Origin of the sequence: Streptomyces sp. NPDC005393, assembly GCF_040606675.1 — a bacterium.
Lineage (GTDB): Bacteria > Actinomycetota > Actinomycetes > Streptomycetales > Streptomycetaceae > Streptomyces.
In genome coordinates this window covers 1-57671 of record NZ_JBEXFG010000041.1, presented here as the reverse complement: position 1 = coordinate 57671, position 57671 = coordinate 1, and the positions used below count along the sequence as shown (strand labels likewise).

The following is a 57671-nucleotide window of genomic DNA, read 5'->3' as shown; positions in this document are numbered from 1 at the left end:
GCAGGCGCCGGGCGAGGCCGGCGAGGGACAACGGCGTACGGAGACGGGAACCCATGAACACCGCAGCTGACGGCCGCCTCGCAGGACGTCTGCACGGGCTGCTGCAACGGACCGGCAGGCGGTACGCGGCAGGGCACGACCGGCCGCTGGGCGGCTACCTCGCAGCCATGACGGGCTTCGCCACGTACACGACGGCCTGGGCGACCGCCGTACGGCTCCGCGGTCGGCCGCTGCCCGACCGGCCCGAGCCGTGGGACGTGCTCCTGACCTCGATCGCCACCTTCCGGCTCAGCCGACTGTTGACCAAGGCGTCGGTCACCAGCCCGCTGCGCGCCCCCTTCACCCGATACATCGCCCCGCAGGGCCCGGCGGAACTGCACGAGGAGGCACAGTCCGAGGATGCCAAGCACACCGTCGGAGAATTGGCGACCTGCCCCTTCTGTATGAGCGTCTGGGTGGCCTCCACCTTGATCGCCGGCCAACTGCTCTGGCCGCGCGCGACACGCACCGCCATGGGCGCGCTCGCCGCTCTGGCCGGCGCGGACACGCTGCAACTGGCCTACAGCGCGCTCATCGAGAAGACAACCGGCGAGTGACCCGGCAGCGGACCGCGGTGGGTCTGCGCTCCTCGGCCCGGAGCTGGGCCGAGGACGGACATGCGGGAGCGGCAAGGCGTGCTCCACGCCGGGTCGCGGCGGGCCGCGTGGACGGCCGGCGCCACACCGACGAGGGGCAGATCGGAGCGTGGGTGGAATCCCTGCCCTGGGCAGAGGCGGTCTTCGACCGCGGCCGATTGGTTTTTCTGGGCGTCCGCTTGGTGCGGGGCATCGACCGCGCGGGTGAAGGTGGTGGTTGCGGGTACCCGCCGAGTCATGCTCAAGCGCGCACTGTGGCAGGGACTGCTGGCCGGCACCGCCGGGGGAGTCGTGATGACTGTCGGTGAGAAGATCGAGCAGGCCGTCACCGGCCGGCCCGACTCCCATGTGCCCGCGCGGGTTCTCCAGCGGCTGACCGGCCTGCCCGAACGTCCCGGTAGACAGCCGCTGCCGGTCAACTGGGCCATGCACTACGGCCAGGCGGCCCTTCTTGGAGTGCTGCGGTCGATCATGGCGCAGACCGGACTGCGTGGACCGATCGCCTCCGCCAAGTTCACCGTCGTCCGCCTCACCAACGACCAGATCCTCGAAAATGCGACCGGCGTCGGCGCCCCACCGGCCACCTGGCCCCGCCAGGAGCTCGCCGTGGACCTTCTCCACAAGGCCGTCTACGCCTTCACCACCGGCGCCGTCGCCGACGCCCTCGCCGCCCGCAGTGGGCCCGGCCCTGGGCAGCGCCACGCTGCCGCCCGCCCCGGCCGCCACGGCGGCTTCGGCCCCCTGCGCGGACACGCCTACGGAGCAGACGGCGGAAAGTGAGTGGGCGTCGAGTGGTTCCACCGAGAATCCGGTTCATCCGCTCGTGCTCGTCCGCGTGGCCTGCGGCTCCTTGCCCAGTGCAGGTCTGCCGGGAGCCAGGAAGGCTGACTCACACACCACGGGACGCTGGGCATGGTGAGCCCGAGCCCTACCTGCCTGACGCCAGGGGGCCGCGGCAGGTCAGGGCATGCTCCTGGCGGTGATCAGATCGGTGACGGCGGGCAGGCCGCCTTCGGCCAGGGCGGCGCGTTGCCGATCGGCGCCGGTGCCGCCCTGCAGCAGCCGGTGGACCAGGGCCGTCACCTGCCGGTCGTCGCCGGACGCGTCCAGCGCGGGGGCGATGTAGCGCAGCAGCTCGTACAGCATTACGCCGGCCCGGCGCTGTCGGCCTCCGGGATCGATCAGGGTGCTGCTCAGTCCGTGGCGGGCGGCGTGCCACATGCTGGCCTGCAGCAGTTCCTGGTCGCAATCGAGCGCGGGAGCGCCGGCGGTGGCCTCGGCCAGCGCGGTCTCCACGAGGGCCCGGACGAGGCCCGTGAGCATCACCGCGTCGTCCGCGCGCAGCTGTACGTCCAGGCACCGCACCTCGATGGTGGGGTACCGGGCCGAGAGCCGGGCCTGCCAGTACAGCTGACCGGTGTCCGAGATCAGACCGCTGTCCAGCAGCTGCTGCACGCGCCGGTCATGGTCGGCGATGTCGGCGAAGCGTGGGGGCATGCCGCTGACCGGCCAGCGGCTGAAGATCACGGTGCGCCAGCTGGCGAAGCCGGTGTCGTGGCCGTCCCACAGCGGAGAGTTCGCGGACAAAGCGGTGAGGGTCGGCAGCCACACCCGGCTCCGGTTCAGGATCTGTACGCCGGTCTCCCGGCTGGGCACGCCGACGTGCACGTGCATGCCGTTGACCAGCTGCTCCGCCACGAGCTGGGGTGCCTGGGTGAGCATGGCCCGGTACCGGGCCTGGTCGGTGACGGCCACGGGGTGGCCGTGGCGCAGCGGGGGTGTGGCGCAGGCCGCGATCCGGCAGCCGTGCGCCTCGGCGGCCGCTCCGACGGCGTGCCGCAGCCGCAGCAGGTGTCCACCGGCCTCCTCGAGCGTGCCGCACACCGGGGTGGCCACCTCGACCTGCGCCTGCAGCAGCTCGCAGTGCACCTCCTGGTCGGCCACGAGGCGCCCCGGGCCGGCCGCGGCCCGCACCTTGTCCGCCATGGGTACCGGCAGACCCGTGACCGGGTCGAGCAGCAGGTACTCCTCTTCGACACCGATCGTCGTCATCGATGGCCTTCTGTTCCGCCCGGCCGTGCCACCGGACTGGCTCCCGATGCGCCTCTGCCAGTGCATCGCATGGCGAGGACTCGTCGGAGAGGTCACTCGCGGTGCCCGAGTGCCGCGCCCTCTTCGCGGTAAACCATCACCCGCCGCCGCCGCCGACGACGAGCTCGGCGAGGACCTGCTGGCGCGGTACCGTCCCAGCAGGTCATCGCCGAGCAACATTCCGCCCGGATGCCCATGCGTCGATCGCTCGGTGGTGGCCCGGAGACTCACTTCTGAGCGCCGGCCCGTTGCAGCCCTGTCTCGTGACGCGGCTGGCTGTCGCGTTCGGCGCACACCGGCTGGCAGTCCTCGAGCCCCCCTTGGCATTCTTGAGGCGGCCCGACTTCACGGCTCCGGTATGTCAGTTCTGCCCCATGGCCTTGCGGACGGCGTCCTTGGTGCGGTCCATGAGTGCGGCTACCGGGCCGAGGGCCACGTTGGCGGTGGCTGACTGGACCCCGGGGTGGGGCCGGGTGGGAGCCATCGCCTCGGCGGCCTTGACGGCCTTGGCCATGGTGGCGAGGTTCGTGGCATCGGTGCTGCGGCGGATGTGGGAGAACTCGTAGCGTTCCTCCGCCCGGGCGTGCTCCTGCACCTCGGTGCGCAGTTGCATGAGCCGGGGCATGAACTTGGGGTCGTCGGTGTCCATGTCGTCCAGGGCGGCGAGGGTCTCCTTGGCCGACTTCTCCTCCGCGAGGCGGTCCTTGACGACTTGGTCGCCGCCCTCGACCGCCCTGCGGACGAAGGGGTGGACGACCTCCTCCTCGGCGGTCTCGTGCACGGCCAGGAGCCGTACGAGGCGACGGAAGGCGTCCCGGCGTTCCTCACCCTGGCTCTGCTCGACCTCGTCGAAGAGGTTGCGGATGTCGCCGTGCTGGCGCATCAGCAGGGCCACTACGTCGATGTCGGGTGCCTGGTCGTCACCGGCCTGGGGCGTCTGAAGCTCGGACATGTGCGGCGGCCTCACTTCTCGCGCTGCGCGGGGTCGGGGTGCTCGCCCTCGGACTGGACCCGGTACTCGCGGCCGAACATCTCGTCGTGCTCGGTCATGACCCGGTCGCTCGGCGGGGCTTCGCCGCCGTGGATCTGCTCCTGCATCTTCTCGAACCGCTCGTGCGCCTCGCGCACGTAGCCGGCGCCGAGGGTGGTGAGGTCCATCTGGGTGTCCAGCAGTTCGCGCAGGTACTGCTTGTTCGGCTCGAAGGTGAGCACGTTGGGCAGCTCCGGCGCCAGGACCTCCTGCGGGTCGCGGCCGTCGTGGCGGCGCATCAGATCGCAGGCCGTGTGCAGGTGCTCCAGCTCCATGTTCAGGTGCAGCTCCCAGATCGCCTTCACCCGGGGGTCGCTCTCCTGCTCCATGAAGGAGTAATATAGGTAGCACTCGTTGTACTCGTGGTTGACCAGCTGCTCCCACCACGTCTCGCCCGGGTCCACGAGGGACTCGTAGTGGGTGACGTGTTCCTCTTCGATCAGCCCGATCTCCTGGTAGAGCTGGCGGGCGATCGGCTCCATGTAGGTGGGGCCGGTGTTCATGTAGAAGTTCATCGTCTGCTGCTCTGCCGACATGATCGTCAGCGCGTGGAGCTTCGACAGCGGGTTCGTGGCGTCCTTGTCGTACGGGTCGCGGACGTTGTCGACCGGATCGCGGTGGTGGAACCTCGTCGGCCGGCCCGGCATCACCTCGGTGAGGTTGTCCACGATCGACTCCGCCTTGCGGTGCTCGATCATCTCGTACAGGTTGGCGTACCGGTATAGGTGGTCGAAGTCCTCCAGCACACCGAACTGGTACGCCTGCTTCAGGTACGGATCGGGCTCCATCCGCGCGACCCACGCCGTCAGGTCAACGGCGACCTGCTCGTAGGCGATCGTCGTCTCCAGGACCGAGGAGACGCCCGGCAGCAGCCAGTTCACCACCTTCTGCTGCTGCGCCTCGATGTACCGGGTCCGCGCCAGCTGCCGCTTGACCTCCGGGTCGGCCGTATTGCGAGCGAGCTGGTGGCTGAAGAGGATCGCCTCCACCTCGATCCCGTTCATCGTGATGATCCGGCACCGGGTGTACGGGTCGCAGCGGTCCGGGTCGATCGGCTGCACGTTCAGCTCACGCCAACTGCGCAGCTGACGGTCCAGCGGGATACCCCGCTGCTCGAGCGGATTGAAAGTCATGGGGGGTGCCTCCTGGGGCAGGGGGACTCGTGCGCCGACGGGTACCCCGCCGCGGACGACGAGCACAGGTCCACCTGCGAGTCTCACCGTCATCGCTGGCTTTCAGCCACCGCTCGCGCCCGGGGGGCGTGCGATTCCCCCTACTGGGTCAGCCGGGGTGACAGTGCCGGAGCGCTATGGCATGACCGGATCGGTGCGCACCGGGGCCGTCGTCCGCCCCGGACGGTTGCCGGACGTGAGGCCGGCCCTGCGCTTGCCGAATACCTTGTCCATGCAGGTCACGCGGCATGTTTGTATTCGTGGAGGATGCCGCCAAGGCGGTCGCGGCGTCGTATGTCGAGATGGCTTAGCTTGTCCGGATCGTCGATTGGTGAGGGCAGTGGGTGTAGCGGTCGGGCGTTCGCGATGCCTTGGTGTGGTCGGTGGAAGTTGTGGTGGTGCTCGAACTCTCGCAGGGCGTGGAGGAGGTGGCGCTGGTTCCAGATCAAGGTCCGGTCCAGGAGTTCGTGTCTGCAGGTCTGCACCCACCTTTCCATGACCGAGTTCATTCTTGGCATCTGGATGCCGGTGAGGACGACCTCGATCCCCGCCTCCTTGAGGACGGCATCGAACAACTGGGGGAACTTCCCGTCCCGATCGCGGATCATGAATCGCGCCCGGCAGCCGATGTCCTCGAGATCCATGACCAGGTTCTTCGCAGCTTGCGTTACCCAGGAGGTGGTTGGGTGTGCGGTGGCGCCCAGGATCCGGATGTGGCGACTGCTGTGTTCGATCACCGCGAGTACGTACATCCGCGCGCCGGACAAGGTGACCGTCTCAAAGAAGTCGCAGGCCAGGAGGGCGTCGGCTTGGGAGCGCAGGAAGTCGGCCCACGTGCTGGAGCTCCGGTCGGGCGCCGGATCGACGCCGGATTCCTTGAGGATCTTCCAGACGGTCGAGGCGGCCACCTTCACTCCCAGCACGAGCAGTTCGCCGTGCAGACGCCTGTAGCCCCAGTTTGGATTCTCCCTCGCGAGACGCAGCACCAGAATCCGGATGGAGCGCACGGTCCGAGGTCGACCGGGTCGCTTGGGTCGAGATATGGCTGCATGACGGCGCCTGGCGAGGTCGCGATGCCAGCGCAGCACCGTGTCAGGACGCGCGAGCAGCCGCACACGCCGCAGGGCGGGCAACGGCAGCCGGTGCAGCAGCGCCGCCAGGAAGGCTCGATCGCTCGGACTGAACCGGACTTTTTCCTTGCCGAGTTGGCGTTCGAGCACCGTGATCTGATGTCGGAGGGCCAGGATCTCCGCATCCTTGTCCCGATCGCTCATCGGCAGCAGGCGCAACACCGCGAACGCGTTCGTCACACTCAGGTAAGCCAGTCGCAGTAGCACGATCGATCATCATGACGCGTGGCCCACCGACTACGCGAGAGCGCCGACTCCAGCGACCGAGGTCGGTGACCGTGGGGCACGGTGCAGGCCTCCGACCAGGGCGGATGACATTCTCGGCAAGCACAGGCGTGGTCGCCGCGTCGAATTCTGCGCCCACCCCTGGTCCAGGATGGTCACACGAGAATGATCGTCTTCCGTGCTGAAGAAACCGCGCCGGTTCTGAGCCTGCTGTCTGCTCTCACGGCAGATGTTCAGAGCGACTTGGCGTGGCAACTTCGCTCGCTGTCGCACCACCACGGCCCGGCCTGCCCGACGCGCGGCACGATCACGTTCACTTCTTGGGTTGTGTCAGTGGGACGCCGACACGGTCACCACGCTGACCGCGCGCCACGCCGTGGCGGTCTGCACCGGCACCCGCGCGGCCCTGCCCGATCTGTCGGGCCTCGCCGACGCCAAGCCGTGGACCAGCTGGGAGGCCACCAGCGCCGACCAGGTGCCGGGCCGCCTCGTCGTCGTCGGCGGCGGAGTCGTGCGGACGGAGATGGCGACGGCCTGGCAGGCGCTCGGCTCGCAGGTCACCCTGCTCGTACGCGGTGACGGGCTGCTCAACCGGATGGAGCCGTTCGCCGGCGAGCTGGTCGCGCGACATCGCCGCCGTCCCCCAGGTCGTTTTCACCGACCCGGAGGCGGCGAGTGCGGGCCTGACCCTGGCCGAGGCCGAGGAGGCGGGGCACCGCTTGCGCGCCGTCGCCTACGACCTGGCGAACGTGGCAGGGGCGAGCCTGTACGCCGACGGCTACACCGGCCGTGCGCATGATCGTCGACATCGACTGCGAGATCCACCTCGGCGTCGCCTTCGTCGGCCCCGGCGTCGGTGAACTGATCCACTCGGCGACGATCGCGATCGCCGGCGAGGTGCCGATCGACCGCCTGCGGCACGCGGTGCCGTCGTACCCGACGGTCAGCGAGGTGTGGCTGCGGCTGCTGGAGACCTACCGCGGCTAGCCACGCACGCTGGCCCGGCCGCCGCCACCTGCCGGTGGTCAGCGGTCAGACATCGCCAGCGGCGACGACATCAGGTGCATGTCGCCCGAGAGGATGGCCCGCTGCAGATCCTGCAGCGGGCGCCCGGGCTCGAGCCCCAGCTCGTCGTTGAGCGTCTTGCGTACCGACTGGTATACCTTCAGCGCGTCCGCCTGCCGCTCCGAGCGGTAGAGCGCCAGCATGAGCTGGCGGTAGAACGCCTCGCACATGGGGTTCTCGGCGGTGAGGGCGTAAAGCATGCTCACCGCCTCGCGGTGCCGACCGAGTTGGAGCTGGCACTCGACGAGCATCTCCTGGCACTCCCGGCGGATCTCGGTCAGCCAGGTCGAGAAACCGTCGATGATCGGGCCCTTGGCGCCGGTTCCGTCGCCGCTGTGGCCCGGGATCGGGCCGCGCCACAGCGCGAGCGCCTCGCTGAAACAGGACGCGGCCTCGTCCGTGCGCTGCTCGCGGAGCAACGACCGCCCGACGTCGACGAGTTCGGGGAAGATCTGGGCGTCTATCTGGTCGTCGCCCTTGTGCAGCACGTAGCCCGGCGTCCGGGTCTCGACGGGGTTGCCACTCGCGCCGGGCAGCTTCAGGAACTTGCGGAGCCGGGAAACGTACACGTGCAGGCCCGCGGCGGCGCGTCGTGGCAGATTCTCGCCCCAGATCTCCCGCATCAGCTGTTCCGGGGAGACCAGATGGTCCGCCCGGATGAGCAGCACCGTGAGGACCATCTCCACTTTCTGCGCATGAAGCGTGAAGTACGTGTTCTCGTCCCGGACGCGGAGCGGGCCCAGCATCTCGTACCTCACCGGGCGCCCTCCCCCGCTGTCGTGGGTATCAGGGGACGGTGACCGCCGACCGATACGCCGGAGTGGGGGCGGTCCGACACAAGGGGGGGGAGAGAGGCAGGCACGGTCTATCCCTTCGCCAGGAACGCTGACAACGTTCTCGCCACATTGCGGAGCCGGGCCCGATCATGCACAGCTCAAAGATTAAACGGCAATATCGACAAGTTGACAACGGGGCGGAATGAGACATTCCTTATTCTATGTCGCGCGATTTTCGGACGCCAATGGTGTGGCATTCTGGAGAGGATTATTACCTCCCCTTGGTTGAATATGGCGAGACGCCGCTGACCTGGGAGATCATTATGGCTTCGGTGACGACCGGAAACGCTCTGTTCTCTGAGGGTGGCCGGAGCCGGATTCATCGGCGCCACGATTGTGTCTTGTTGTTTTCTGCCACGCGCCGTGCGGAACGCCCTAAACCGGTCGTCGCTGGACGGCGTCGGTGATCACCGCGGTCACCAGCCTGTCGACGGCGTCCGTGGCCGGCGGGCCGGGGTCGCGGTCCGTGAACAGGAGATGGCCGCCACCGGTCAGGGAGAGCGTGAGCGAGTCGATGTCGGCGTCGGCCGCGATACGCCCCCGGTCGCGCTCGGCGGCGAGATAGGCGGAGATGGCGCTCGAGGCCTGGGCGAGGATCGCGATGCCGCCACCGGGCATGACCTGCCGCAGCCGGGCGCGGAGCTCGTCCCGGAACGTGATCAGCGGGATGATCGCCACCGGCACCGGCCCGAACAGGGTGAACAGCGCGCTGGTGAGGTTCTCCGCCACGGTGCCGGTCCCGGCCGACTCGCGCAGCGCGCTCGCCTCCTTCTCCAGCTGCCCGGCCCGGTCGAGCACGAGGTCGGTGAGGAAGGCGTCGAAGTCACTGAAATGCCGGTACAGGACGCCCTTGGCGCAGCCCGCCTCGTCGGTGACGGCCCGGCCCGTCAGGCCGTTCGGACCGCTGCGCAGGAGCACGCGCTCGGCGGCGTCGAACAACTGCTGTCTCGCGTCGCGAAGGTGCACCCCAGTCGGCACTCGCCCGTCCTCTCGTACGCCGGCCCGCCCGCGCCCGGTCGTCGCCCACTGAGCGCGCGCCCATAAAGATGGGCACCTGCTCATCTTACCGTGAGGCAACAACAACGTCTTCGGCCAGGGCATACAGAAGCCGACGACCCTCTGAAAGGGCCGCGCCCGCCACGACGCGTCGGGATTTTATCCGGCGACGATCCCGGCGGCGACTGCCAGACCGACCAGATGCGATTTGCTGCTGGCCCCGACACGGCGCCGCGCCTCGGTGAGGTGTTCGTCGACGGTGGTCTTCGAGATGCCGAGCCGCCGGGCGGTCTCCTTCGCCGTCAGACCCAGTGCCGCGAGCCGCACCACCTCGGTCTGTCTCGGCGTGAGCGCGTGGGCGACATCTGAGATGTCCGGTTCGAGGATGGCCATTCCGGTCCTCTCTCGTGCTCAGGCTCTGGGACGGGCTCGACGTGTTTCGGAAGTGCTCTGCGCTTCCGGAATGTGACTGTGCGTCACGTCCCGGGGGTTGCGCGTTTTGCGACCATCCTGAAGGGCGCCCCTAAAGCTGTTCTTGCGCGAGTCTTGCGCCGGCCGGTCGCCGCATCGCCCCTCCGGCCCGGGTCTTCAGCGCGGCGGGCAGCTCCGCGCAAGACCGGGGCTAGGCCGGCTTTAGCCGCACGGGCCACACTGTGCCGGGCCGCCCGCCCGTGCATCGCGTGCCGGCCAACTACCGCCTGCCCCCGCAACGCCCACGGCGACGGCGAGGAGAACCCATGAGTGACCGGCTCGCGCACATCCTCGACGAGGTACGTCAGTACCACCGAGAGACCAGTGACGACAGGGAATTCGTCGCCGGCGTCACGGAGATCTGGCCGTCCGGGGCCGTGCTCGACGACGCGGACAGGGCGGCCGTGGTCGAAGCGGCCCTGACCCTGCGGATCGCGGCGGGCCGATCGGCCCGCAAGTTCGAATCGGCCTTCGCCCGGCGCATGGGCCGCCGGAAGGCGCATCTCACCAACTCCGGTTCCTCGGCGAACCTCCTGGCCCTCACCGCCCTCACCTCACCCCAGCTCGAACAGCGCAGGCTCGTGCCGGGCGACGAGGTGATCACGGTGGCGGCGGGCTTCCCCACGACCGTCAACCCCATCCTGCAGAACGGCCTCGTCCCGGTCTTCGTCGACATCGACCTGCGCACGTACAACACCACCGCGGAGCACGTCGAGAAAGCCATCGGGCCCCGCACCCGGGCCATCATGATCGCGCACGCCCTCGGCAACCCCTTCGAGGTGGCGGAGGTGGCCCAACTCGCCGCGGAACACGACCTGCTGCTCATCGAGGACACCTGCGACGCGGTCGGCAGCACCTACAAGGGACAGCTCGTGGGAACCTTCGGCGACCTCGCCACCGTCAGCTTCTATCCGGCCCATCACCTGACGATGGGCGAGGGCGGCTGCGTGCTCACCTCGAACCTGGCCCTGGCCCGGATCGTGGAGTCGCTGCGGGACTGGGGCCGGGACTGCTGGTGCGAACCGGGGGAGAGCGACACCTGCCGCAAACGGTTCGGCTACCAGATGGGGACGCTGCCGGCCGGCTACGACCACAAGTACATCTTCTCCCACGTGGGCTACAACCTGAAGGTGACCGATCTCCAAGCCGCACTCGGCCTGACCCAGTTGGACAAGCTCGACGACTTCTGCGCCGCGCGGCGGCGCAACTGGGGGCGGCTGCGCTCCGGTCTCGCCGAGGTGCCCTGGCTCTTGCTGCCGGAACCCGCGCCCGGCAGCGACCCGAGCTGGTTCGGCTTCGTCATCACCGTCGACCCCGAAGCGCCCTTCAAGCGCGCGGAGCTCGTGGACTTCCTGGAGAGCCGCAAGATCGGCACGCGCCGGCTCTTCGCGGGCAACCTGACCCGCCACCCCGCCTACCTCGGCCGCGAGTTCCGCGTCTGCGGCGAGCTGACCAACAGCGACATCGTCACCGAGCACACCTTCTGGATCGGCGTCTACCCCGGCCTCACCGAGGAGATGATCGACTACGTCATCGCCTCCGTCACCGAGTTCGTAGGGGCCCACAGGTGACCGTGCCCGGCTCCATCCGGACTGCGCCGCGGCTCAAGGCCCGGCGGGCCGCCGCGCTGCCCGACCGGATCGCCCGGTCCGCGGCCGCGCCGGCCGGCGAAAGCGCGGACGAGATCCGCCAATGGATCGGGCGGCGCCGCGCGCAGGCCTCGTTCGCGGTGGACCGCATCCCTTTCGAAGCGCTGGAGGACTGGTCGTTCGCCCCGGAGACCGGAAACCTCGCCCACCGCAGCGGCCGGTTCTTCACCGTGGAAGGGCTGCACGCCGCGATCGGTGAGCATCCCGAGCGGACGGAGTGGCACCAGCCCGTCATCGTGCAGTCGGAGGTCGGGATCCTGGGCATCCTCGCCCGGGAGTTCGACGGAGTGCTGCACTTCTTGATGCAGGCCAAGATGGAGCCGGGCAACCCCGGACTGTTCCAGCTCTCGCCCACCGTGCAGGCCACGTACAGCAACTACACCAAGGTGCACAAGGGCGCGGCCGTCCGCTACCTGGAGTACTTCACCGACCCCTCCCGGGGCCGCGTCCTTGCGGACGTGCTGCAGTCCGAGCACGGCGCCTGGTTCCACCGCAAGCGCAACCGCAACATGATCGTCGAGACGAGCGGCCCGGTACCCGAGCACGAGGACTTCCGCTGGCTCACCCTGCGCCAGATCCATCAGCTCCTGCGGCACGACAACACCGTGAACATGGACGCCCGTTCGGTTCTCGCCGCCCTGCCGGTGCGCGGAGCGCCGCACGCGTTGCACTCGGACACGGAGCTGCTGTCCTGGCTGGCCCTGCACCGGGCCGCGATCCCGATCCGCAGCGAACGCATCCCGCTCGCCGGGGTAGCGGGCTGGACGCGCGGCGCCTCCTCGATCGACCACGACGACGACCGCTACTTCCGCACCGTGGCCGTGTCGGTACGGGCGAGCAACCGCGAGGTCGGCCACTGGACCCAGCCGTTGATCGAGCCTCGCGGTCAAGGCGTGGTCGCCTTCGTCACCCGCACGTTCGCGGGCGTGCCGCACGTGCTGGCCCGGGCCCGCGCCGAAGGCGGCTCCACCGAGGTGGAGCTGGGCCCCACGGTCCAGTGCCAGCCCAGAAGCCATGCCCATCTGCCCGTCGCGGAGCGACCGCCCTTCCTCGACCTGATCACGACGGCGCCCCCGTCGCGGGTCCGCTACAGCGCCCTGCACTCCGAGGAAGGCGGCCGTTTCCTGAACTCGGTGAGCCGCTACCTCGTCGTGGCGGCCGACGAGGGCGACGCGCCGCTCGACGCGCCGCCCGGGTTCTGCTGGGTCTCGCGGGACCAGCTCGCCGCGCTCACCCGGTACAGCCACTACGTCAACGTCCAGGCACGGACCCTGCTGTTGTGCCTGAACTCGCTGGACGAATACGCCTGAGCCGGCACCCGCTCACCGCCCGGGGCCACCGGCGAGCGGTTCCCACCAGGAGCGGTGGTCCCGGTACCAGGCGACCGTCTCGGCGAGCCCGGACTCGAAGTCGCGCCGAGGGCGGTAGCCCAGTTCGCTGCGGGCCTTGACGTCGAGGATCGAGTACCGCCGGTCGTGCCCCTTGCGATCCGCCACGTGGCGCACCTGGTCCCAGGTGCCGCCACAGGCCTTGAGCAGCAGCTCCGTCAGTTCGCGGTTGGTCAGCTCGGTGCCGCCGCCGAGGTTGTAGACCTCGCCCGGACGCCCGCCGGTGCGTACGAGATCCACCCCGCGGCAGTGGTCCTCGACGTGCAGCCACTCCCGTACGTGCTCGCCGTCGCCGTACAGCGGTACTTCGGCGCCCGTCAGCAGCCGGCAGACGAAGAGGGGGATGATCTTCTCGGGGAACTGCCGCGGCCCGTAGTTGTTGCTGCACCGGGTCACCCGGACGTCCAGGCCGTGGGTGCGGTGGTAGGAGAGAGCGATCAGATCGGAGCCCGCCTTGGACGCCGCGTAGGGGGAGGTGGGGCCGAGGGCGTCCTCCTCGGTGAAGCGGCCGGCCGCGACGGACCCGTAGACCTCGTCGGTGGACACGTGCACGAAGCGGCCGACCCCCCGGCGCAGTGCCGCGTCGAGGAGCGTCTGGGTGCCGGTCACGTTGGTGCGCACGAACGCGTCCGCGCCGGCGATGGACCGGTCGACGTGGGACTCGGCCGCGAAGTGCACCACCTGGTCGGTCCGGGACATGAGGCGGTCCACGAGCGCGGCGTCGCAGATGTCTCCCTGGACGAAGCTCAGCCGCGGGTGCGTGACGTCCAGGTTGTCGATCCTGCCCGCGTAGGTCAGTTTGTCGAGCACGGTGACATGGGAGACCTCGACGGGGCCGGGCGCGAGCAGCATCCGGACGTACGCGGAACCGATGAAGCCGGCCGCGCCGGTGACCAGCAGACGCATCACTCCTCCATCAGCTCGGCGGGTGTCGGGTTGAGCTGGTGGGCGAGGGCGCTGCGCATGACGTACTGGCCGTAGGGCGAGCCGTCCATCTCGGCGCCGAGGCGGTAGCAGGCGTCCGCGCCGATGAAGCCCATGTACATGGCGATCTCTTCGACGCAGCCCAGGCTGATGCCCTGGTGATGCTGTATGTCCCGGACGAACCGGCCCGCGTCGAGCAGCGATTCGTGGGTTCCGGCGTCCAGCCAGGTGACGCCCCGGCCGAGCCACACCAGGTCGGCGCGGCCCTCGGCCAGGTACGCGCGCAGGACGTCCGTGATCTCCAGCTCGCCGCGCCTGGAGGGGCGCAGCCCGCGGGCGATGTCCGTCACCGTGTCGTCGAAGAAGTACAGGCCGGGGATCGCGAGGTTGGAGCGCGGCTGCTCCGGTTTCTCCTCGATGGAGACAAGCCGGCCCTTCGCGTCGATCTCGGCGACGCCGAAGTGCTGGGGCTCGGCGACCTGGTGCCCGAAGAGGACACAGCCGCGCAGCTTGCGCACCGTTTTGCGCAGCATGGAGGGCAGCTTGGCGCCGTGGAAGAGGTTGTCACCGAGGATCAGGGCGCACTCCTCGCCCGCGATGTGCGGGGCCCCGACGAGGAAGGCGTCGGCGATACCCCGCGGTTCCTCCTGGGCCGCGTAGTCGATGCGCATGCCCAGTCTGCTGCCGTCGCCGAACAGCTTGCGGAACAGCACGAGTTCCGCGGGCCGGGCGATGATGAGCACGTCGTCGATGCCGGTGAGCATCAGCACGGACAACGGGTAGTACACCATGGGTTTGTCGTAGACCGGAGCGAGCTGCTTGGAACCCACGAGGGTGAGGGGCTGGAGCCGGGTCCCGTTGCCGCCCGCCAGGATGATGCCCTTCACCGGCGCGGATTCTTGTAGAGGGCCTGCCAGAGGTAGCTCCACGGAAGGGCGCGGCCGTCACCGACGCAGGTCCAGGCGGAGCCCGGCCGGTACCCGTCGACGAAGGCGGGGACCGCGGCCTGCACCGCCTCGCTGTCGTGGATGTCCAGCAGCTGTCGCAGGGGCCCGTTCTCCAGCGCCATCTGTACGGCCTCCTCGCCCTGCAGATAGCCGTCCAGGCTCTTGTCGATGTACTTGCCGACCGGGTTCTTCACGTAGAAGGCCGAGCAGGTCGCGTCGATCAGGTCGAGATAGGACCGGACCGTCTTCGGAGCCATCTCGGTCATCGAGTGGATGTTGATGCACAGGTCGAAACGCTCCGAGCGCAGGGAGGTGCCCGTCAGGCTCTCGACCTCGATGAAATCGATCAGCTTGAAGCGGGGCTCGTCCAGGACCTCGCGCAGATAGGCCCTGCTCAGCTCCAGCGTGTTCTTCAGATCGACGATGCAGTAGCCGGAGAGATCGTGGTTGGACATGATCATGTGGCACGTGCGTCCGTAACCGGCGCCGATCTCCAGGACCCTGGCGCCGTCCAGGTCGATCTCGCTCTCGATGAAACCGACCTCGAACGTTGCCTGCAGATAGTCCAGGCAGAGCGTCTCGCCCTGGCACCGCACCGTGGTCGGGCCGCCGACCTCCCGGTTGGGGGTCCTGCTGATCCGCGCCAGCTCCTGCGGGGTCAGCGCCATGCCCAGGTTGTAGGCCAGCGTCTTGAGGTAGCGGACCCCGTTCGTCGACGGGTCCCAGAGGGAGAGCTTGAAGTTCCTCGAGTCGGACTTCAGCTGCGTCAGGTCGGCGCCGGCGTCCTCAGTGATCCAGCGGTTCTGTATGCGCTCCCACTGGCGGCTGGCCTGGAAGTTGTGTTCCATTTCGCTCCATCCTGGTCTGACGATGCGGTGCGAACGCCTCGCGGAGCAGATCGGCGAAGGGCTCCGGGTGTTCCTGGAAACCGGTGTGTCCCGCGGGGAAGGCGGCCAGCGGGGTGTCGAGCAGCTCGGCGAGGGCCGCCGCGGTCCGGTGGTAGAGCTGCCCCCGGGACGTCGTGCCACCCGCCACGACCACGGGGACGGACGCGGTCCGCAGCGCGTCGAGGTCGGGCCGGTAGCGCGTGGTGGGCTGGAGAATGCGGCCGAAGAAGCGGTCGAGGATCGCCCGGACGTCCTTCGGCGGCGTGTACAGCGCACGGGTCGACGCCTGCCCGGCCGGAGGCGGCGAGGCGAAGCCGACACCGGACAGGGCCGAGTACTTGCGCAGGGCCACGTCCCGGCGCCCTGCGGCGTAGTCCTCGCAGAGATCGTCGATGGCGGCCCGCACCTGCCGCGCGCCGGGCAGGAGCTCGGTCACCGGGGGCTCGTGCGCCACCAGGCTGCGCACCGCGTCCGGATGCCGGGCGAGCAGGGCCAGACCGGTGGTGGCTCCGCCGCTGTTGCCGAACACGTGCGCCGGTCCGGCGTCCAGCTCCGCTATCAGCCGGCGCACGTCGTCCGCGACCAGCTCGGGCGGGGCCGGCTGGTCCGGGTCGCTGAGGGTGCTGCGCAGGATGCCGCGGGGGTCGTAGGACACGACGGTGAAGTCCGCGGCGAGCAGGGTCGCGAGGGCTGTGAACCCCCTGCTGCCCATGGGCGAACCGATCATCAGGAGCAGGGGGCCGTGGCCGCGTACGTCATAGCACAGCCGCGCTCCCGGCACGTCCAGGGTGCGGGTCGTGGTGGTGACGTGGGTCGGGCTCTCCTCGTCCGCGCCCTGCCGGGCGCCGTCCGTCGCCGCGCCCATCAGTACGCTTCCTTGGCGTTGACCCAGTCCGGTACGTAGCGCTGCCCCGGCACTGGGCGGTAGTGGTCCCAGCGGGGCTCGTCGCCCGAGGGGGTGTCGCCGAGCACCACGACGCGCAGGCCCCGGCGGTGCTCGGAGTAGTCGTCGACCGCGTAGTGCTGCGTGACCCTGTTGTCCCAGATCGCCACCGAGCCCGGCCGCCACTGGTAGCGGCAGGTGAACTCGGGGGAGGTGGAGAAGCGGTACAGGTACTGCAGGAGCGCGTCGCTCTCGTTCCGGTTCAGTTGCGCGATGTGCGAGGTGTGAGCCCGGTTGACGAACAGGGCCCGGCGGCCCGTCTCCGGGTGGACCCGCACGACGGGGTGCTCGGCCTGGCTGTCCAGGCCCGGAATGTGGATGGAGTGGACGGCGGTGAGCCCGTCGAGCAGATCGCGCAGCGGCGCGGACAGCCCCTCGTACGCCAGATACTGGTTCGACCACATCGTGTCGCCGCCCTGTGCGGGACCGTCGACGATCTGCAGGACGGAGCCGATGGGCGGGTTCGGGGCGTAGGTCATGTCGGTGTGCCAGATCGGGATCTTGCCGTTCTGCTCCGAGTCGATGATCTGGATCTGCGGATGCCCGTCCAGGTGAGGCAGGTAGGCGTGCTCCTCCAGCTCGCCGAACCTGCGGCCGCAGGCGATGCGCGACTCGGCCGACCAGCCCTCCTGGTCCGGAATGAAGATCACCAGGTGCTTCAGCAGCAGCCGCCGCAGCTCGGCGAAGTCCGCGTCGGTGATGTCCTCGAGGCGTACGCCGTGGATCTCGGCGCCCAGCGCACTGGTGAGCGGCCTGACCTCGAAGGCCGTGGTGATGATGTCTGACACGTCAATCCCTCTGTCCGTTGTCTGGGCCTGCCGGGGTTCCACTGCCGGCCCGGTGCCCGGCAGATCGCGGGGGCGTGAACGACCGCGCTCGCAGATCGGGTACGACCCCCAACTGCACGAGCCGGTCGAACCTGGTGAGCGGGCGCATGCCGAGGCCCGACATGTTGTACGTGACCAGATAGCTCAGGCGGCGGCTTCTGGCGGTGCCGCGCATGAGGCGCCGGCCCATGATCCGGCCGCCGCGGGAGGTGCTGGTCATCATGCGCGCCGCGTTGTGACTCATGGCGTGCACGGCCTCGATCCTGCTCATCCGGTCGTCCTCGTAGCCGCGCAGCGCCCGGTCGACGGCGGCGCCGTCGGTGACGTCGACGTCCGCGAGCCGGGCCGCCAGCCCCTCCGCCTCGTCGATCGAGGTGTTCATCCCCTGAGCCGCCAGGGGATGGACGACGTGCGCCGCCTCCCCGAGCAGGACGATGCCGGGCCGGACGAGCGCCGGGGCCCGGTAGTGCCAGACCGGCATCAACTGACGGTGTTCCAGGTGCTCTTGGAGCAGCCCCGCGATCGGGCGCAGCGCGGGTACCTGATCAACGAGCCCCGCGCACCAGCGCCGCAGCCCGGCCGGTCCGGCCCCGCGGAGTTCGTCGGCCCCCACCTGGACGTAGACCCGGATCCGCGCGTCCGGCAGCGGATAGAGCATGACCAGGCCGCGGTCCGTGACGTGGGCCGACACCTCGTCGTCCACCGGCAGCGTGCCGGGCAGCTCGAAGGAGAGCAACCGGTGGTCGTACGCGACGGGCTCGGCGTCGATCCCCGCGAGCCCCCGCAGGCGCGAGGACATGCCGTCGGCCGCCACGACCAGGCGGGCCCGAATGTCTACGGCCGCGCCGTCCACCATGGCGCGCACCCCCGAGACACGGCCCCCGCCGTCCGTGGCGAGCTCCTTGACCAGCACACCGCGGCGCAGACGCACCGTCGGGCCGAGCGAGGCGGCCATGCACTCCAGAATCGTCGAGTAGCCGTGGGCGAGCATCCAGGGCCGCTCGCCGCCGAGCGTCGCGAAGTCCATGGCCATCAGCTCCTCCCCGTCGGCCGTGCGGGCGACGAGGCGGCTCAGCCGGACCGCCCTCCTGGCTTCGAGGTGGCCGAGCGAGCCCCACGTGTGCAGGGAGTCCAGGGACCCGGGCTGGAGCACCTCGCCCTTCCAGAGCGAGGGCTGGGTCTGCCGCTTGTCCACCAGGGTCACCCGCAGACCCAGTTGGCCGAGGGCGCAGGCCGCCGCCGTCCCGGCGACCCCGGAACCGCAGATCAGCACGTCGGTGTCGAAGGCGGTGTCCGGCGGACGGCCGGTGCCGTGTCCGGTCGTCACGACGCCTCCCGCCGCGCCACCGGGCCGGCGGCGAGAGCGCTGCGGTAGGCGCCCAACGCCCGCAGTACGAGCCCGTTCCCGATCAGGCCGTCCGCGTAGTAGGCCAGACGCCGGATGTGCAGACAGACCGGGTTCGCGTCCCAGAGGCCGTCGTCGCCCTGCGCCGAGACGATCCATTCCGCCGCCCGCCGCAGCCGGTCGTCCTGGGCGGGCAGACCGGCGGCGAGCAGGCCGCGCAGGGCCCAGGCGGTCTCCTCGACGGTGCCCCGCGACGGATCGTCGCCGGGCGTGCCGGTATCGCCCGGGCCCCAGGAACCGTCGGCCAACTGCCCTGCCAGGAGGGCTTCGCGGGCGCGCCGCGCCGCGGGGTGGTCGCCCACTCCGCCGCGGGCGAAGGCCACGAGCGCCGTGGCCGTCGCCGCGGTGAGGCCCCGGTACCACAGGGCCTCGTAGGTGCCGTCTGGCCGTTGGGCGGCGAGCAGCCAGTCCAGGGCCTTGGCGATCCGGGGGTCGCCGCGGGACAGACCGCCGTCGAGCAGGGACTCGACGCACTGGGCCGTCGTGTAGGGGCAAGGGCCGTCGTTGGCGAGTGTGGTGTCCGGGACGAAGGTCCCCCACGAGCCCCGGCCGTCCTGCCGCGAGACGAGCCAGTCGAGACCGGTCCGCAGGTGTTCCGCGGGCTCCTCGCGGCCGGCGGGGGTGAGCGCGGCCAGCACATTGGCGCTGTCCAGGAAGTTCGGCCACCCGTGGGGGCCTTCCCAGCCCCAGCCGCCCGGCGGCGCGTCGTAGAGGGGGAACGCCTGGTCCTGCTGGCACCCGCGCAGCCACTGCCGGGCCCGGGCCAGCCGCGGATCGTCCCGGTAACCGGCGTCCGCCAGGCCGCGGGCGACGTAGGACCCGCCGATCAGGTCGAGCCCCTGCATGATGTGCCAGGAGCCGTCGGGCCGTACGTTCGAGCGCAGGTAGTCGACGGTGGCGGCGATCATGTGCGCGGGGGCCCCGGTGCGGCACAGGCCGATACAGACCACGGCGGCGAGCCAGTTGTCCCCGCCGTATCCTCCGCGGTCGTTCTCCCCGCGCTCCATCTCCTGGAGCAGGCGCAGCGCGGTCGGCCGGGCCAGCCGATGCAGCAGCCCTCCGACGCCCTTCGGGGCGGCGTCGTGTGCCTGGATGAACGCCATGGCCACGAAGGGCGCGGCCCGGAAGGAGAGCCGGGGCCGCCAGAGCCGCCGGGGCAGCAGCAGCAACTCCAGAGGGATGCGCCGCGATCCGCGCAGGCTCCGCAGCCCGGCCAGGGCGAGGAACGTCGTGGCCATGTGGACCATCCCGGGGTCGGCGAGCGACTCCACACCGCCGAGCGACCTGATCAGGTCCAGCGCACGCCGCGCAGGCTCCCCGGCCGTTCGCGGAGCCGTCAGCGTGAGGGCCGACGCCGTCACCACGGTGGGCACCAACTGCGAGGCGGCGCGGGGCACACCGCCCCAGCCGCCGTCCGCGTTCTGGGCGGCCGCCAGCCACTGTGCCCCCCGCTCGATCAGATCGCGTGAGCGCTCCGGGTCGGCGAGGTGCAGGGCGACCACGGCGCCGGCGGTCCCCAGGACCGCGGTGGGGCGGCGGTTCGGCCAGGAACCCTCGGGACGCTGGATCGCGAACAGCGCCTGCGCGGCGCGCGCGACCGAGCTGTCCACCCGGCTGTCCACGTCTGAGCACAAAACGAACCGTCCTCCTTAGGGAAAGCGGGCCGGTGCCGCCGCCGCGTCCCCGTCGGGGCGGGCGGGAACGCCGTGCGGGAACTCGTGCCGGGCACGCATGGCCTGCTGGGTGCCGAGCGTGACGGCGAGCATCGGAGCGAGAATCCCGATCGCGACGAGACCGCCGAGGCCCGGCACCAGGAACACGGCAGCCAGCACCATCCGTTCGACGACCAGGACCTCGTGCGACCGCAGGGCGAGATGGGCCGCGGGCTCGGGTCCGGACGCGTACAGCATGCCGAAGGCACCGCCGCCGAGTCCCGCCGCGACCAGGAGCGTCACGAGGCCGCCCTCCCGGTCGCCCGCCATGGTGAGCAGGCCCGCCACGGCCACGGAGACGGCCAGCGCGTAGAGCCCCGCCGCCGTCCGGACGGCTGTCCGGGGCCCGCGGCGGACCGGGAAGGTGGCGTATCCGCCAGCGCGGTCACCGGCGACGTCGCGCAGCGTGCCGACGAGATTGGACGCGGCGTCGTGCGCCCAGAACACCGGGACGAACAGGAGGATGCGCACCGGAGGGAGGTCCGAGGCCGTCATCGCCCCGAAGACGAGCGCCCCGCCGGTCAGCGATCCGCGCACCAGATTGCCCAGCAGCCCCCTGGCCTTGAAGAAGCCGTTGTAGGCCAGCGCCCCGCCGATACCGGCCGCGGTCACCATGAGGGTGCGGTAGTTGACGACGGCCGCCGTGACGACGGCGGCCGCGGCCAGGACAGTGCCGCAGCAGACCGCCGTGCGGGGGCGGATCAGGCCCGAGGGAATGGGCCGTTGCGGTTTGCTGACCGCGTCGAGCTCGCGGTCGAGATAGTCGCCGAGATAGTGCGCCGCGACCCAGATCAAGGTGGGCACGGCCCAGGCCGCCACCATCCGCGCGTCGTCGTGCCGGTCGCTGGTGATGGCGTGTCCGGCAAGGCCGACCAGGCCCACGTACCAGAGCGTGTACGGCCGCCAGGTGCGCACATGGGCCATGAGCGTGGCGCCGAGCCCGTGCCCGCCCACCTCAGGCGCTCCTCGTCGCAGGACGGTCCGCGACGCTGCCGGCCGGCACGCCGCCGTTCACCGTCGGGTCGGGCGTCCACGGCCGGTCCGTCGCCGCGCCGACGGTGTGGCCCAGGGTGCCGATCCCCGCCAGGGACACCTCGACCCGGTCGCCCACCGACAGGGGGCCCGAGCCGGTCGGGGTCCCGGTGAGGATCACGTCGCCGGGAAGCAGCGACATGTGCCGGCTGACCACCGCGACGATCTCGTGCACCGGGGTGAGCAGGCCGCGGGTGCCGCCGTCCTGGCGGACCTCGCCGTTGACCCGGCAGGTGATCGGTACGTCCGCCGGGTCGAGATCGGTGGTCAGCCACGGCCCCAGCGGCGTGAAGGTGTCGAAGTGCTTCGCCCAGACCGGCGGGTGCCCGCTCGGTTCCTCCGGGGCCCTGCGCACGTACGCGGTGAGGTCGTCGGCGCAGGTGTATCCGGCCACGACCTCCGCCGCGCGCTCCGCGGGGACACCCTTGCAGGCCGTCCCGATCACCACCGCCAACTCGGCCTCGTGCCGCAGCTCCCAGGGCTCTCCCGGGTGGCCGACCACGGCTCCGTGCCCGGCCAGCGTCGACGGCGGCTTCAGTACGACGGCGCAGGACGCGGGGCCCGCAGGGCGCCCGGGGCCGGCCGGCGACCCCTGCGGCGCGTAGTTGAGCGCGACACAGGCGATCTTGGTCGGCTCGGCGGGCGGCAGCAGCGTGACCTCGCTGAGCGGACGCGCCGGACCGATGCCCCCGACCCAGCGCCGGGCCCGGCCGTCGTACCGTACGGGCGCGAGGAGATCACCGTTCTCCTCGTGTACGACGCGCCCGTACCCGCGCCGGCCGTGGTCGGCGTATCTGCAGATCAACACCTGTGTGCTCCCTGTTCACCAGTGCAGACGGTGGGTCTTACCAGGCGACCGGCAGCTCCTCGAGGCCCAGCGTCACGTGCCCGCCCCGCCAGCCGAGGCTCTCCAGCGGCACGGCCGGCCGCAGGTCCGGCAAACGCCGTAGGAGGGTCGAGAAGGCCGTCTTGAGTTCGAGCCGTGCCAGGGCCGCCCCCAGGCAGTGGTGCGCGCCGTAGCCGAACGCGAGATGCGGGTTCGGCCCGCGCGTGACGTCGCAGCGTTCGCTGTCGGGGAAGACCGTCTCGTCGCGGTTGGCCGCGTTGACCGACACCTGGACCAGATCCCCCGCGCGGATCTCCTGCCCGCCCAGCCGCACCGTCCGGGTGGCCACCTGGACGCGGTTGACGTCGATGACGGGCTGGTAGCGCAGGATTTCCTCGACGGCGGGGACGACGAGGTCCGGGTCGGCGCGCACCTTGTCCAGCTGGGCCGGGTTGCGGAACAGCCGCACCATCCCGGCGCCGATCGCGGTCTGGGTCGTCTCCAGGCCGCCCGCGAGGACCACGACGGTCAGCGACAGCAGCTCCTCCATGGACAGCGCGTCCTCGCTGTCGTGGGCGTGGACCAGCCTGGTCAGGATGGACGCCTCCGGTGCGAGCTCGCCGCGCAGCGCCGCGCGTTCGACCGGCACCCGGCGAGCGATGTAGGCACTCAGTTCCTGCCACGCCCGCTGGTCGGGGCCGCCGTCGCCGAGCCTGGTGATGCGCTCGCACCAGCCGCTCAGCACCTGGCGGTCCTCGACGGGGAAACCGAGCAGCTCGCAGATGGCGAGGGCGGGCAGCGGAACGGCGAGATGCGCCACGAGGTCCGCCGGTGGCCCCGTCTCCTCCATGGCGTCGATCAGTTCGTCGGTCCACGCCTGGATGCGGGGCGTCATGGCCTCGATCCGCCGGACGGTGAAAGCCTTGGACACCAGGGCGCGCAGTTCGTTGTGGGGGCGGCCGTCCATGTTCACCGACCGTGCGCCGCCCGGTGTTTCGCCGGCCTGCCGGGCGCGCTCACCCATGACGTCCCGGGTGAAGCTCCGGTCGCTCAGCACGGTCCGGACGTCTTCGTTACGGGTCACCAGCCAGGCCTCTTGCCCATCTGCCAGCAGCACCCGCGGAAGCGTTTCCTGGCGGCGCAGTTCGACCAGGCGCGGATGCAGTTCGCCCGCGGAGTCCGCGGAACTGAGAAAATCAAGAACACGGTCCATCGTCGGAAATCCGATCTGGGTGATCCGCGTGAAAGGAGCCCTCATGGCTTCGCGAGGGCGGCTCGGGCGGCCCTCGTAACGTGGCATCACCCTGGCAGCTGCCCTCGGTGCCGACAATCCCTAATTAGTGGGGGAGTTCGCCGGCGACGTAGCACGCGCGATCGCGGCGTGGCCATCCCCAACTTTTCCCAGTTGTCGATGCCCGGGCCGTCCGACATCGTGACCACTCGAGTATGGAAAGGCGGTACAGCCTGTGCCCGACACGCGAGTCTCTTTCTCCGAGGACGAGTTCTCCGAGGACGCCTTCTCCAAGGACGGATTCTCCGAGGACCAGCTTTCCCGACAACGCCGGGTGGCGGAGGGTTTCGGCGCGGACGCCGCGCGTTATGACCGGACCCGGCCCAGCTATCCGGAAGCCCTGCTCCACCGCATCGTCGGAGCCCGCACCGGGCTCGACGTCCTCGACGTCGGCTGCGGTACGGGTATCGCGGCGCGGCAGTTCCAGGCGGCCGGCTGCACGGTGCTCGGAGTGGAACCGGACCCGCGGATGGCCGGGTTCGCCCGGGGGCGCGGGCTGGAGGTCGAGGAGTCGACGTTCGAGGACTGGAAACCGGCGGGCCGGTCCTTCGACGCGGTCGTCGCCGGGCAGACCTGGCACTGGCTGGACCCGGCGGTCGGGGCGGTGAGGGCGGCTCAGGCGCTGCGCCCCGGTGGGCAGCTGACGGTCTTCTGGAACGCGGAGGTCCCGCCGCCCGAGGTGCTGCGGTCCTTCGGTGAGATCTACCGGCGGGTGGTGCCCGACTCGCTCGTCGCACGCCAGTGGACGGCCAGCACCCTCGACGGATACACGATGCTGAGCGGCAAGGCGGCCGACGGGATGCAGCAGGCCGGTGTCTTCGACGCGGCGCAGGAGTGGCGCTTCCACTGGGAGAAGTCCTACACCCGGGACGAGTGGCTGGACCAGATGCCCGCCCACGGCGACCTCGGCCAGCACTCCGCGGACCAAGTGGCGAAGGTGCAGGAGGGCATCAGCGCCGTCATCGACGCCATGGGCGGCGGCTTCACCATGGGCTACACCACGGTCGCGGTGAACGCGGTGCTGACCCCCGCGTGAGCGCGTACGAAGGGACGACCGAGATGACGGCGACCGAACAAGGGACCCGGCTGGCCGACCAGTCCGCCGATGCCGCGACGATGCTCGCCTGGTTCCGGCGGATGCGGGAGAGCGAACCCGTCAGCCATGACGAGGAAGCCGGTGTGTGGCACGTCTTCCGCCACGCCGACGTGGAGCGCGTCCTCGCCGATCCAGGCACCTTCTCCTCCGACTTCAGCTCGTTCATGCCGGCGCAGGAAGACGTGGACCGCTTCATCAAGGGCAACCTCCTGCGCAAGGACCCGCCCCAGCACCGCAAGCTGCGCACCCTGGTGAGCAAGGCCTTCACCCCGGGAGTGGTCGCGCGACTCGCCCCGCGAATCGAGGTGATCGCCGACGAACTGCTGGACGCGAAGGCCGGCGCCGACCAGCTGGAACTGGTCGCGGACCTGGCGTCCCCCCTCCCCGTCACCGTGATCGCCGAACTGCTGGGCATCCCCGCCGAGGACCGCCCGATGTTCGGGCGCTGGGCCGACTCCCTGGTCGCCCCGGAGAGCCAGACGTCCTTCATACCGAACGAGGACCGCACGAAGGCCATGGCGGTCGTCATGCGGGAGATGAACGCCTACTGCCTGGAGCACATCCGCCGGCGGCGGGCCGCGCCGAGCCAGGACCTGGTCAGCAAGCTCGTGGCGGCGGAGGTGGACGGCCAGCGCCTGGACGACGACGAGATCATCGGATTCGTGGGGCTGCTGCTGCTCGCCGGACACATCACGACCACCGCGCTGCTGACCAACGTCATCCTGTGTCTGGACGAGTTCCCGGACATCGCCGCGGCACTGCGCGCGGACCCGAGCGCCCTGCCCGGCGCCATCGAGGAGGTACTGCGCTTCCGTACCCCCTTGGCTCCGAGCATGCGCAGGACGACGCGAGAAGTCCGGGTCGGCGAGCACACCGTACCGGCGGGCAGGATCTTGCTCGCCTGGCTGGCCTCGGCCAACCGGGACGAGCGGCAGTTCACGGCGCCGGACACCTTCGACATCCACCGCGCACCCAATCCGCACCTGAGTCTCGGCCACGGGATCCACTTCTGCCTGGGAGCACCGCTCGCCCGCCTCGAGGTGCGGATCGCCGTGGAGAAGATGCTCGGCCGCTGGAGCGGGATAGCGGTCGCGGACGGCGTCGAGTACCACGACGCGCGCGGCATCGTCGGAGCCAAGAAGCTTCCGCTGCACCTGCGTTGGGCCTGACGGCCCCAGAAGTGAGGGTACTGCCCGGCGAACAGGGGTGCGAGGATAAGGCGCATCCTCCGTGGAACAGCATGAAAAGGTCGTTTCCCCCGCCGCGTCGGGGAATGGCGCACCCTTCGTCGGGAGGACCGAGGTTCTGTGGACATGGTCACGGAGAATTCAGAGCCAGTCGATCCCGTACGCGTTCTCGCCCGACTCGACTCGCTCCTCAGGGAAGTCTGGGACGACCTGCCCGCCGATGTACCGGTGGATCGCGACGCGTCGTTCCTCAGCCTCGGCGTCGATTCGCTGACGCTGGTTCTGCTGCTCGACAAAGTAGGCGCGGAATTCGACATCGACTGGGAGACCGAGGTGTCACCGGGCGCCGCCAGTTCGCTGCGCTCGATCTCGGATCTGGTCGTGCGAAGGCGCTCCGACAACGCCGTTTGAAAAGGGGGGGCTTGTGCGTATCCGGGACATCTACCTCGCCGGAATCGGCGTGTTCCTGCCCACGGCGCAGAGCATCGGATCGGCGGTGGAACAGGGGCTCGTCCCGGCCGGCACGGCGGCGGAGTACGGGTTGTCGGGGGTCGCGGTCGCGGGACGGACCGCGGCGCCGGAAATGGCCCTGGCCGCCGCGCAGGAGGCGCTCAAGAGCAGCGGGGCGAGCGCCGAGGACATCGGGCTGCTCCTCTACACGGGCGTCTGGCACCAGGGCCCCGACGGCTGGGGCCCCCAGGCGTATCTGCAACGGCACCTGCTCGGCGACGACCTGCTCGCGATGGAGGTCAGGAACGGTTGCAACGGAACCTTCGGCGCGCTGGAACTCGCGGCCGGGTACCTCAAGGCCTTCCCCCATGTCCCGGCGGCGCTGGTCACCGCGAGCGACAACTTCGGCACGCCGCTGATTGACAGGTGGAACCCCGGCGACGGGGTGGCCTACCTGGGAGACGGCGCCAGCGCCGTCGTGGTGAGCACCACACCGGGCCTCGCGGAGATGCGTTCCCTGTGCACGGCCACGTTCTCGGCGATGGAGGAGGCCCACCGGGGCGGTGAGCCGCTCTTCCCGCCCGGCGCCACCACCGCCACCGCCCTGGACTACGGGGCCAGAGGCGCCGCCTTCCAGCGCGCGGCCGAGGAGGACGGCTCGTGGGTGCGGCTGCTCCTTGGCCACCAGAGGCACAACGTCGTCTGCACCGAGCAGGCGCTGGAGGAGGCCGGCGTGACGGCGGACGACATCACGCACGTCCTCATCCACGGCATGCCGCGCCGGGCGGCCGCCTCCTACCTCAAGATCCTCGGTTTCCCCCTCGAACGGTCGACGTGGGACTTCAGCAGGACCGTCGGGCACCTCGGCGCGAGCGACCACATGGCGGCGCTGCACCACCTGCTGGCGACGGAGCGACTCCACGCCGGGGACCACGTGCTGCTGTGCGGCTTCTCCCCAGGAGTGACGTACAAGGCGGCGGTCGTCCGCGTCCTCGGCACCGACCCGACTCGGAAACGTGAGGCCCAGGCCAGTGGAGTTTGACCTCACCGAGGAACAGCAACAACGGATCCGGCGCATTCGCGACGCCGCCGGCCGCCTGCCCCGCCCCGAGCCGGGGGAGGCCGCCGGAAGAGACGTGTGGCAGGCCGCGGGAGAGTCCGGGATCACCGGCCTGTGCCTGCCCGAAAACCACGGGGGCGGCGGGCTCGGCGCGCTCGACACGGCTCTCGGCCTGGAGGCGTTCTGCGCCGGCGGCGCCGACACCGGGCTCGCCTTCGCGATCGCGGCGCACCTGCTGGCCTGCGGCACCGCCCTCGCGCAGCACGCCGGCGAGCCGGTCCGGGCCGAACTGCTGCGCGGCCTCGCCTCCGGCAGGACGATCGCCGCCAACGCGATGACCGAGGACGGCGCCGGTTCGGACGTGAGCAGGCTCGCGACGACCGCGGTGCGCGACGGCGACGCGTACGTGCTCGACGGGGTGAAGTCCTTCGTCAGCAACGGCCCCCTGGCCGACATCCTCGTCACCTACGCGGTCACCGCGCCCGCCGCCGGGTTCCTTGGACTGTCCGCGTTCGCCGTCCCCACGGATCTGCCGGGACTGCGGATCGGCCCGCCCCTGGCCAAGGCGGGACTGGACGGCTGCGCCGCCGCCCGGGTGGAGTTCTCCGGGTGCCGCGTCCCCGGCGCGTACCTGATGGGTGCGGAAGGCCAGGGCAGCGCCATCTTCCAGACATCCATGACCTGGGAGCGGGCGTGTCTGCCCGCGATCTTCCTGGGCACGATGGAGGCCCAGCTGCGGCGCTGCGTCACGCACGCCGGGCAACGGCAGCAGTTCGGCCGGCGCATCGCGGACTTCCAGGCGGTCTCCCACCGTCTGGCCATCATGAAACAGCGCCTGGAGAGCAGCCGCCTGTTGCTGTACCGGGCGTGCTGGCAGGTCGACAAGGGCAGCCAGGACGCCGGTCAGGCGGCGGCCCTCGCCAAGGTCGCCGTCGCGGAGAGCGCGGTAGCCAACGGCATCGACGCCGCGCAGGTGTTCGGGGCGAAGGGATATCTGACCGCGGAGGGCGTCGGCGGCCGGCTGAGCGACCTCGTCCCCCTGCACATCTTCTCGGGGACGACGGACATCCAGCGGGAGATCATCGTCAAGGGGATGGGCCTGTGAGCAAGCCGGCCAACCTTCACGCGCTGCTCGCCGACGCCGCGGCGCGCACCCCCCGGGCTCCGGCCGTGGCGGGCCCCTGCGGCACGGCGACCTACGCGGAGCTCGACGCCCGCGCCGACGCCTTGGCCCGCGTCCTGGCCGGCCAGGGCGTCGGCCGCGGCGACCGGGTCCTCGTATGGGGTCCGAAATCGGCGGACGTGCTCGCCGCCATGCATGCCGTCCTGCGGCTCGGCGCCGTCTACGTCCCGGTCGACCCCCAGAGCCCCGCGGAGCGGGTCGAGACCCTCGCCCACGAGTGCGCGGCACGCGCGCTGTGCGCCCCGGCCGAACTGTTCCCACGCGTTCCCGACCCCCTGCGCACCGCTCTGGCCTGCGTCGACATCGAGATGCCGAACGGCGCCGCCGGGACGGACGGGGACGCGCGCGAGGCGCCGCATGTCGTCGTCGACGAGGACGAACCCGCCTACATCCTCTTCACCTCGGGTTCGACAGGCACGCCGAAAGGCGTCACCATCAGCCACCGCAACGCCCTTGCGTTCGTGGAATGGGCCGTCGAGGAACTGTCGGCCGGGCCCGGGGACAGGTTCGCCAACCATGCCTCATTCTCCTTCGACCTGTCGGTCCTCGACATCTACGCCGGGTTCGCGGTGGGCGCGGCGGTCTGCCCCGTCCCCACCGAATTCGCGTACGCCCCCGAACGCCTGGTCGAGTTCCTGTACCGGGAGCACATCACCGTCTGGTACTCCGTTCCTTCCGTGCTTACCCTCATGCGGCGCGACGGCGGCCTGCTCGACCGGCCGGCCCCTGAGGCGCTGCGTGCGGTGCTCTTCGCGGGCGAACCCTTCCCCGTCCACCAGGTCCGGGAGTTCGCCGAGTGGACCGACGCCCGGCTGCTCAACCTCTACGGCCCGACCGAGACCAACGTGTGCACGTACCACGAGGTCCGGCCCGAGGACCTGGAGCGCGACGTCCCGGTCCCGATCGGCGCGGCCTGCAGCGGCGACCGCGTCTGGGCGGCCGGTCCCGACGGCCGGGCGGCCGGACCCGGTGAGGAGGGCGAGCTGATGGTCGACGGCCCGACCGTCTTCCTCGGGTACTGGGGGCGGCCGGCCCAGCACGGCCCCTACGGCACGGGAGACCGGGTCAGAGTCCGGCCCGACGGCTCCTTCGACTATCTCGGGCGCGCCGACGGACAGGTCAAGGTCCGGGGTCACCGCATCGAGTTGAGCGAGGTGTCGGTGGCACTGCACACGCATCCGGAGGTGGCCGAGGCCGCGGTCGCCGCCGTGGGGGACGGGCTCGAACGGCATCTGGCCGCGTTCGTGGCCAGGACCCCGGCGAGCACCCTGGGGAACATCGGGCTCAGACGCCATCTGGCACGGCGGCTGCCCCCGCAGATGATCCCCGACGACGTGCGTTTCGTCGACGCGCTGCCCCGCAACGACCGGGGGAAGCTCGACCTCACGGCCCTGGTCTCCGCACACAACATACGAGGGGTGTCAGTGACAGCCAGGCAGGAACGAGAAGAGATCGCAACGAAGCTGCTCGCGTTCATCCGGGAGAGCTTCCTGTCCGGAGACCCTCAAGGAGAGCTCGCGGGTGACACACCACTCCTCGAACTGGGCATTCTCAACTCGCTGAACACCACGATTCTGATCGCCCACATACTCGGCGAGTTCGAGGTCAAGCTGCCCTGGAGCGATGTCACTCCGGAAAGCTTCAAGAACGTCGACAATCTCAGCGCGATGGTGTACGAGAGGCGGTCGTCCGCCCATGCATGAGCTGAAGTCCGACATGTTCCTCCTGCACGCGCCGAGCGTCTTCGACTTTCGCGAGCGCGACGATCTCCTCTTCGCGTATCTGAGCGACAGTGACAGCGTCAACGTGACCTCTGTCTACGAGATGTATCCGATCGGCTGGTTCTCGATCAAACAGCATCTGGCCGAGCACGACGTGCAGTGCGACATCGTCAATGTCGCCTCGCTGATGCTGATGCACCCGGAACTCGACGTCGAAGCGCTGATGGGCCGGCTCGAAGCACCCATCTTCGGTTTCGACCTGCACTGGATGACGCAGTGCTACGGCGCGATCGAGCTGGCGAAGCTCGTCAAGCGGGTCCATCCGGACGCGCTGACCGTCTTCGGCGGCATCTCGGCGACCTACTACGCCGAGGAACTCGCCCGGTACGACGCGGTGGACGTCGTCGTGCGGGGCTACGACACCCTCGAACCCGTCCGCCTCCTCACCGAGAAGGTGCTGAGGGGAGACCGGGACTTCCGCTCGATCCCGAACCTTCTCTACACCTCCGGCGATGAGGTCGAATCCACGGGGTTCGACCACAAGCCACAGACCAACTACAACAACGTCGCCAACAGTTGGTCGTACTACAAGAAAGCACCGGTGACGCCGCTCTCCAGCAAACTCATCATGACGCTGCCGAACACCGGATGCGCCCACGACTGCGGCTGGTGCGGAGGCTCCCGCTTCGCCTACCGCAACATCATGGACGTCCGCAAAACCCTCGTGCAGAAGGACAACGACCTGATCATCGAGGAGCTCAGGACGATGGGGGAGGCGGCCAAACACACCTCCATCTACGCCCTGCAGTGCTACTCCGAGAACAAGACCCGCATGCACAGCTACCTCGACGCCGTGCACGACTTCGGTTACCGGAGCGTCTACTTCGAGCAGTTCAACCTGACGCCGGACGACACCCTGAAGAAAATGGGCGAATCCACCGACGCCTACGTCCTGCTCTCGCCCGAGTCCCACGATCCCAGGATCAGCAAGGCGGCGGGGCGCGGCACGTTCACCATGGAAGAGATGGAGCGGTGGATCCCCCGCGCGCTGGACGCCGGGATCAAGGGCGTCATGGTGTGGTTCTTCATCGGCATGCCGTACCAGGACCGCCAGTCGGTGATGGACACCGTCGCCTACTCCGAGCGCCTGATCCGCAAGTTCGACGGATGGCCCGCACTGCCGCTCATCTGCCCGATGGTGCCCTTCCTCGACCCCGGATGCCGCTTCTTCGAGGAACCCGACAAGCACGGCTACCGGATCTTCCACCGCACGCTCGAAGAACACCGGCAGGCCATGATCGAACCGATCTGGTACCGCCGCCTCAACTACGAGACGCAGTGGCTCAGCCGACGCGATCTTCAGGACGTCTCCTACGAGGCGATCGCACGGCTCGTCAGCATCAAGGGCGAATACGGCGTGCTGCGCAGCGAATTCTGCGAGGCCGTACTGGAGACCATCGACCAGACCCGGCGACTGCTCGGGGAGATGGAACGCGCCTTCACGCTGGACGGCGAGCTGCCCGCCTCCCTCCGGGACGAGATGCGCGCGTACAACCGCAAGATCCTCGCCTACTCCAGCGATCAGATCCTGCCCGTGCCGCGACCCTTCGGCGGGCGCTGGTTCGACGACGTGACGGTGCCCGCCGAACTGATCAGCGAGTTGTCGGGCCCGAACGCCCGGGCGGTGAGCCACCCCGTGTGAGACCCGCCTGCCCGGCCCGACGGATTTCTGTTCCTGCGCATGAGACTTCCGAGGTGAGCTGTGCATGCCGAGACGGCAGCAACCCAAGACCTACGCAACCCCATCCCCCGGGACGCCGCGTCGAGGGCGACCCCGCCGGAGATCGAGCGCGTGAACCGGATGGTGACCCCGATCCTCCATCAGGCGGTCACCCGGTTCGACGACCGGCTCCGGCCCATGGTCGCCCACCACTTCGGGTGGCCGTCGAGTGATCTGCCGACGGCGACCACCAGCGGCAAGATGGTCCGCGCGACCCTCACCGTGCTGACCGGCGAGTGTTTCACCAGCGACGCCGAGGCGATCTCCCGCGTCGCGGCCGCGGGCGCCGCCGTGGAGATGATCCATAACTTCTCCCTCATCCACGACGACGTCATGGACGGTGACAAAGAACGCCGCGGCCGCCCGGCCGTCTGGCACGAGTACGGGATACCGGCCGCCATCCTCACGGGCGATCTGCTGCTCGCGCAGGCCCCGTTGATGCTGGACGGGCCCTGGGCCGCCGACCCGCGCGCGACGCGGCTGCTGGCCGAGGCCGTGGCCCGGCTCGCCGCCGGGCAGATGGCCGACCTCTCGCTGGAGGGCCGGGCCGAGGCCAGCCCGGACGAGGCGCTCGCGGTCGCCGCGGACAAGACCGGGGCGCTCCTGGCCTGCGCCTGTGAGCTGGGCGCCCTGCTGGCCGGCGCCTCCGAGGAGGCGACACGACGGTTCAGCCGGTTCGGTCTCCGGCTCGGTCTCGCCTTCCAGATCGCCGACGACATCCTGGGCATCTGGGGCGACCCCCGGCGCACCGGCAAGCCCGTCGGCTCGGACCTGCGCAGCAGAAAGGGCAGCTTCCCCGTGACGGCCGCCCTCGCCTCCGACACCCCGGAAGCCGCCGAACTGGCCCGCTTCTACGCCGACGAGGGACCGGTCGGGGAGGACGAGGCACGCCGCGCCACCGACCTGGTCACCCGGGCCGGCGGCTGGACGAGGGCGGTGCGGGAGATCGAGCGCTTCGAGATGCTGGCCCGCGAGGAGCTCAGCTCCGTACCGGGACTGCCGGTGGACCGCGTGGCCGCCCTGCTCTCGCTCACCAACTACCTCTCCAACCGGAACCATTGATGGGCCGGCACCCCGCACGAGCCGGAATCGGAGGCCCCGCATGAGTACCGTCGCGCGCGTCCCGCTCGGACGGCCCACGCCCCGGCGCCGTAAGACACGACAGATGATGGTCGGCTCCGTCGGCGTCGGCAGCGACCACCCCGTCTCCGTCCAGTCGATGACGACGACCGTGACCGCGCATGTGGACGAGACGCTCCAGCAGATCGCCGAACTGACGGCCGCCGGCTGCGACATCGTCCGGGTCGCGGTCCCCTCGCGCGACGACTGCGAGGCCTTGCCCGCCATCACCGCCAAGTCGTCGCTCCCCGTCGTCGCCGACATCCACTTCCAGCCCCGCTACGTCTTCGCGGCGATCGAGGCGGGCTGCGCGGCGGTGCGGGTCAACCCGGGCAACATCAAGCGTTTCGACGACCAGATCAAGGACATCACCCGCGCCGCGAGCGACCACGGCGTGCCGCTGCGCATCGGCGTCAACGCCGGGTCGCTCGACCCCCGCGTCCTGGCACGGCACGGCTCGGCGACCGCGGAGGCGCTGGTCGAATCGGCGATGCGGGAGGCCGAACTCTTCACCGAACACGACTTCCACGATTTCAAGATCTCCGTGAAGCACCACGACCCGATGGTGACGATCGAGGCGTACGAACTGCTGGCCCAGCAGTGCGAGCAGCCGCTCCACCTGGGCGTCACCGAGGCCGGCCCGATCCAGCAGGGCACGGTGAAGTCGGCGACCGCCTTCGGCTGCCTGCTCCGTCAGGGCATCGGGGACACCATCCGGGTCTCGCTCTCGGCGCCGCCGGTCGAGGAGGTGAAGGTCGGGGTCGAGATCCTGCGGTCGCTGGGGCTGCGCCCGCGGCAGTTGGAGATCGTCTCCTGTCCCTCCTGCGGACGGGCCCAGGTGGACGTGTACCGGCTGGCGGAGGAGGTCTCCGCCGGGCTCGAGGGGCTGCCCGTGCCGCTGCGGGTCGCCGTCATGGGATGCGTGGTCAACGGCCCCGGGGAAGCGCGCGAGGCCGACCTCGGAGTCGCCTCCGGGAACGGCAAGGGCCAGATCTTCGTCCGCGGCGAGGTCGTGCGGACGGTACCGGAGAGCCGCATCGTCGAGACGCTGATCGAGGAGGCGCTGCGGATCGCGGAGGAACAGGGGCAGGAACCGGGGCACGAGGGCGGGGAGGGCGAGACGCGGTCATGAGCTTGCTCCAGGACATCACCTCACCCGCCGACCTCAGAAGGCTCGACCGGTCCCGCGACGGCGAACTGTGCGCGGAGATACGCGAGTTCCTCGTCCACGCCGTGGCCAGGACGGGCGGCCACCTCGGTCCGAACCTCGGCATGGTCGAACTGACCGTCGCGCTCCACCGCGTCTTCGAGTCCCCGCGTGACGTGCTCCTCTTCGACGTCGGCCATCAGGCGTACGTGCACAAACTGCTGACCGGCCGGGCAGAGCGGTTCGGCGGCCTGCGCTCCGCCGGCGGGCTGTCGGGCTACCCCTCGCGGGCGGAGTCCGACCACGACGTCATCGAGAACTCCCACGCCTCCACCGCACTCTCGTACGCGGACGGTATGGCCAAGGCGTTCGCGCTGCGCGGGGACCATGACCGCAAAGTGGTCGCCGTCGTCGGCGACGGCGCGCTCACCGGCGGACTGGCCTGGGAGGCGCTCAACAACATCGGGGCCGCCCCCGAGCGGCCCCTGGTGCTGGTCCTGAACGACAACGGGCGGTCCTACCGGCCCACGACCGGGGCGCTCGCACGGCATTTGGACGGGCTCGGCAGACAGTCCACGGACCGCTCGGACTTCTTCGAGAGTCTGGGGATCGCCTACCTGGGAGCCGTCGACGGCCACGACTGCGCCGCGGTGGAGGAAGCCCTGCGGACCGCGGTGCGGATGCGGCGCCCCGTGGTCGTCCACTGCCTGACCGACAAGGGGCGCGGCTACCCTCCGGCCGCCCGTGACGAGGTGGACTGCTGGCACGCGGTGGGGCGCTTCGACGCGGCCACCGGTGCCGTCGCGACGCCGGGCGCACCTTCATGGGCCGACGTCTTCGCCGACGAGATGCTCACCCTGGCGGCCGAACGCCCGGAGGTGGTCGGGATCACCGCCGCCATGACCGTCCCGGTCGGCCTGCACAAGTTCGCCGCCAAGTTCCCCGACCGGGTGCACGACGTCGGCATCAGCGAACAGCACGCGGTCGCCTCAGCCGCGGGGCTCGCCACCGCCGGGCTGCGGCCGGTGGTGGCGATCTACTCGACTTTCCTGGCCCGGGCGTTCGACCAGGTGCTGATGGATGTGGCCCTGCACCGTCTGCCCGTCGTGTTCGTGCTGGACCGGGCCGGTGTGACCGGGCCCGACGGACCGAGCCACCACGGCATCTGGGACCTGTCCTGGCTGTCGCTCGTGCCCGGGCTGCGGGTGGCCGCTCCCCGCGACACGGCACAGCTGGGCCTTCTGCTGCGCGAGGCGCTCGACCGGGACGCCGGCCCGACGGTGCTGCGGTTTCCGAAAGGGCAGGCAGGAGCGGGCGTCGAGGCTGTCGAGCGGATCGACGGCCTGGACGTCCTGCGCGCGCCGCAGAATCCGGACGTGCTGCTGGCCGCCGCCGGCCCCCTGGCGAGCGCCTGCATGGAGGCGGCCGTGCTGCTGGCCGATCGGGGCGTGGAAGCGACCGTGGTCGACCCGCGCTGGGTGGCGCCCGTTCCCAACGCGCTGGTGGCGCTGGCGAGCACGTATCCGCTGACCGTGACCGTCGAGGACAACATCGGCCGCGGGGGGTTCGGCGAGCGCCTCGGCCGGTCCGTCGCCGAGACCGACGCCAGGACGCGCGTGGCCTGCCTCGCCCTGCCGACGGACTTCCTCGGGCCCGGCGGCCGGGACGCGTTGCTGCACGCTCACGGTCTGTCGGCACCGGGGATCGCGGAGCGGGTTCTCGCCTGGACGAGGGCGACCACCGGCACGGAGGAGGGCGCATGACCGACACCACGCGCACACAGCCCGGCAGCGCCGGACAGCCGCCCGGCGCGCGGGACATGGCCGGCGTGAAGGCCCTGGTGACCGGAGGGACCAGCGGGATCGGCCTGGCGACCGCGATGGCGTTCGCCGGGCGCGGTGCGGACGTCGCCGTCACCGGGCGGGACGAACAGCGTGGGCGGCAGGTCGTCAAGGCCATCGCCGAGGCCGGCGGCGTGGCGGACTTCATCGCCGCCGAACTGCACGGAGAGACCTCCGCGAGGCGCCTCGCGCAGGCCGCGGTGGCCCGGTTCGGACGGATCGACGTACTGGTCAACAACGCGGGCGTCTTTCCGTTCGGCCCGACCGAGCGGACGACGGAGGCGGACTTCGACGCGGTGTTCGGCCTCAACGTCAGGGCGCCGTACTTCCTCGTCGCGAGCTAGCGCCCGCGATGGCCCGGCGCGGGCACGGCGCGATCGTCAACGTCACCACCGCGGCGGCCGCCTACGGCGCCGCCGGCCTGGGCCTCTACGGTGCCAGCAAGGCGGCCCTGGTGCTGCTGACGAAGGCGTGGGCCGCCGAGTACGGTCCGCACGGGGTCCGGGTCAACGCGGTCGGCCCCGGCCCGACGCGCACGGAGGGAACCGCCCCCGGGGCGCCGCCCTCGACCGGGCGGCGCTGGCCGGGCCCGCGCGGCGGCCGGGCACGGCGGAGGAGATCGCCGGTGCCATCGTCTTCCTCGCCTCGGAGCAGTCCAGTTTCGTGCACGGGGCGATCTTGCCGGTCGACGGAGGCCGGGTCGCCGTCTGACGACAGCGCCGGTGCCCCGGACGGGGCCGCTGGCCGACCGGGGGCAGGTCACGCCCGCCTGTCGGACCAGAAGCGCACCGGCGACGGCTCCTCGAACCCCTTGCTTCCCCATTCCCTGCGCGCGAGCTTGCGGAACAGGCCACCGACCGGGCAGTCCGTGTCCAGGTACGCGTCGATGCGCTGCTCGCGCACCGCGGCCTGCATGTCCAGGTAGCCCTCGACGAAGCGCGCCTCGTCGAACGCCGCGGTGGAGGACGCCCCGACCCCCCGCGACCCCTTGGCCATCCGGGAGATCTGCCCCTTGTCGAGTTCCGCCCCCAGCAGCCCGGCGAACCTGTCGGCGGCCACGAGCCCCATCGCGTACGCGTTCCACTCGGCGCGGCTGGGCAGGCTGCGCGTGTCGGTCTCTCCGTCGCGGATCCAGCCCGCGATCTCCTGGGCGAGGATGCCGAAGGAGTACTGGTCGGGCGGGTTGAAGACATCACGCTGGTCCGCGAGGTTCGTGCTCACGGTGACGCAGAACGGCTTCGCCGCGTTCGGGTAGGCGAGCGAGACGGACCACCATCCGAACGCGTAGTGGCCCACCGAACGGACGCAGTGGTCGGCCGCCGCCGGATCTCCGGAGAGATGGACACCGAACCCCACCTGGCTCCCGTCCCGCGCCGTCGTGCGCGGCCGCAGGATCTCCTTCGCGACGTCGCCGCCGAACAGACCCTCGCGGCCGGTCAGCGCCAGCATCAGCCGCGTGTAGTCGGCGCAGGACATGACCGCTCCGACCGCGTGGTAGGTACCGCACTCGTGCCACGGCAGCGGGACGGCGCGGTCGCCGAACACCATGTGCCCCGTCGTGCAACGGCTCCGTACCTCGTCCCAGTCGGGGCTGTCGAGCCAGGCGGTGGAGCGCATGTCGAGCGGGGCGAGGATCTCGGCCTTCACGTACTCGCCCAACGGCATCCCGGTCACCGCCTCGGCCGTCAGCGCGGCCACCTGGTACATGAACGAGGACGACTGCCAGCCGCTCGCGTCCGCCGAACTCACGAAGCGGGGCGCGTCCGTGCCGTACTCGTGGACGACACCGCGCTTGACCACGCGCTCGATGTAACGCATCGCCGGCTCGGGCCGCTCGACCCAGTCGTATCCGTCCGTGGCGGCGCCGCTCAGCATGGACAGCGCCTTGGCCAGCGTGATCGTGCCACCGAGCGCATTGACGACCGGAAAGGGCAGATGCGCGTCGATGGGCGCGTCCAGGTCGAGCGCGCCGGAGTCGGCCAGGCGCGCGATCGCGGTGGCCACCAGGAGTTTGCCGAGGCTGCCGACGCGCATGGTGTGCGACTCGGTCACCGGAGCGCCGCTCTCCACGTCGGCGATGCCGTACGCCATGGTCAGCGGGGTCTCATCCGCGAAGCCGACGCTGATGAGGGCGCCGGGGGTGCTGGTGACCTCCAGCACCGGGGGAGCGACCCGGTCGACGGCCGCTCGCAGCGCTTCCGGCGTCAGGCTCATACGGGTTCCTCTCGATCTTCTTCCATCGGCCCGCCGGGGGCGGACCTACCAAGTGACAGGGAAGGACGTGGGAATGGCGGCGAACGAACCCGGGCGGACCGTCAGGTCCTCGACCGGAACCGTCAGGCGCATCCGCGGATAACGCGTGGTCAACTGGGTGAGGGCGGCCTGCAGTTCAAGCCGGGCGAGGGGAGCCCCGATGCAGTACCGCAGTCCGAAACCGAAGCAGAGGTGCGGGTTGTCCTCGCGGGTGATGTCGAACCGGTCGGGGTCGGGAAAAATGTTCTCGTCATGGGTCGCGGCGTAGATGTCGAGCATCACGAGCTCGCCGCGGCGCACCTCGGCCCCGGCGATCTCCAGGTCCTCACGCGTGTACCGGATGACCGGGGGCAGCAGCCGGCTGACGACCCGCACGCTCTCCTCCGCCGCGGTGGGCGCGAGTCCGGGGTTCTCGCGCAGCGCCCGCCACTGCTCCGGGGAGTCCAGCAGGAGCGCCGTGCCGACGCAGAGCGCCGTCGCGGTGGTCTCGTAGCCGGCGAACAGCACACCCATCGCGAGCTGGGCGACCTGGTCGTCGGAGAGGGTGCCGTCCTCGCACAGCCAGGAGACGACGTCCTGCGTCGGGTGCGCGCGCTTACGGGCGGCCAGTTCGTGGCCGTAGCGGTGCAGGGCGGCAAGACCCGCCGCCGAGCGCTCCCGGTCGCGGGCGTCGCTCACCGCCGTCGTCCACTCGTCCAGCAGCTCCCTCTCCTCCACCGGGACACCCAGGAGCTCGCCGATCACCTCCCGTGGCAGGAGCAGCGCGAGGGCCTCGGCCAGATCCGCCGGCGGGCCCTGCTTCTCAAGACGATCCAGGAGTTCGCCGGTCAGCGCCTCGACCCGGGGGCGCATCGCCTTCACATGTCCCGCCGAGAAGAACGGCTGGAGCCGCGAGCGCATCGTCGCGATCCACTTCTGCTCGGTGTCGTAGTCGCCGCGCGGACCGTCGAGCAGCTCCGACGCGCCACTGCGCGCGGCGTTCTCGGGGTCGTGATGGCTGCGGCCGAGACGCGGATCGGCGAGCAGCTGTTTGATCTCCTGATACCCGGTCACGAGCCAGGCGGGGTCTCCCACGGCCGTGCTGACCCGGTGCACCGGAGCCTGTTTCTGCAGCGCCCGTAGGTTGCGCTGGGGTCGAGCGGGATGCGGTGGGTCGAGCGGAAGTTGAATCTGGGCGGCCATACCTGATTACCTCTTCCTGTAAGCACCGGACGTCACCTTTCCGAAAACCGTCGGGGCCGAACAATCCCCGATTTTGCGGGGGTTCCCCCGTCCGCGACCCCGGCGTTAACATCCACCATGTCTGTGGAACAGCGACCGGGGCCGGTGAGATTCGGCGTGCTCGGTTGCGCCGACATCGCGTGGCGGCGGACACTGCCGGCGATGCGGGCTGAGCCCTCCATCGAGATACGCGCGGTGGCGAGCCGCGACCTGACGAAGGCCGAGCGGTTCACCGGCAGTTTCGGCGGAGCGGCCGTAAAAGGCTACGCGGAACTGCTGAAGCGGGACGATGTGGACGCCGTCTATATTCCGCTGCCTGCCGCATTGCACACCGAGTGGGTGGAGCGTGCGCTCTTGGCGGGCAAACACGTCCTCGCCGAAAAGCCGCTCACCACCCGGTCGCCGGAGACCGCACGCCTTTTTGACCTCGCGAGCGAACGCGGGTGCCTGCTGCTGGAGAACATGATGTTCCTGCACCATCCGCAGCATCGCCACGTCGACGAACTCGTCTCCGGCGGAGCCATCGGTGAACTCCGCTCCTTCGAGAGCACGTTCACGATTCCGCCGAGGCCGCCGGAGGACCCCCGCTACCTGCCCGACGTCGGGGGCGGCTCCCTGGTGGACATCGGGGTCTATCCCCTCCGTGCCGCACTTCGCTTTCTCGGGGCGCGCCTCCGTCTCGTGGGCGGGGCGCTCCGCGTCGAGCGGGCGCGGGGCGCCGTGGTGGGCGGCAGTGTGCTGCTGTCCGACCCGGCCGGTGTCACGGCACAGCTCCACTTCGGCATGGAGCACTCCTATTGCAGCGCCTACGAGGTGCGGGGCTCGTCCGGGCGCCTCCGGCTCGACCGGGCCTTCACGCCGCCGCCGGACCATCGCCCCACCTTGCGGGTCGAGCGGCAGGACGGGGCCGAGGAGATCACCCTTCCCGCGGGAGACCAGTTCGCGAACATCGTCGCCGCCTTCGCCGCCGCCGTACTGTCCGGCGACGGCGACGTCGCACGAGACCTGGCCGCCCAGAACGCCGACTCGCTCCGCCAGGCCGAGCTCGTCGATGCCATCCGCGACGGGTCCGAGTACGCATACACGTCCTGAGCCGCGCCTCCCGGGCCGCATCAAACGTGTCCGGCCGACGCGTCGAACGCGTCGGCCGGACAGCGGGACAGGCTGCCCTACGGAGCCGCGATCCCCTTGGCCCACTGCAACATGAGGGCGCTCGTGGCCGGCGCGGTCGTCGCCAGCGCCAGATCGTGACCCGTCTGCGGGACCATTGCCACCTTGAGCTTCGCCTCCGGCAGGTAGAACTGCGACTCGTGGGCGAGCACGCTGCTCGGGTCGTCGCAGTCGTACGCGGTCACCCCCTGGCACTCCAGCCAGTCCTGCGCGCCCGCGACGACGAGCACCGGCACCTTGATCCCGTACGGCGGAGCCGCCGGCTGGGTCACCGCGACCGGCTGGACGTCCTTGGTCTCCTCGTCCTTCGCCACCACCGCCGGGTCGGTCGTGGCCGGGTAGTAGAACATGGAGCCGCGCGTGCCCGGCTTGTTGGTCAAGTACCCGTTGTCGTAGCCGCTGTCCGCGAACTTCGGGTCCTGCACCGCCGGATACGTGTTGGCGCTCACGATCGCGGCGTGATCCGGGTTGTGGCTGTTCAGCGCGCTGGTGAGGATCGCCCCGTCCACGTCGCCGTACCGCGGTATCTCGCGCCACGCGTAGAACGAGCCGAGCGCGTGTCCCACCCAGAGCACCTTCTTGAACGCCTGCCCGCCGACCGTTCCCTTGCGCAGGGCGGTGATGGCGTCGTGCAGCGCGACGGTCCCGGCGTCGCCGGTGACCACGCTGCTCTGCGGGTGGGAGCTCTTGCCCGAGCCGATCGGGTCCACGTTGAAGGTGGCGTACCCGGCCGCGACGGCATGGCGCACATAGGAGTAATAGCCCTTGCCGACCGGGAAATCCCAATAGGCGTGATTGTAGAACCCGCCGTGCACGAGGAACTGCACGGTGGTGGGGTGGCGATCGGCGGGCCGGCACAGCTCACCCCACATGGTTTCGGTCGCCTCGCCCGAATCGGAGAGACGGACCGGCAGCGAGTACGACGTGCAACTCACGGCCTGCGACGCGTCGTCCGCCGCCGTGGCGGGCGTAGACGTGGCGACCAGGCCGGTGACCGTCATGAGCGCCGCTATGAGTAAGCATTTCCAGGATGCATGTCTGACTGACACAGGATCACTGCTCCGCAACCGAAGTGAACGAATGGCACGGGGAGTTCCGGTGGCACCAGGGTCCGGACCGGAGACCGGACCGGAGACCGGACCGGAGACCGGACCGGAGACCGGAGTGGGCACCAGCCCACTATGGGGCCTGTGCTCACCTTGTCAATAGCGCGCAGCTTCCCGTACCAGATATGTCCGTGCGGCGGTACCCCGATCAGCAAGGCTTGTCGCGACGGCCGCGGAGAGGCAACGCTGGGGGCCCACCGCCACATCTGCTGACGAGAATGGTCGGGTATCGGATGCGCATACTGTTCATTCCGGCTTCCGCGCCGTCGCACTATTTCCCGATGGTGCCGCTGATGTGGGCCTGTCGTACCGCCGGTCACGATGTCTGTGTCGCCGCGCAGCCCTGGGGCGAATCGGTCGTCGTGAGTTCCGGGATGTCGATGGTCACCATCGCCGAGTCCTTCGACATGACCGAGGAACTGGCGAGGCACCGGAGGAGGGGACCGGTCGAGACCGCGCCGGGCGCCCCGCCCGCGCTGTATCAGACGCTGGTCGACGCCCAGGTCCGCTTCGCCGTGGAGGCTGCGGACGACGTCGTGTCCCTGGCCCGCGACTGGCGTCCCGATCTGGTCGTCGCCGACCCGCTCGTGCTCGCCGCGCCCCTGGCGGCAGCGGCGGCGGACGCACCGCTGGTCCACCACCTCTGGGGTCCTGACCTGCTGCGCGGCTCCGGGTACGGCTACCCGGGATGCGGCATGGCGCCGGACGACTGGCCCGAACCCCTGCGCGAGCTGTACGCGCGCCATGGCTGCGAGCCGCGCACCGAGAACGCGGTCACGGCGGTCGATCCGTGGCTGGAGAGCATGCAGATCTGCGAGATCCCGTCGCGGATCCCGCTGCGGTTCGTCCCCTACAACGGGACCAATGTGCTGCCGCCCTCGGTTCTCGCGCCCGCGAAGAAGCGGCGGGTGCTTCTCACTTGGGGCTCGATGCTGGTGATCAGGGACGGTATCGAGGCGTTCCCGGTCGCCGACGTCGTCAAGACGCTCCACGAGCACGACGTCGAGATCGTTCTCGCGGTCAAGGGAGCCGACCGCGGCCTGGTCCCCGACCTGCCCTCGGGGGCGACCGTGGTGGAGAACGTCCCCCTCAACGCGATCATGCCGTCCTGCGACGCGGTCGTGCACCACGGCGGAGCGGGCACGATCATGACGGCCGCGTACTACGGGGTCCCGCAGCTCGGCGTCGCGGCCACGCGTGACGTGCAGACCTGCTGCGCCCGGCTCGCCGCGACGGGCGCCGGTATCGCGGTCAACAGGGAGGACGCGACCGTGGACGCGCTCGCGAGCGCGGTCGCCTCCCTCCTGACCAGTGATCGGATCGGACCCGCCGCCACGGCGCTGCGTGGCGAGGTCCTCGCCCAGCCGAGCCCCGCCGAGGTGACCGACCGTCTCGCCGTCCTCGCCGCCGGCTCCTCCCAGTAGCCGAGGCCCCTCGGAGGGGTGTGAGCCCCTCCGAGCGGTCAAGAAGAGAGCGCGTCCGCCACGCCGGCGAGGCCGTCGTGCAGCCGGACGCGTGGCTGCCAGCCCGTGGCCGCGGAGAAGGACGACGGATCGGTGTGCACGTTCCCGAAGTCGGTGGTGTCCGCCCAGTCCGGCGGCGCCACGGTGACGACGGGCACGGGCGGGCGTCCGGTCCGCGCGGCGACGAGTTCGGCGAGCGTGCCGAACACCTCCCCGAGCCGCGCGGACCGCCCGCTGCCCACCGGCCAGCTCGCGCCGCTGAGCGCCTCGGGCGCGCGCATCGCGGCGACGAAGGCGCGCGCCGTGTCCGTGACGTGCACCAGGTCCCGCTCGACGGTGCCGTCGTGCCACATGGTGATGGGCTCGTCGGCGAAGGCTTTGCGGGCCATCGCGGCGACCACGCCGCGGCCCGTCGCCCCAGTCAGCGGGGTACTCCCGTAGACGGTGGCGGGACGGAGCACGATCCCGCGTACCGCGCCGTTGCGGGTCGCCTCCCGGAGCACCTTCTCGGCCGCGATCTTCTCCCGTACGTAGTCGTTGAGCGGTGTTCCCTCGGGGGCCGCCGCCTGGATGGTGCTGGCGAACACGACGATGGGCGGCTTGCCGCGCACGGAGCGGACGAGCGTGTCGAGCAGGCCCGTACCCAGCCGCTCGGAGTCGCTGCCCGGCGCACGCCACGAGCGCCCGTCGGGGAGGTGGGCCGCCAGATGGATGACGGCGTCCGCACCGTCGACGGCGTCCCGTACCGCACGTGGATCGGTGAGGTCCGCGAGGTGGGTCTCGGCCGAGGAGGCCGGCAGCGGAAGTTTCCGTTCGCGGGAGACGAGTCGAAGGCGTACCGGGGCGTCGATGAGTTCGGCGGTGACCGCGGCGCCGAGAAAACCGGATGCGCCGAGTACGGCTACGAGCGGTCGGTTCCTGGTCGAGGGCAGCACGGTTGCTCCTCTCTGTCCGTCAGGCGGGGCCGGTGTAGCGGGGGAGTATCCCGGACGCCGCTGCCTGTCGCAGACCCGGCGCGGCCCTGTCCTTGTCGGAGATGACCGGTTCCTCGGAAAGGTCCCAGGGCAGGGCGAGTTCGGGGTCCAGCGGGTTGACGTCGATCTGGGAGCCCGGGACGAACCGCTCCGCGCACAGGTAGGTGATCCGGGTGTCGTCGGTGAGCGCCTGGTAGGCGTGGCCGAGACCGGGGACCAGGAAGACCAGTTCACCGGAGTCCTCGGTGAGGGGAGCGGCCTCGAACGTGCCGAAGGCCGGCGAGCCCACCCGCAGATCGACCACGACGTCGAGCACCGCGCCGCGCGCGCAGCTGATCAGCTTGGCCTCGCCGGAATCGCCTCCGGTGCCGTGGACGCCGCGGATCGTCGAGCGCCTGCTGACCGAGACATTGCCCTGGCGGACCTGGAAGGCGAAGCCGGTCGCGCGCTGGAGCTCCTCGATCCGGAAGGCCTCGAAGAAACACCCTCGGCGGTCATGGTACTTGTCCGGGATGATGCGGAATGCGCCCGCAATGGCCATTTCCTTGATCTCCAACGGTCGACCACCTCCGGTCCGGAGACGCCTGCATGCGTCATTGTATTGAGAAAGTAAAATACTGGTCATACGTTCTCCAATATTCTGTTGGAGGGGTGACCCGACGTCATCCCCCTATTTATTGGGGTTGCATTTTCGAATGGTTTTGCGGCTGCTTTTCGGGCTCATTCGTGACCAGCGGAAACGTGCATGGTGAAAGCTTTGACCGGCGTCCGGCCGCAACCACCCACCACGGTCATCTGCCTTTACCTGGGTTGGCGTGTTGGTCAGGCGGGCATACGCTTGTTAGCATCACGATCATGGCTGAATTCCTGGAAACGACTTCGCCCGACCCGACTCGGAGCGGGAATTCCGATACCGGCGCCACCCCGGGTTATACGGTGCCGAAGCAGGTCAATGATACGTGGCGGGAAAAGCCTGTACGCAGATTCACGATGCGGGACGGCCGCGAAGCCTGGCTGGTGACCGGAACGGCCGAGGTGCGCACCGTCCTCGCCGATCCGCGGTTCAGTCGCGTCGAGGCGCGGCGGCTCGGCGCCGTGATGAGCCCGGCCGTGATCTTCACCAAGCCCGGCATCCTCGACATGGACCCGCCGGAGCACACCCGGCTGCGCCGTCTGGTCGCCGGGGAGTTCAGCGCCCGCCGGATGCGCGGTCTTCGTCCCCGCATCCAGCAGATCGCCGACGAGCTGATCGGGACGATGAAGGCGGCCGGGCCGCCCGCGGACCTGGCGGAAGGGCTCTCCTACCCCTTACCGATCGCCGTGATCTGCGAAATCCTCGGCGTCCCCTACGCGGACCGGGAACGCTTCCGCGCCTGGGCCGACCGCGTCAGCGCCCCCGGGACGCAGCCGCAGGAGGCGATGGCGGCGCTGCGCTCCCTCTTCGACTACATGGGCGGATTGGTCGACGACAAGCACGCCCACCCGGACGGCAGCCTGCTCCACGGCCTTGTCACCGCCCGCGACGAGCAGGGCCGCCTCGACAACGAGGAGCTGGTCACCCTCGGCTGCGGTCTTCTGCTGGCCGGCTACGAGACGACCGCGACCATGCTCGGCAAGGGGCTGCTGGCGCTGCTGGACAACCCGGACCAGCTGGCCGCGGTGCGCCGCGACCCACGGGCCGTGCCCGCCGCCGTCTCCGAGGTGCTGCGCCACGTCACCCCCGGCGTCGACCCGCACACCGGACTGATCCGCGCCACCACGGCCGACGTGGACCTGGGCGGCACCGCCATCCCCGCCCACAGCGTGGTCATCGCGTGCAATACGGCCGCCAACTTCGACCCGGCGACGTTCCGGGACCCGGACCGCTTCGACGTCACCCGTGAGGACGCCGCGGCGCACCTGACGTTCGGACACGGGATGCACCGCTGCGTGGGTGCGCAGCTCGCCCAGATCGAACTGGAGGCCGCGTTCGCCGCCCTCTTCCCGGCGATCCCCGGACTGCGGCTCGCCGTCCCCGCCGACGAGATCACCTACACCCAATCCACGCTCATCAGGGGTCTGCGCTCTCTTCCGGTCCTTTGGTGAGTGTGGGACAAGTGCTGGTGAAGGCGGGGGCACAACCCTGGGTTGACGTAGTGGGCGCACGCCCACTACGGTCAATCCATGGCGAATTCGAAGCTCGGCGGAGAACTCCATCAGCAGCGTGGCACAGCCGAGAACTACGGCCTGGACGCAGAACGCTACGATCGAACTCGACCCCGTTATCCGGATGGCCTGGTGGACCGTATTGTGCGGTCGTGCCCGGGTAAGGAGCTACTGAATGTAGGCGCGGGCACGGGTATCGAGGCGCGTCAATTCCAGGCGGCTGGATGTACGGTTCTCGGAGTGGAACCGGATGCCCGGATGGCGGAGTTCGCGCGGACCCACGGAACGGAAATCGAAATCGCGCGCTTCGAGGAATGGGACTCGGCGGACCGGCGCTTCGACGGCATCATCTCGGGCCAGGCATGGCACTGGGTGGACCCCGAGGTGGGTGCGGCCAAGGCGGCGTCGGTGCTGCGCCCGTCGGGACGCTTCGCCGCGTTCTGGAACGTCGCGGAGCCCCCGGCGGAGGTCCGCGAGGCCTTCCGGAAAATCTACGTCGAGGTGGTGCCGGACGCGCTGGCCACGCGGGCCTACAGCATGCCAGCCCCGCCCCAGATCAGCAGCTCGCCGCTGCTCACCAAGACCATCGAGGGCATCCGCAAGGTCGGCGGGTTCGGTGAGCCCGAGCAGTGGCAGTTCGAGTGGGAGTACGTCTACAGCAAGGACGAGTGGCTCGACCAGCTGCCCACCCAGGGGGACCACGGCCAGTTCGAGCCCGAGAAGCTGGAGAGGGTGCTGACGGAGGTCGGCGCCGTGATCGACGCCATGGGCGGCAGCTTCGACATGAAGTACACCGCTGTCGCGGTCACCGCGACGCGTTCCGCGTCCTAGTTAAGAACGTGCCGGAAGGGCGCCTGAGCATCCTCCGACCAGCACTGCTGCTGCCCCCGACCGAGACAGTCCGGTTCGGGGGCAGCAACCTATCGGGGGGTCCGACGCAACCCCGACGACCAGGGCAAGGGCTTCGTCCCGCAGCCGAAGCGGTGTCGAGCAGGTCAACGGCACCCTCAAGCTGCACCGGCGCCTCGCGCGCGACTACGACCGCCGGCCCGACAACGCGGCCTCCCGTGTCTACTGGGCCTCCACCGCCGGCATGCTCCGCCGCCTCACCACTCCTGCCCCCGCCTGGCGGGACGACGTGGAACTGGCCGCGTGAACGTCCATGAACGCCTGCGGCTGCTGCAGACCGAATACGACGAGACCGCAGCCCGGGCCGACCGCCTGCGCGAGCAGATCCAGCGGCTCACCTCGCTGGGACTGAAGCCCGCCTGGCCGAGCTCGCCGCCACCCGCAAGGTCATCGACGACCTCGCCCCTCCCGACCATGCAACGGCCCCCGCGGAGACCGCCACCGCAACCGTCTACCAGCGCATCCGTGACCACGTTCAACGAGAACCCCGGGAAGGTGTTCCGCGTCCGCGATCCGCACGAGCACCTCGGCCTGTCCACCGACGAGCCCTCCATCAACGTCACCCGCTCCCGCCTGGGAAGACTCGTCCGCCAAGGACTCCTCGAACAACCCGGACGTGGCCAGGCGGTAGTGCGGGTGGGCATTGGGGCGTGATTCTGGTCGTCGCCGCGACGCTCGTTTGACGCTCTCGGCCGGGTGAGGACGCCCAAAGGACCCTCTGACCTGCATCTTTCTTCGTGAGAGGGCTCGTCACATGTTTCCGATGACGCATCATGTGGAGTGCGTGGCGGTGCTGGAGCCTGCTGTCAAGGGCTCCTGACCTGCCGTTACTCCGGATGTCACACTTCGTTCGACCTGTTTCCGAATCACCGTGGGGTGGAGCGCGCTGTGCTCCTGCGCCTGCCGCGCGGCGTTGCTGACCTGCGGCTCTGCCAAGGAGTAACGCGGAGTAAGTGTCTGATGTCTCGACGTTGCGCGAGTAACCGGTGATTCGTGACGCCCGTTTGACGCTGTTTTGGCGGATCACCAGATGCGATGGCAGTGAACGGGTGCTCGCCACCGTCCGGTTGACTCCGTCATCGCAGCTCTCGACGTATTCGGTCCTCGTGTTCAGCCGCCCGTCGATGGCGATTCATGGCAGGGCGACTTGACCTGCTCGATCCCTGCAGCTCGAGCGCGGTCTGACGGCGGTGCGCGGGTGGGTTCGGCGTGAGGCGCCGGCAGCCAACGCAAAGTGACGAAAGTGCCACCAGAGAGCTGCGGGCAGGCATAGCCTGCGAATTACCGCAAGCCGGGCTGGGGCGGCCCGTAGCGCGGCGGAGGTGTCATGGGTGGGGACCCGCGTGGATCAGGACCGGTGGCGTTATCGGTGCGCCGGGACGGGAGGGAGGTGCCCGACCCGTACGGCGACCGGGCCTTGCCGACCTCTGCTATGACAAGCGGCTACGACGCCGTGCCCGAAGAGGAACGCGAATGGCTTCTGCGGTATCTCGAAGCGGTGGTCGCCGCTCGGCCGGCGCCCGTGCACACAGCCGTTGCTTTCAACGCCGTCTACTTCGGCTACGACCTCGGCGGCGGCTACGGCGGCAGCCCGCTGCGCCTCGACGACTTCCCCGTGATCACCTTCGGCGAGTCCGTTCCCGCGCTCCCGGTCGGTGCCATGGTGTGCGTCGCTACCGGTTCGGACCCGCTCTACGCCGAGATCGTCTACAAAGAGGGCGCCCACCCGGAGGTCGGTACCCTCGGCGACGTACCGCCCTGGGTGTCGGGGGCACCCGCGGGTGCCGAGGGGCCGGGCAGGCCGGGCAGCGACCCGGCTCCGCGGCGCAGGGAGCTCCTGGTCCCGGATCCCCATGCCTTCGGCCCGGCCCTGAGCCTGTCACCGGCCCAGCTCCACCGCTTGTGCACGCGTCGGCGGTGGATCAACGGGGACGGCCATGTCGTCGTTGACGTCTGCTACCCGTCCCGGGAAGCAGCCAGGCGTGACAACGTGCGCGCCTACGCGGACCATCTGCTGACGACAGCACAGGCGCAGCTGCTCAGTCCGTATGTTCCCGTGTCCCTCGCCGAACTGGTGGGCAGCACGAATGACTACGACCTGCAGGCGGGCCTGCTCGGTCTCCTAGACGTGGTACGGGAGTCCTCGACTCCAGTGAAATGCTGCGTACTTGGGGCCATTACGCCATGACCCGGGCCTCCCTGGCGGACTGCTGGCGTGACACCGGACCGTTGGGCGGCGACGATCTCAGGTCCCTCGCGGCGGCGGTGGAACACGCGGCCACCCCGGCGAAGCGGCGCTACGGCCTGAACTCTCCGGTCACGATGTACACAGCGGTCGGACCTCGACTGCGCGGATTCCCCGGTGCAGCGGAACTGCTCAAGGGGATGGGCTATGCCGCGGCGGTGTGCCGGGCCAATGTGACGCTCGCCGACGTCGTCCAAAGGGACAGCGATCAGGGCCTGTTCGAAAACGGCGCCCGAGTCTCGCTCGACGACGCCTTCGAGGGGGGCGGCGTGTGGCGCTCCCATTGTTCCGGTGGTGCGGAGCCCCCCGGAGATCCTCTGGTCCCGGCCGGATGTGGGTGGACGTCCACGACAACCGCGCCTCCCACACCGGCGCCGGGGCCGGAAGCAGAGGCGGAGCCGGTCGACCTGCCACTTGCCGACGATGCCGCCCTCGGCCCCAGCGAGCTGCTGCGCTCCGGCGGGAACGACATCGTCTGGCGGCTGCCGCTGCGGCTGGCCCATCTCATCGACGGCCGGCTCCCCCTGAACCCGCAGGCTGTGCGGGAACTGCGCGACGCTCACGGCCGACGCTTCGCGATCCGCCTCGAACTCGACCACCCGGGCGGGACGCTGGAGGCGAGCGAGGCGGTCCAAGATGTCACCGCCGAACTCGGCGACGAGGCAGGTCGGCTGACCGGAGTCGTATGGCCCCGCGACTTCTTCCCCGGGCTGTTGCTTGAGCTGTGCCTGCCTTGCGGCGGCACCGTGATCCGCATGACCACGACGCGGCTCGATGAACACGTGCAGGTCGGTGACCGTGTGATCGGGCACTGTTTCGACCCCTGTGTCCTCACCCGGGAAGATGCTCCGGGCAGTGACCGTCACGGCGACACCGCGGTGGGACTGGGCCCCCGGCAGCTGGTGATGCGCACGGTCCGTCGATGCGGGCTGCTCACCCTGGACGGCCATGCCCTGCTGGATCGTTCGGGCCTGCCGTATGCGGCCTACGGCCGCCTTCCGTCGCGGGCACAGACCGTCGCCCTGGAATCGGCGGTCGCCGAACTCCTTGCGGAACGGCTCCTGGAACCGGCCCTCGGCAGCCGTGACGTCTGGGGCCGGCCGCACTTTCCGGAGCGGGACGGGGAGCCGACGATCCCCCTCATCGGCTACCGCCCCGCGCGACGACGAGTGATTCGCCCGTGGGGCGGCACGGAACCGGGCGGCGAGGGATTGCGCGCCATCCAGTTCGTCCCCGGTCACCTGCGCCGTCTGCTGCCGGGCTGCTCGCCCAGCGAAGCTCAGCGAGCGGCCTTCCGGGAGTACTGCCGCAGGCTCGGCAAGGCGGACGGCTGGGAACTGCCCGGGGGATACACGTTCGTCACCGCTCACACGCGCGGCCACTGAGCCGTTCACGCCTCTCGCGAGTTTCTCGACCTACGTCTTTCGTCCGTCTCCACTCTCATCTCGCAACCGCAGAAACGGAGCACGCACACATGCAGGACCGCTATCGCGTCGTGACGGGGCCACCGTTGTCGCCGTCGACCGTGTCGGCCGAGGACCTCGGAGGTCTGGCCGCAGCGCTCAACGCCCTGAACCCGGTTGCCGCCGCCCTGGACGACCTCACGGACGGCATGGTGGAACTGGCCTTCAACTCCATGCCGCCCAAGCAGCGGCAGGAATTGCTCGGCAGCCTGGGAATCCGCATGGCAGCCCCTCGACGGGCGGGCAATGCCCTGTGCCGGGACATTCTCGGCAGGTTGCGGCGCGAGATGCGACAACACGCGTGCACCTGCGCGGTCAGGAAACTTACGCGGACCGTGATGAACCAGGTGGACAGGTTCGTCTTCGCGCAGGACGGTGACTCGGTTTCCGATCCCGTTTCCCGCTGGGGCGCGACGCTGCTCCGGGCCGCGTTGTTCGCTTCGTGCAATGCCTCCGTCGCCGACGCCCACATCCTTGCCTGGGCGGCGGACCAGGACTGGTTCGGCGGGACCGCGGACGAGGAGGAGCGCGCACGCCTCGACGACGTTGCCGGCCTGGCGCGGTCCATCGCGGCCGAGCACCCGGGATTCGCTCCGGGCGCACCGGAAGACATGGATGCCTCCGTGCCCGACGCCAACACGCAGGAGACTCCCGCCCCGGACCCGGTGACGGACCTGGAGACGACCTGCCGCCAGCTGGAGTCGGCGCTCGTGGAAGCTCGGCAAGCCGTCGAGCGGGTGGCCGGTGCGGTCGCGGACGGTCGCCCTCCGTACGACGAGGACCTGGCTCCGCTGGCCGCGCTGGGCGCCGCCTTCGACAGCGCCGACGCGGTTTTCCGCACGGCGGGAGTCGAGGGGGTGCCCCGCCGCCTGGCGGACATGGCAGGCGCCGCCCACGCGCATCGAGCGGCGCACGAACAGGACCTCCAGGCTCGGAAGACGCTGCGAGGACTGCTGGACGTCGCGTGTTCGCCGGGCAGCCCCGCCGCCTTCGCCGCCGAGGCGGTGCGCGGCGCGGCCCGTGGCCTGTTGGACGCACCGGTGTGGGAGGAGACGCAACGGCAGGAGAGCGCGGCGCTCGCCGCCCTGGCACGGCTCATCCGCTTGGGACGGCAGGCGGGCGCCGCGACGGAGATCCTGTCTCTTCAGGACCAGGTGGTCCGTGTGCTGCCCGCGTGTGCCATGGCGGTGGTCATGGCATACGAACTGTCGTTGCCGACGCAGGAAGAAGCCGTTCACGGCTCCGGGCCCGGAGCACCCGCGAGGGCGGAGGCGGCCGGTTCCGACGGTCCGGAGACGGACACCGTCGAGCAGACGGACGGCAACCCCGTCGGGGAGACTGCCGACCACCCCGACGAGGCGATCGCGCTCCACACCACCTCGGAGCCGGAACCCGCCCCGGAACCCGAACGCGCCGTACCCACCCCGGAGCCCCTTCCTGGCCCACGCGGCACCGACGACGCCCACGCCGCTCCACCCGCCGACTGCGGCCCGGTGGCCCCCACCGGCACGGAAGCTGACTCCCCGACCGCTCCGGCCGCAGAGCCCGCACCCGCGCTCATGCCCGCCGCACGAGCCGTGGAGACGACCGCGCCCGTGCATCGAGGCACCACGGAGGCTGCGTCCGAGCAGGCGCTGGCGCAGCTGGTCGTGGAGCGGCGTTTCGGGCTCGCCCACCATGTGGCGCGCGCGGCCGGCCACCCCGAACCGCAGGTGGCGGCGCTCCGGCTGGCCGGTGCCGCAGCCCTGCTCAGCTCCGGTGACAGCCAGGTCGCCCGGCTCACCGCGGACCTGCTCCAGCAGTACGGCGGGTACGAGGGCCGTGACGTGGAGGCCGGCGAACTCGTCCTGCTGCCCGCTCTGTTGCGAACCGCCCTGATCACCGGCGACCATGCGGCGGGCGCTCAGCTCAAAGCCCTGGTGCCCCGGCTGCCGGACCGGCTCGGGGAGGTGGCAACGGCCGTCGCCGACCGTGCCCTCAGCGGTGCCCTGATGATCGCCTCCCCGGTCGTCATCGTCGATGCCTCCGAGACGGAGGCCCGGCTGCGGGAGCTGCAGGAGCAGTGCCGTTCGCTGCTCGTGCCGCAGAGGCTGCGGTTCGCTCGGGCGACGGAGATCGCCAAGCGGTGGCTGGCACCCCGCGACGGGATGCTCGGGACACTGCTCACTAGCGTGGTGAACGACGCCCGCGGCGCGGTGCCGGAGGTCCGGGAGCAGGCCGAACGCCTGTCGAAACTCGCCGAGATCAACAACGAGATCGACCGCATGGACCGCAAGCACCGTGCGCCCAGTGGTAAATCCCTCCAGGGCTCCGGACGTCAGGATCTGGTGCACATCGTGGAGCGTGCCGCGGCTCTGGGCAAGGAATGGTGCCTGGCGGTCGACGGCACCCGGCGCGCAGACGGGTCCGACGGGAACCGGGCTGTGAAGGAAATCTCCGCCCTGCGCCAGTCCCTGCTGGACGGGAGGGAGGCGATACTGGCGGAACTGGAGCAGCTGGCGCGATGCTCGGGTGCCTTCGCCGCCGCGGCGGCATGGGCGGCACGCGCTTCGATGGAGGAACTGTTCGCCCTGCTGGCCGGCGACACCGCGACCACCAGCCCCGGGGCCGCCGTCGCGCCCGAACTCGTGCTGGACGCAGAGTTGCTGAAAGTGTGCGACACATGCGCCGAGCAGCCGCCGCTCGACCGACTCCTCACGGCGGTCGACCGGAGCTGGGACGACGCTCTCGCAGAGCGACTCGCCCACGACGCCTTCGAGGCGGCCCTCCGCATCGTCGAAATGGCCGGTCGCACGGTGCTGCCCGCCGCGCGCGCCGACGAGTTCACCCCGCCCTCGGTCGCTGAGATCGCGGAGCGGGAGTCGGCCAGGCGTACGGCGCTGCGGACGGCACACGACGAACTCGTCGCCGAGCTGCACCGCGCACAGGCCGACAGCGCCTTGACCGACGACCAGGACCTACGCCTTCAGGAGCTGCTGGCCGACGCCCGCCGTCGGCTCGACGACACCACCACGCACGACCTGGTGGACGTACCGCGGGCGCTCGACACCGTACAGAACGATCTGCCCGCCTTCCGGCAGCAGGCTGCGGACCGGATCCGGGCCCGCCTCGACGTCCTGGACGTCACCGCGGCCGAGCGGGCCCAAGTCCTGCGGCGCCTTGACACCAACGACCTGGCCACCGCCGCCGATCTCGTCTACTTCCTGGAGATCGGCGAACCGGTCCCGGAGATCGAGACCGGTGAGCCCCACCTGACCGAGTTCTTCCCGGTTGTGCCCGACGGCCTGCCAGGGGGCATCGACCGTGACCTTGTCGACCTCGTCCGCAGTCGTGGCAAGCATCCGACGGTCCCTGTGCTGGAGTACGGTGCCCTCTCCAGCGACGAAGCGGCATTGGCCGCCGACGCCCTCGACGCGTGGCGGGAGCTGGGCGCCACCGGGGCGAAGGACCGGCTCGACGTGTCCGCCCGACGGCAACTGCTCCCGGCCCTCAAACTTCTCGGTTACGACGCCAAGAGCGCCAAGCCGCTGGACGAGCGCTCCCCGCACCGGCGTGAGTACCGCCTTTTCGAAGTGACCGAGGTCGAGATCAACGGCCGGGCCAAGGCGCCCGCATTCGGCTCGCAGATCAGGGAACAGGGCGGTTCTCTCCGCGTGCTGCTGGTCTGGGGCCGCCCGTCCGCCGAACTCGTCATGAGCTGGGCGTCGCGCGACACCAGCGGGGCCAGCCTCCTGGTCGCCTACTTCGGCAAACTGAGCCGCCAGGCCCGCGTCGAACTCGCTGTCGGCTCTGACCGGTTGCAGCCGCTGCTGGTCGTGGACGACGCCGCTCTCGCCTACCTCGCGGCCCGGGGCAACCGCCAGGTCAGCACGGCCACGCAGACACTGCTGCCGTTCTCCGGCGTCAACCCGTACATCAGGGAGAAGCGCGGCCGGATCGGCGGCGAGATGTTCTACGGCCGTGACGCCGAACGCAAGAGCATCCTCGACCCGCACGGCACCCAGGTCATCTTCGGCGGCCGGGGCCTGGGCAAGTCGGCCCTGCTCAGTGATGCCGAAGAACGGTTCACGGAGCAACGCCGCGGCTACTACCAGGCGGTGTACGTGAACCTGGACCAGGAGAACATCGGCAAGGGCAGTTCACTGGGCCCGGAGGCCCTGTGGAGCGTCCTGGACTGGAAGCTGACCGCGGCGCAGGTACTGGGCCGCCCGCAGGGCCGGAAGTCACGGCAGGAGATCTCCGAACGGGTACGCACCGGCATCAGGGCCTGGCTGGACGGGGAATCGCGGCGCCGCCTGCTGATCCTGCTCGACGAGTGCGACCAGTTCTTCGAGGCGGACGCCCCGCGCTTCGACCAGACCAAGAAGCTCAAGAAACTCGGGTCCGACACCAAGGACCGCGCGAAGGTCGTCTTCGCCGGTCTGCACTCCGTGCAGCGGTTCTCCAACCTCGCCAGCAACGGGCCGTTCGGCCACCTCGCGCAGACCCCGAAGGTCATCGGCCCGCTCGCTCCCCAGTCCGCAGCCGATCTGCTCGTCGAGCCGATGCGCGCCCTCGGCTTCGAGTTCCGCGACGTGGACCTCGTCAACCGGGTGCTCGGCTACTGCTCCTACCAGCCGTTCCTGCTCCAGATGTTCGGTCACCGGCTGGTCGAGGTGATGCACCGCAAGCGGGCCCGGCGCGGAGCCGGGGAACCGCCGTACGCCGTGGATGCCACCGACATCGAGGTCGTGGAGTCGGACACCGGTCTCCGGGACGGCATTTCGGCAGCCTTCAAGGACACACTGAGCCTGGACCACCGCTACGACGTGATCGCCAATGTGCTGGCGTACCACGCCCGCCACCAGGGCCTTGAGGTACGGCTGAGCGACGCCGAACTGCGCGAGGAATGCGAGACGTTCTGGCGCATGGGCTTCGAGCAGCTCGACACCGAGGGCTTCCGTGCCTACCTCTCCGAGATGGTGGGCCTCGGTATCCTCGCCCCCAACCACGACGGCCAGGGCTGGCATCTGCGTGCCCCGAACGCCCTGCGCATGATCGGCACCTCCCACGAGGTGGACGCCCGCCTGCTGAGGGCCGAACACGACTGCGAACTGCAGGAGAGCATCGTGCAGGAGGGCCGCCCCGAGCTGCCCGACGGTCGACCGGCCGCGCTTACCATCACCCAGCTTGACGATCTTCTCGGCGAGCGTTCCAACCAGACGAGGGTCGTTCTCGGCAGCCGAGCCACAGGAGTCGCCGATGTCGGCGACACCCTCCGCACCGTCGCCGGGCGTATCGCCGACTGGAAGCTGCCCCCCGTCGGCAAACCCAGCGTCTACAAGCAGGAGCTCACCGGCGGACTTCCGCGTGAACGGCGGGTCGTCATCAGCGACTTCGCCCGTTACCCGGATGCGAGGCCCGAGGCATGCCGACAGGCCGTCGACTGGGCCGAGACGCTGCTGCCCACCACACCGGGGGTGACCCGCGCTGTGGTCATCGTCACCGATGCCACCCAGCTGGGCCTGTGGCGACCGCTGCTGACCGGCACCGAGCCCACCTCGGCCGCCCCTGTGATGCTGCGCCGCCATGATCGCCGCAGCCTGCGAGGCTGGGCCCAGCGCGTCAACATGTTCCACACGGACGACCGCCTGAATCGTCTGTACGGGCTGACCAGCGGCTGGCCCCTGTTGGTCGACCGCGCACACCGCCTGCACCGTGAACTCGGCCACCCCGACGAGGTGTTGCGCCGCATGGCGGGCCTGCTCACGGGCGGTGCGGAGGCCCGCGACTTCGCCGAGGGGACCGGTGTGTTCGCGGATCCGCTACTCGCGACCGGATACCAGGCCCTCGACGCAGAGTTCAAGGACGGCTCGTTCGACATCGACAGCGCAGTGACCGCCGTAGCGGTCCAGATCGAGGACGAGCACGAGGCCCAGTGGATCGTCGCCTGTCTCGACGCCCTCCAGGTGTTCGACCGTGAGGACACCCACGTGCGCTTGGAACCGCTTCTCCGCCAGTGCGTGGTGCTCCGAGGGTGACCACGGGGGGCAAACTGCCGGCCGCTCGCATGCCCGAGTGGCCGGTCGCATTGCACTGTCACCTTGCCACCGATCGGGCACTGTGAAGCCCCGTGAGGGAGGTCGCCGGGCGAGGTGACAGCGGAGCAGGCCGTGTCAGTCGATCGCCCCTCGCCGCCGCCGAGCACACTCTGGACCGCCTGGAGATCACCCGAGCGACCGTGCTGGAGGGCTTGATTGCCGGCCTTCTATCAAAAGGAGGCGTTCGAGGCCGTCCGTGCGAGCATCGACGAAGGGCAGTCGGTGCGGCGGCCAACTTGGCTGCCTGTCAAAGCCGGTCACGGGTGAGCGGGGAGTCAACCCTTCGTCAGTCCGTCCAGGCCACGTTGAGCACCGGTTCGGACGAAGCCTTCCGGGTCTGATCGGGCCTGCCGTTGTGCCGGGACCAGTGGGACGGTTGGGCAACACCGTTCCGGACTCGGGGGTCTGACTCATGACACCTTTGACCGAAGTGTCTTGTCACGGACTTGTCGACTGCCGTTGCGGGATGGTGCCTGCTGTCAGCTTGATCTTTAACCTCGCTGCTGTTTCAGGCGGACATGTTCGGTGAGGGTCTCGGCTCGTTTCACGGTCTTCCCGGGCTCGTGGTGTGGGGCT

General features: G+C 70.2%; 45 protein-coding genes and 4 pseudogenes (1 of these 49 running past the window's edge). 27 read left to right on the top strand and 22 right to left on the bottom strand.

Going from position 1 to position 57671, the window contains the following annotated elements:
• From ABZS71_RS27485 to ABZS71_RS27475, 3 genes and pseudogenes are all read left to right on the top strand, one after another.
• Nucleotides 1–70 (top strand): annotated as a pseudogene (locus tag ABZS71_RS27485) (Rieske (2Fe-2S) protein) (it extends 867 nt beyond the left edge of the window).
• Nucleotides 54–596, top strand: a complete 543-nt coding sequence (locus ABZS71_RS27480) for a DUF1360 domain-containing protein (RefSeq protein WP_356214400.1) — start codon at nt 54–56, stop codon at nt 594–596. Before ABZS71_RS27485 ends, ABZS71_RS27480 begins: the two are co-directional and overlap by 17 nt.
• A gap of 276 nt (nt 597–872) precedes the next feature.
• Nucleotides 873–1415 (top strand): hypothetical protein, encoded by a 543-nt coding sequence (locus ABZS71_RS27475; protein WP_356214398.1) that lies wholly within the window; start codon nt 873–875, stop codon nt 1413–1415.
• Nucleotides 1416–1595: 180 nt separating this feature from the next.
• On the opposite strand, the gene ABZS71_RS27470 is transcribed toward ABZS71_RS27475, so the two are convergent.
• The 4 genes from ABZS71_RS27470 to ABZS71_RS27455 all read right to left on the bottom strand — a co-directional run bounded on the left by ABZS71_RS27470 (nt 1596) and on the right by ABZS71_RS27455 (nt 6265).
• Complete coding sequence (locus ABZS71_RS27470) at nt 1596–2687, bottom strand: glutamate--cysteine ligase (RefSeq protein WP_356214396.1); 1092 nt, start codon at nt 2685–2687, stop codon at nt 1596–1598.
• 400 nt (nt 2688–3087) lie between these two features.
• Nucleotides 3088–3678, bottom strand: a complete 591-nt coding sequence (locus tag ABZS71_RS27465; RefSeq protein WP_356214394.1) for a hemerythrin domain-containing protein — start codon at nt 3676–3678, stop codon at nt 3088–3090.
• Between the two features lie 11 nt (nt 3679–3689).
• Nucleotides 3690–4889 carry a hypothetical protein gene (locus ABZS71_RS27460; protein ID WP_356214392.1) on the bottom strand — a complete coding sequence of 400 codons (1200 nt, stop codon included), beginning with the start codon at nt 4887–4889 and terminating at the stop codon, nt 3690–3692.
• 278 nt (nt 4890–5167) lie between these two features.
• Nucleotides 5168–6265, bottom strand: a complete 1098-nt coding sequence (locus ABZS71_RS27455; RefSeq protein ID WP_356214390.1) for a helix-turn-helix domain-containing protein — start codon at nt 6263–6265, stop codon at nt 5168–5170.
• 373 nt (nt 6266–6638) lie between these two features.
• Between ABZS71_RS27455 and ABZS71_RS27450 the strand changes: the two are divergent.
• Nucleotides 6639–7270, top strand: a pseudogene (locus ABZS71_RS27450) (FAD-dependent oxidoreductase); the annotation flags it as partial.
• Between the two features lie 38 nt (nt 7271–7308).
• Here the strand turns inward: ABZS71_RS27450 and ABZS71_RS27445 are convergent.
• From ABZS71_RS27445 to ABZS71_RS27435, 3 genes are all read right to left on the bottom strand, one after another.
• Nucleotides 7309–8106, bottom strand: coding sequence for an AfsR/SARP family transcriptional regulator (locus tag ABZS71_RS27445; protein ID WP_356214388.1), 798 nt, complete (start codon nt 8104–8106; stop codon nt 7309–7311).
• Nucleotides 8107–8559: 453 nt separating this feature from the next.
• Nucleotides 8560–9162, bottom strand: a complete 603-nt coding sequence (locus tag ABZS71_RS27440) for a TetR/AcrR family transcriptional regulator (RefSeq protein WP_356214386.1) — start codon at nt 9160–9162, stop codon at nt 8560–8562.
• Between the two features lie 177 nt (nt 9163–9339).
• A complete protein-coding gene (locus ABZS71_RS27435) occupies nt 9340–9573 on the bottom strand; it encodes a helix-turn-helix transcriptional regulator (protein ID WP_356214384.1) in 234 nt (77 codons plus the stop codon).
• A gap of 344 nt (nt 9574–9917) precedes the next feature.
• Here ABZS71_RS27435 and rfbH point away from each other — a divergent pair, with 344 nt between their 5' ends.
• Both rfbH and ABZS71_RS27425 read left to right on the top strand, forming a co-directional pair.
• Nucleotides 9918–11222, top strand: coding sequence for a lipopolysaccharide biosynthesis protein RfbH (gene rfbH / locus ABZS71_RS27430; protein ID WP_356214382.1), 1305 nt, complete (start codon nt 9918–9920; stop codon nt 11220–11222).
• The gene (locus ABZS71_RS27425) at nt 11219–12610 is read left to right on the top strand and encodes an NDP-hexose 2,3-dehydratase family protein (RefSeq protein WP_356214380.1); all 1392 of its coding nucleotides are present in this window, start codon (nt 11219–11221) and stop codon (nt 12608–12610) included. The genes rfbH and ABZS71_RS27425 overlap by 4 nt, the downstream gene beginning before the upstream one ends.
• Nucleotides 12611–12622: 12 nt before the next feature.
• Here ABZS71_RS27425 and rfbB read toward each other — a convergent pair whose 3' ends face one another.
• From rfbB to ABZS71_RS27375, 10 genes are read right to left on the bottom strand one after another with little or no spacing between them, the layout of a single operon-like run.
• Nucleotides 12623–13594: a dTDP-glucose 4,6-dehydratase gene (gene rfbB, locus ABZS71_RS27420; RefSeq protein WP_356214378.1), complete on the bottom strand. Its 972-nt coding sequence runs from the start codon at nt 13592–13594 to the stop codon at nt 12623–12625.
• Nucleotides 13594–14499, bottom strand: a complete 906-nt coding sequence (gene rfbA, locus ABZS71_RS27415; RefSeq protein ID WP_356214376.1) for a glucose-1-phosphate thymidylyltransferase RfbA — start codon at nt 14497–14499, stop codon at nt 13594–13596. The genes rfbB and rfbA overlap by 1 nt, the downstream gene beginning before the upstream one ends.
• Complete coding sequence (locus tag ABZS71_RS27410; protein WP_356214374.1) at nt 14496–15407, bottom strand: putative sugar O-methyltransferase; 912 nt, start codon at nt 15405–15407, stop codon at nt 14496–14498. The genes rfbA and ABZS71_RS27410 overlap by 4 nt, the downstream gene beginning before the upstream one ends.
• Nucleotides 15346–16311, bottom strand: a complete 966-nt coding sequence (locus ABZS71_RS27405; protein ID WP_356214372.1) for an alpha/beta hydrolase — start codon at nt 16309–16311, stop codon at nt 15346–15348. Before ABZS71_RS27405 ends, ABZS71_RS27410 begins: the two co-directional genes overlap by 62 nt.
• The gene (locus ABZS71_RS27400; RefSeq protein WP_356214371.1) at nt 16311–17177 is read right to left on the bottom strand and encodes a TauD/TfdA family dioxygenase; all 867 of its coding nucleotides are present in this window, start codon (nt 17175–17177) and stop codon (nt 16311–16313) included. The genes ABZS71_RS27405 and ABZS71_RS27400 overlap by 1 nt, the downstream gene beginning before the upstream one ends.
• A 1-nt stretch (nt 17178) precedes the next feature.
• Complete coding sequence (locus ABZS71_RS27395) at nt 17179–18543, bottom strand: NAD(P)/FAD-dependent oxidoreductase (RefSeq protein WP_356214370.1); 1365 nt, start codon at nt 18541–18543, stop codon at nt 17179–17181.
• The gene (locus tag ABZS71_RS27390; RefSeq protein WP_356214368.1) at nt 18540–20255 is read right to left on the bottom strand and encodes a prenyltransferase/squalene oxidase repeat-containing protein; all 1716 of its coding nucleotides are present in this window, start codon (nt 20253–20255) and stop codon (nt 18540–18542) included. The genes ABZS71_RS27395 and ABZS71_RS27390 overlap by 4 nt, the downstream gene beginning before the upstream one ends.
• Before the next feature lie 15 nt (nt 20256–20270).
• Complete coding sequence (locus ABZS71_RS27385; RefSeq protein ID WP_356214366.1) at nt 20271–21287, bottom strand: UbiA family prenyltransferase; 1017 nt, start codon at nt 21285–21287, stop codon at nt 20271–20273.
• A gap of 1 nt (nt 21288) precedes the next feature.
• Complete coding sequence (locus tag ABZS71_RS27380) at nt 21289–22173, bottom strand: fumarylacetoacetate hydrolase family protein (protein WP_356214364.1); 885 nt, start codon at nt 22171–22173, stop codon at nt 21289–21291.
• Nucleotides 22174–22210: 37 nt separating this feature from the next.
• Complete coding sequence (locus ABZS71_RS27375; RefSeq protein WP_356214362.1) at nt 22211–23404, bottom strand: cytochrome P450; 1194 nt, start codon at nt 23402–23404, stop codon at nt 22211–22213.
• 253 nt (nt 23405–23657) lie between these two features.
• Between ABZS71_RS27375 and ABZS71_RS27370 the strand changes: the two genes are divergently transcribed.
• From ABZS71_RS27370 to ABZS71_RS27315, 12 genes and pseudogenes are all read left to right on the top strand, one after another.
• Nucleotides 23658–24518 carry a class I SAM-dependent methyltransferase gene (locus ABZS71_RS27370; RefSeq protein ID WP_356214360.1) on the top strand — a complete coding sequence of 287 codons (861 nt, stop codon included), beginning with the start codon at nt 23658–23660 and terminating at the stop codon, nt 24516–24518.
• The gene (locus ABZS71_RS27365) at nt 24515–25747 is read left to right on the top strand and encodes a cytochrome P450 (protein ID WP_356214358.1); all 1233 of its coding nucleotides are present in this window, start codon (nt 24515–24517) and stop codon (nt 25745–25747) included. Before ABZS71_RS27370 ends, ABZS71_RS27365 begins: the two co-directional genes overlap by 4 nt.
• A gap of 144 nt (nt 25748–25891) precedes the next feature.
• Nucleotides 25892–26176, top strand: a complete 285-nt coding sequence (locus ABZS71_RS27360; RefSeq protein WP_356214416.1) for a phosphopantetheine-binding protein — start codon at nt 25892–25894, stop codon at nt 26174–26176.
• Between the two features lie 13 nt (nt 26177–26189).
• Entirely contained in the window at nt 26190–27257 is a 1068-nt protein-coding gene (locus tag ABZS71_RS27355; protein ID WP_356214355.1) for a ketoacyl-ACP synthase III family protein, read from the top strand.
• Nucleotides 27247–28380, top strand: coding sequence for an acyl-CoA dehydrogenase family protein (locus ABZS71_RS27350; protein ID WP_356214353.1), 1134 nt, complete (start codon nt 27247–27249; stop codon nt 28378–28380). The genes ABZS71_RS27355 and ABZS71_RS27350 overlap by 11 nt, the downstream gene beginning before the upstream one ends.
• Nucleotides 28377–30161: an amino acid adenylation domain-containing protein gene (locus ABZS71_RS27345; RefSeq protein WP_356214351.1), complete on the top strand. Its 1785-nt coding sequence runs from the start codon at nt 28377–28379 to the stop codon at nt 30159–30161. The genes ABZS71_RS27350 and ABZS71_RS27345 overlap by 4 nt, the downstream gene beginning before the upstream one ends.
• On the top strand, nt 30154–31881 hold the full coding sequence (locus ABZS71_RS27340) for a cobalamin-dependent protein (protein ID WP_356214349.1): 1728 nt from the start codon (nt 30154–30156) through the stop codon (nt 31879–31881). The genes ABZS71_RS27345 and ABZS71_RS27340 overlap by 8 nt, the downstream gene beginning before the upstream one ends.
• 159 nt (nt 31882–32040) lie before the next feature.
• Nucleotides 32041–33021 carry a polyprenyl synthetase family protein gene (locus ABZS71_RS27335; protein ID WP_356214414.1) on the top strand — a complete coding sequence of 327 codons (981 nt, stop codon included), beginning with the start codon at nt 32041–32043 and terminating at the stop codon, nt 33019–33021.
• A gap of 40 nt (nt 33022–33061) precedes the next feature.
• Entirely contained in the window at nt 33062–34210 is a 1149-nt protein-coding gene (gene ispG, locus ABZS71_RS27330) for a flavodoxin-dependent (E)-4-hydroxy-3-methylbut-2-enyl-diphosphate synthase (RefSeq protein ID WP_356214347.1), read from the top strand.
• Entirely contained in the window at nt 34207–35988 is a 1782-nt protein-coding gene (locus ABZS71_RS27325; protein WP_356214345.1) for a 1-deoxy-D-xylulose-5-phosphate synthase, read from the top strand. The genes ispG and ABZS71_RS27325 overlap by 4 nt, the downstream gene beginning before the upstream one ends.
• A pseudogene (locus tag ABZS71_RS27320) lies at nt 35985–36553 on the top strand (SDR family oxidoreductase); the annotation flags it as partial. The gene ABZS71_RS27325 and the pseudogene ABZS71_RS27320, both read left to right, overlap by 4 nt.
• Nucleotides 36538–36777, top strand: a complete 240-nt coding sequence (locus tag ABZS71_RS27315) for an SDR family oxidoreductase (RefSeq protein WP_356214412.1) — start codon at nt 36538–36540, stop codon at nt 36775–36777. The pseudogene ABZS71_RS27320 and the gene ABZS71_RS27315, both read left to right, overlap by 16 nt.
• A gap of 48 nt (nt 36778–36825) precedes the next feature.
• Here ABZS71_RS27315 and ABZS71_RS27310 read toward each other — a convergent pair whose 3' ends face one another.
• Both ABZS71_RS27310 and ABZS71_RS27305 read right to left on the bottom strand, forming a co-directional pair.
• Nucleotides 36826–38280: a serine hydrolase domain-containing protein gene (locus ABZS71_RS27310; protein ID WP_356214343.1), complete on the bottom strand. Its 1455-nt coding sequence runs from the start codon at nt 38278–38280 to the stop codon at nt 36826–36828.
• Between the two features lie 45 nt (nt 38281–38325).
• A complete protein-coding gene (locus tag ABZS71_RS27305) occupies nt 38326–39501 on the bottom strand; it encodes a cytochrome P450 (RefSeq protein ID WP_356214341.1) in 1176 nt (391 codons plus the stop codon).
• A gap of 117 nt (nt 39502–39618) precedes the next feature.
• On the opposite strand from ABZS71_RS27305, the gene ABZS71_RS27300 reads away from it, so the two are divergent.
• Complete coding sequence (locus ABZS71_RS27300; RefSeq protein ID WP_233534147.1) at nt 39619–40632, top strand: Gfo/Idh/MocA family oxidoreductase; 1014 nt, start codon at nt 39619–39621, stop codon at nt 40630–40632.
• A 77-nt stretch (nt 40633–40709) separates the two neighbouring features.
• Here ABZS71_RS27300 and ABZS71_RS27295 read toward each other — a convergent pair whose 3' ends face one another.
• A complete protein-coding gene (locus ABZS71_RS27295; RefSeq protein ID WP_356214338.1) occupies nt 40710–41711 on the bottom strand; it encodes an alpha/beta fold hydrolase in 1002 nt (333 codons plus the stop codon).
• A gap of 386 nt (nt 41712–42097) precedes the next feature.
• Here ABZS71_RS27295 and ABZS71_RS27290 point away from each other — a divergent pair, with 386 nt between their 5' ends.
• A complete protein-coding gene (locus ABZS71_RS27290) occupies nt 42098–43240 on the top strand; it encodes a nucleotide disphospho-sugar-binding domain-containing protein (RefSeq protein WP_356214336.1) in 1143 nt (380 codons plus the stop codon).
• Nucleotides 43241–43278: 38 nt separating this feature from the next.
• Here the strand turns inward: ABZS71_RS27290 and ABZS71_RS27285 are convergent, their stop codons facing one another.
• The gene (locus ABZS71_RS27285; RefSeq protein WP_356214334.1) at nt 43279–44214 is read right to left on the bottom strand and encodes an NAD-dependent epimerase/dehydratase; all 936 of its coding nucleotides are present in this window, start codon (nt 44212–44214) and stop codon (nt 43279–43281) included.
• Between the two features lie 19 nt (nt 44215–44233).
• Nucleotides 44234–44809, bottom strand: a complete 576-nt coding sequence (locus ABZS71_RS27280) for a dTDP-4-dehydrorhamnose 3,5-epimerase family protein (RefSeq protein ID WP_356214332.1) — start codon at nt 44807–44809, stop codon at nt 44234–44236.
• A 434-nt stretch (nt 44810–45243) separates the two neighbouring features.
• On the opposite strand from ABZS71_RS27280, the gene ABZS71_RS27275 reads away from it, so the two are divergent.
• From ABZS71_RS27275 to ABZS71_RS27245, 7 genes and pseudogenes are all read left to right on the top strand, one after another.
• Nucleotides 45244–46338, top strand: a complete 1095-nt coding sequence (locus tag ABZS71_RS27275; RefSeq protein ID WP_356214330.1) for a cytochrome P450 — start codon at nt 45244–45246, stop codon at nt 46336–46338.
• Nucleotides 46339–46416: 78 nt separating this feature from the next.
• Nucleotides 46417–47229 (top strand): class I SAM-dependent methyltransferase, encoded by an 813-nt coding sequence (locus ABZS71_RS27270; RefSeq protein WP_356214328.1) that lies wholly within the window; start codon nt 46417–46419, stop codon nt 47227–47229.
• A gap of 99 nt (nt 47230–47328) precedes the next feature.
• Nucleotides 47329–47554: pseudogene (locus ABZS71_RS27265) on the top strand (IS5/IS1182 family transposase); the annotation flags it as partial.
• A 218-nt stretch (nt 47555–47772) separates the two neighbouring features.
• Entirely contained in the window at nt 47773–47961 is a 189-nt protein-coding gene (locus tag ABZS71_RS27260; RefSeq protein ID WP_356214326.1) for a hypothetical protein, read from the top strand.
• A 778-nt stretch (nt 47962–48739) separates the two neighbouring features.
• The gene (locus ABZS71_RS27255) at nt 48740–49495 is read left to right on the top strand and encodes a hypothetical protein (RefSeq protein WP_356214324.1); all 756 of its coding nucleotides are present in this window, start codon (nt 48740–48742) and stop codon (nt 49493–49495) included.
• Nucleotides 49492–50937, top strand: coding sequence for a hypothetical protein (locus ABZS71_RS27250; RefSeq protein WP_356214322.1), 1446 nt, complete (start codon nt 49492–49494; stop codon nt 50935–50937). Before ABZS71_RS27255 ends, ABZS71_RS27250 begins: the two co-directional genes overlap by 4 nt.
• 89 nt (nt 50938–51026) lie before the next feature.
• The gene (locus ABZS71_RS27245; protein ID WP_356214320.1) at nt 51027–57035 is read left to right on the top strand and encodes a hypothetical protein; all 6009 of its coding nucleotides are present in this window, start codon (nt 51027–51029) and stop codon (nt 57033–57035) included.
• Nucleotides 57036–57671: the final 636 nt, after the last annotated feature.

Excerpts from the sequence above, each read along its gene's own strand:
- ABZS71_RS27480 (WP_356214400.1), top strand. The coding sequence starts at position 54 with ATGAACACCGCAGCTGACGGCCGCCTCGCAGGACGTCTGCACGGGCTG.
- ABZS71_RS27475 (WP_356214398.1), top strand. The coding sequence starts at position 873 with ATGCTCAAGCGCGCACTGTGGCAGGGACTGCTGGCCGGCACCGCCGGG.
- ABZS71_RS27470 (WP_356214396.1), bottom strand. The coding sequence starts at position 2,687 with ATGACGACGATCGGTGTCGAAGAGGAGTACCTGCTGCTCGACCCGGTC.
- ABZS71_RS27465 (WP_356214394.1), bottom strand. The coding sequence starts at position 3,678 with ATGTCCGAGCTTCAGACGCCCCAGGCCGGTGACGACCAGGCACCCGAC.
- ABZS71_RS27460 (WP_356214392.1), bottom strand. The coding sequence starts at position 4,889 with ATGACTTTCAATCCGCTCGAGCAGCGGGGTATCCCGCTGGACCGTCAG.
- ABZS71_RS27435 (WP_356214384.1), bottom strand. The coding sequence starts at position 9,573 with ATGGCCATCCTCGAACCGGACATCTCAGATGTCGCCCACGCGCTCACG.
- rfbH (WP_356214382.1), top strand. The coding sequence starts at position 9,918 with ATGAGTGACCGGCTCGCGCACATCCTCGACGAGGTACGTCAGTACCAC.
- rfbB (WP_356214378.1), bottom strand. The coding sequence starts at position 13,594 with ATGCGTCTGCTGGTCACCGGCGCGGCCGGCTTCATCGGTTCCGCGTAC.
- ABZS71_RS27410 (WP_356214374.1), bottom strand. The coding sequence starts at position 15,407 with ATGGAACACAACTTCCAGGCCAGCCGCCAGTGGGAGCGCATACAGAAC.
- ABZS71_RS27405 (WP_356214372.1), bottom strand. The coding sequence starts at position 16,311 with ATGGGCGCGGCGACGGACGGCGCCCGGCAGGGCGCGGACGAGGAGAGC.
- ABZS71_RS27375 (WP_356214362.1), bottom strand. The coding sequence starts at position 23,404 with ATGGACCGTGTTCTTGATTTTCTCAGTTCCGCGGACTCCGCGGGCGAA.
- ABZS71_RS27360 (WP_356214416.1), top strand. The coding sequence starts at position 25,892 with ATGGTCACGGAGAATTCAGAGCCAGTCGATCCCGTACGCGTTCTCGCC.
- ABZS71_RS27340 (WP_356214349.1), top strand. The coding sequence starts at position 30,154 with ATGCATGAGCTGAAGTCCGACATGTTCCTCCTGCACGCGCCGAGCGTC.
- ABZS71_RS27335 (WP_356214414.1), top strand. The coding sequence starts at position 32,041 with ATGGTGACCCCGATCCTCCATCAGGCGGTCACCCGGTTCGACGACCGG.
- ispG (WP_356214347.1), top strand. The coding sequence starts at position 33,062 with ATGAGTACCGTCGCGCGCGTCCCGCTCGGACGGCCCACGCCCCGGCGC.
- ABZS71_RS27325 (WP_356214345.1), top strand. The coding sequence starts at position 34,207 with ATGAGCTTGCTCCAGGACATCACCTCACCCGCCGACCTCAGAAGGCTC.
- ABZS71_RS27310 (WP_356214343.1), bottom strand. The coding sequence starts at position 38,280 with ATGAGCCTGACGCCGGAAGCGCTGCGAGCGGCCGTCGACCGGGTCGCT.
- ABZS71_RS27305 (WP_356214341.1), bottom strand. The coding sequence starts at position 39,501 with ATGGCCGCCCAGATTCAACTTCCGCTCGACCCACCGCATCCCGCTCGA.
- ABZS71_RS27300 (WP_233534147.1), top strand. The coding sequence starts at position 39,619 with ATGTCTGTGGAACAGCGACCGGGGCCGGTGAGATTCGGCGTGCTCGGT.
- ABZS71_RS27295 (WP_356214338.1), bottom strand. The coding sequence starts at position 41,711 with ATGACGGTCACCGGCCTGGTCGCCACGTCTACGCCCGCCACGGCGGCG.
- ABZS71_RS27290 (WP_356214336.1), top strand. The coding sequence starts at position 42,098 with ATGGTGCCGCTGATGTGGGCCTGTCGTACCGCCGGTCACGATGTCTGT.
- ABZS71_RS27275 (WP_356214330.1), top strand. The coding sequence starts at position 45,244 with ATGCGGGACGGCCGCGAAGCCTGGCTGGTGACCGGAACGGCCGAGGTG.
- ABZS71_RS27270 (WP_356214328.1), top strand. The coding sequence starts at position 46,417 with ATGGCGAATTCGAAGCTCGGCGGAGAACTCCATCAGCAGCGTGGCACA.
- ABZS71_RS27255 (WP_356214324.1), top strand. The coding sequence starts at position 48,740 with ATGACAAGCGGCTACGACGCCGTGCCCGAAGAGGAACGCGAATGGCTT.
- ABZS71_RS27250 (WP_356214322.1), top strand. The coding sequence starts at position 49,492 with ATGACCCGGGCCTCCCTGGCGGACTGCTGGCGTGACACCGGACCGTTG.
- ABZS71_RS27245 (WP_356214320.1), top strand. The coding sequence starts at position 51,027 with ATGCAGGACCGCTATCGCGTCGTGACGGGGCCACCGTTGTCGCCGTCG.